Source organism: Streptomyces sp. DSM 110735, assembly GCF_016482685.1.
In the GTDB taxonomy this organism is placed as follows: Bacteria; Actinomycetota; Actinomycetes; order Streptomycetales; family Streptomycetaceae; genus Streptomyces.
This window is the reverse complement of the sequence record NZ_JACYHF010000014.1, coordinates 115,344-158,923: the sequence shown is the minus strand read 5'-3', so window position 1 is coordinate 158,923 and position 43,580 is coordinate 115,344. Positions and strand designations below refer to the sequence as shown.

Here is a 43,580-nt window from a genome sequence, read left to right as displayed (position 1 = left end):
GACTCTATCAGATCTTTTTCCGATCCGATTTCCTCGGTGCTTTCCAGGTTCTCGCTTTCGCGTTTCCCTTTCCGGCGATTCCGACTCTATCAGACGCTTTTCGGTGTCCGATTCCCGGTCGGCGGGATTGTCTGGGCTTTTCGGCTTTCGCCGTTCGGCCTTTCGACATTCACTACGTTAGCCGATTCCCTCGCGGACTCATAATCGAGCCCTTGCGGATTCAATTCGGACATGCGGGCACGCCGAATCGACCCCCGCTGAGGGGAAGTCGTAGGTAGTGGGTTTGCCGCTTCCGTCTACTGGCGATCGCCGTACCCGGGTCAAGCGGCTCGGGCTACATTACGCACCTTCCAAGAGCGAGTCAACGTGACCTGCGTCTCGGTACATGGGGGCGGTAGGGGCTCACCGTGGGGTCGCCGTCGACCCAGTAGCGCCAGGGGTGGACACCGCCGTCGCCGGAGACGCCCGTCCTCGGTCCGTTGCACACCTGGTCGGCGGGGACGGGGGTGCCGGTCAGGAGGTGGAGCGGGGCTGCCTCGGGGCCGCAGACGTCGGTGCCGTCCAGGGAGCGGTCGATGTCCATGGCGGTGGCGAGGCGGGCCGGACCCTTGGCCAGTTCCTTGTCGTTGCGGGCGGAGAGGCGGCGCTCGCGGGCCAGCTCGGCGCCCTCCACGATCTCGCCGGCGCGGAGCAGTACCCCGCTCGCCTGTCCCTCCGGTCCGCAGACGAGGTTCATGCAGTGCCACATGCCGTAGGTGAAGTAGACGTACGCGTGGCCGGGCGGACCGAACATCACGCCGTTGCGGGCGGTGCGACCGCGGAAGGCGTGGGAGCCGGGGTCGTTCGGGCCGTCGTACGCCTCGACCTCGGTGAGGCGGGTGACGATCGGACCGTCGGGTGTCGTGCGGACCAGGAGGCGGCCGAGGAGGTCGGGGGCGACCTCCAGGACGGGACGGTCGAGGAACTCCCGGGGCAGTGGCGTACGGTCCGGTGGCGTGATCATGCCCTCCGAGGGTAGTGCAGCCCGGGTCGCCGTCATGGCGGAACCGGTCGGGCCCGGATCGCGTTTGTACGGGGCGAAGGTCCATTCGTAAGGGGAGAGTAAATGGCGTTCAAGAAGCTGCTCGCGAGCCTGGGTGCCGGTGGCGCCTCGGTGGAGACGGTGCTGACCGAGGTCAACGTGGTGCCCGGTGGTGTCGTGCAGGGCGAGGTCCACATCCAGGGCGGCTCGGTGGACCAGAACATCGAGGGGCTGTCGGTCGGTCTTCAGGCGAAGGTCGAGGTGGAGGGCGGCGACCAGGAGTACAAGCAGGACATCGAGTTCACGCGGGTGCGGCTCGGCGGTGCCTTCGAGCTGAAGGCGGGGGCGGTGCACGCGGTGCCGTTCGGTCTGGAGATCCCGTGGGAGACGCCGGTCACGATGATCGACGGGCAGGAGCTGCGCGGGATGCACATCGGGGTGACCACCGAGCTGCAGATCGCCCGTGCGGTGGACTCCTCGGACCTGGACCCGATCAACGTGCACCCGCTGCCCGCGCAGAAGGCGATCCTGGACGCCTTCATCCAGCTCGGCTTCCGCTTCAAGAACGCGGACATGGAGCGCGGTCACATCCGGGGCACCCGGCAGCGGCTGCCGTTCTACCAGGAGATCGAGTTCTACCCGCCGTCGCAGTACCGGGGTCTGCACCAGGTCGAGATCAGCTTCGTGGCCGACGAGCACGCGATGGACGTCGTCCTTGAGATGGACAAGAAGCCGGGTCTGTTCAGCGAGGGCTCCGACACCTTCCGCTCCTTCCAGGTGGGCCTGCACGACTTCCACGCCACCGACTGGGCGGCGTACCTGAACCAGTGGCTGTCCGAGGTCGGCAGTCGCCGCAACTGGTTCTAGGCTCGGGGGCACTGAACGGAATCGATCAGGAGGTACCGAGGTGACCGAGCTCAAGCGGCGGCCGCTCCCCCATGACTTCCATCCGCCCGTGCCGTCGTTCACGGTGACGAGTGAGGACATCGAGCCGGGCGGGGTGCTCAAGGGCGCCCAGGTCTACTCCGACGGGAATGTCTCGCCGGAGCTGAGCTGGGAGGGGTTCCCGGCGGAGACGAAGAGCTTCGCCGTGACCTGCTTCGACCCGGACGCGCCGACCGGCAGCGGGTTCTGGCACTGGGTGGTGTTCGACATCCCTGCCTCGGTGACGTCGCTCCCGGCCGGTGCGGGCAGCGGGAAGTCCGGCGGACTGCCCGAGGGCGCGATTCAGGCGCGCAACGACTACGGGACCAAGGACTTCGGCGGGGCAGCCCCGCCGCCCGGGGACGGCCCGCACCGCTATGTGTTCACGGTGTACGCCGTCGACCAGGAGAAACTCGGTCCGGACGCGGACGCCTCGCCGGCCTTCGTCGGTTTCAATCTGCGTTTCCACGCGCTCGCGCGCGCCCAGCTCATCGGGGAGTACGAGATTCCCGCGGAGAGCTGATCCCCGCTTCGGTGTTTGCCCGCCCCTGGTCTTGGAAGTGATCAGGGGCGGGCGCTTTTTTATTGCGTTGTCCATCTCGACGCGCCCGTCCAGAGTTGATCCACGTCCGCCGGGGGGTGGGCGGGCACACGGGAGGTGGGCTTGATGCGTGGCACCTTGGTCCTGAACGCGAGCTTCGAACCGCTGTCGACGGTGACGCTGAACCGTGCTGTCGTGCTGGTCCTCCAGGACAAGGCGGTCGTGGAGCAGGCGCACCCCGTGCTGCGGATGCGCGGTGCCGACGTGGACATACCCGCGCCCCGGGTGATCCGGCTGTGCAGATACGTACGGGTGCCGTTCCGAAGACAAGCGCCCTGGTCGAGGCGGGGTGTGCTGGTGCGGGACCGGCACCGGTGCGCGTACTGCGGGCGCTCGGCGAGCACGGTGGACCATGTGGTGCCGCGGGCGCAGGGTGGTGGGGACACCTGGCTGAACACGGTGGCGTCCTGCGCGGAGGACAATCACCGCAAGGCGGACCGGACTCCGGAGCAGGCGGGGATGCCGTTGCTGTGGGAGCCGTTCGAGCCGACGCCTGCGGACGCGATGCTCCTGGCGCTGGGGAACGAGGACTTCGACGCGCTGCCGGACTGGCTGGCGCTGCGGGCAGCGTAGGTCTGGCTTACGAGGACTTGTGAAACAGCGGGGCCCGCCTTCTTCGGAGGAAGGCGGGCCCTGTCGCGTACGGCGTCGTGCGGACCGGGGTCAGTCGATGGACGGACGCTCGCGGCGGTCGGTGCCGGTGCCCTTGTGCTGCTGGGGGACGGAGCCGCCGCCACCACCGGTGCTGCCGCCGCCTCCGCCGAAGTTGCCGAAGTTGCCCATGGCGCCGGAGAGTCCCTTGAGGGCGTCGCCGATCTCGCTGGGGACGATCCAGAGCTTGTTGGCGTCGCCCTCGGCGATCTTCGGGAGCATCTGGAGGTACTGGTAGGAGAGCAGCTTCTGGTCGGGGTCGCCCGCGTGGATGGCCTCGAAGACGGTGCGGACCGCCTGGGCCTCGCCCTCGGCGCGCAGGGCGGCGGCCTTGGCCTCACCCTCGGCGCGCAGGATCTGGGACTGCTTCTCGCCCTCGGCGGTGAGGATCGCGGCCTGGCGCGTGCCTTCCGCGGTGAGGATCGCGGCGCGCTTGTCGCGGTCGGCGCGCATCTGCTTCTCCATCGAGTCCTGGATGGAGGTGGGCGGCTCGATGGCCTTCAGCTCGACGCGGTTGACGCGGATGCCCCACTTGCCGGTGGCTTCGTCCAGGACGCCGCGCAGGGCGGCGTTGATCTCCTCGCGGGAGGTGAGGGTGCGTTCCAGGTCCATGCCGCCGATGATGTTGCGCAGCGTGGTGACGGTGAGCTGCTCGATCGCCTGGATGTAGCTGGCGACCTCGTAGGTGGCGGCCCGGGCGTCGGTCACCTGGTAGTAGATGACGGTGTCGATGTTGACGACCAGGTTGTCCTGGGTGATCACCGGCTGGGGCGGGAACGGCACGACCTGTTCGCGGAGGTCGATGCGGTTGCGGATGGTGTCGATGAACGGGACCACGATGTTCAGGCCCGCGTTCAGGGTCCGCGTGTAGCGGCCGAAGCGCTCGACGATGGCGGCGCTGGCCTGTGGGATGACCTGGATGGTCTTGATCAGGGCGATGAAGACCAACACCACCAGAATGACCAGGACGATGATGACCGGTTCCATCGTGTTCCCCGTACCCCTCTCCGCTGTCGAAGATCTTGCTGGTCGAGTCTGTCAGACCGTTGCCCAACTCGGGGGCAGATGAATCAGATGACGAGCGCGGTGGCTCCCTCGATGTCCACGACGTCGACTTCCTGACCGATCTCGTAGGCGCGTGAGGCGTCGAGGGCGCGGGCCGACCAGATCTCCCCGGCGAGCTTGACGCGGCCGCCGGAGGCGTCGACGCGTTCCAGGACGACGGCCTGCTTGCCCTTCAGCGCGTCCACACCGGTGGCCAGTTGGGGGCGCTGCCGGTCGTGCCGCAGGGCGATGGGGCGGACGACGGCGATGAGGGCGACGGAGACGATCACGAAGGTGAGCACCTGGATCACCACGCCGAAGCCGAGCCCCGCGACGACGGCGGCGGCCACGGCTCCCACCGCGAACATGCCGAATTCGGGCATCGCGGTGATCACGAGGGGGATTCCGAGCGCCGCCGCGCCGACGAGCCACCACACCCATGCGCCGATGTCGTCCACGGGCTCATGGTAGGGCCGTGGGGCGGGCCGCCGACAGGGTGCGGACGGGGGCCGCCCGGATCAGGAACGGATGCGTGGCGGATGCGTGGCGGATGCCGGACGGATCAGGACAGGGGCAGGCCGCGCGCGGTCCAGCGGTCCCCGACCTGCTCCACGACGAGCGGGAGGCCGAAGCACAGGGAGAGGTTGCGGGAGGTCAGTTCCAGCTCGATCGGGCCCGCGGTGAGGACCTTGCCCTGGCGGATCATCAGGACGTGGGTGAAGCCGGGGGCGATCTCCTCGACATGGTGGGTGACCATGATCATGGAGGGCGCGATGGGGTCGCGGGCCAGTCGGCCGAGGCGGCGGACCAGGTCCTCGCGGCCGCCGAGGTCGAGTCCGGCGGCGGGCTCGTCCAGGAGCAGCAGCTCGGGGTCGGTCATCAGGGCGCGGGCGATCAGGGTGCGCTTGCGCTCGCCCTCGGAGAGGGTGCCGAAGCGGCGGTCGAGGAAGTCGCTCATGCCGAGGCGGTCGAGGAAGGCGCGGGCGCGCTGCTCGTCGACGTCCTCGTACTCCTCGTGCCAGCCCGCGGTCATGCCGTAGGCGGCGGTGAGGACGGTCTGCAGGACGGTCTGGCGCTTGGAGATCTTCTCGGCCATGGCGATGCCGGCCACGCCGATGCGGGGGCGCAGTTCGAAGACGTCGACCTTGCCGAGGGTCTCGCCGAGGATGGTGCTGGTGCCCTTGGTGGGGAAGAGGTAGCTGGACGCGACGTTGAGGAGGGTGGTCTTGCCCGCGCCGTTGGGGCCGAGGATGACCCAGCGCTCGCCCTCCTTGACCGACCAGTTGACCTGGTCCACCAGAGCCCGGCCCTCACGGACCACGGATACGTCCTGAAGCTCCAGAACATCGCTCATGAGCGCGTTGTCTCCCCTTGCGTTGTGGCCGGTCTCGGCTGTCGCGTACGCCTGTGGCTCGGGCCGCCACGCCAATGGGCGCAGCCCATATGAAATCTACGCCACGAGTGTGGTGCTCCATTCCATCGGTCCGGTCCTTAGGGTGGGGGGATGCTCACGGAACCGCGTTCAGGACGCCTCGCCGCTTGGGGAAATGCCCTTTTGGCCGGACTTGTCTCCCCGGATGACGCCGTACTCGCCGTCGTGGGCGAGGACGCGGTGCACCGGGTCGCGGGGTTGCCGGGCGAGGAGGGCGTGGTCGGTCTCACGCTGGCGCTGGGGAAGCTGCGGGGGCTCGGGGTGACGGGGTTCCGGGTGGCGCTGCCCGCGCCGGGGCATCCGCTGGGGCTGAGCGGTCCGCCGGAGTTCAACGCGCGGGCGCTGGAGGCCGAGGAGGCGGTGGTCTGTTCCGGGGCGGCTTTCGGTCTGGTTCCGGAGGTGTCCGAGGCGGGACCCGAGGGTGATGTGCACACCGAGGTGGTCTGGCAGGTGCTGCCGGTGCGGGAGGCGCCCCCCGCCGACGTGCCCTCGCTGGGCGAGGCGGAGCGGGAGCTGGCGGAGGCGCTGCGCGAGGCGACGGAGGTGCTGACGCGGCTGGACGTGGCGGCGTCGGGTCCGGTGGCGGAGGCGGCGATCGACGCGTACCGGGCGCGGGCGGAGGCGCCGCGCCGTGCGGGGGTGCGGGTGACGGGCGGCCACGGATACGAGGTGCTGTCGCCGGGGTATCCGCCGCGCGCGGTGCGGGTGCTTGAGCTGGCGGAGCGGATCGGGCTGCTGGTGTCCCTGGCGTACGGGGGCGGGCACGGGGGTGCGGTGAGCGCGTCGGAGATGGCGGCGCGGTCGGCGGCGCTGCGCCCGGTGGAGCGGACGGCGCGGCGGGCACGGGTGGCGGCGTACAACTCGGTGGTGGAGGAGCGGGAGCGGCGCTGAGGCGCGGGCGCTCGCGGTGAGGTGCCGGGGCTTGTCGGTCGGGCACCGCGCCGCGCGGGGCCGGGCTGCCGGGGCTCGGGATGAGGCGCCGGGGCTCGCGGCCGGGCTGCCGGTGACGGCGCCCCCGCTCGCGGTGAGGCGCGGGAGTTCACCGGTCAGCCCCCGCGCCGCGCGGGGTCGGGCTGCCGGGGCTCGCGGGCAGTCTGCCGGGGGCTCGGGGTGAGGCGCCGGGGTTCGTGTCGGGCTGCCGGTGATGGTGCCCGTCCGGCGGAGGTTCGGGGCAGACGCAGGGCCCCCGGTGGGGGTGCCGGGGGCCCTGCGGGTTTGTGGGGGCGTGTCAGCCGTTAATGCCCGTGTTGCCGAAGGCCGGGTTCAGCAGGCCGATGACGTCGACGGTGTTGCCGACGACGTTCACCGGGACGTGCACCGGCGCCTGGATGACGTTGCCCGAGACGACGCCCGGCGAGCCCGTGGCGGCACCGGCGGCGCCGCTGCTGGCGGAGGCCATGCCCGCGCCCGCCGCGATCAGTCCGCCGGTCACCATCGTCACGGCCGCGACCTTCTTCAGGTTCTTCATGTCCAACCCCTCCTTGGCATTCACCGCGGCGGTTCGCCGCGGCACGCACTGGAGAACGGCGGGGGCGGGACGAGGTTGCGCCGTACGGGTGACATTCCCACGACGGTATGAATCTCGGATCGGACGGTGACCTTTCGGATCGCCGTTCGTAGGGCGGGAATTGACGGCGTTTCAGCCGGACACACCGTGACGTACCGCCCACAGCGCGGCCTGGGTGCGGTCGGCCAGGTCGAGTTTCATCAGGATGTTGGAGACGTGCGTCTTGACGGTCTTCTCGGACAGGACGAGGGCGCGGGCGATCTCGCGGTTGGAGCGTCCGTCGGCTATCAGACCGAGCACCTCGCGCTCCCGTTCGGTGAGTGAACCGCCCCTGCCCTGACCGGGGTTGGTCTCCTCCTGAGAGAGCAGCGCGTCGGCGACCTCCGCCTGGAGCAGGACGTGTCCGGCGTGCACGGAGCGGATGGCGGCGGCGAGGGCGTCGGGGTCCACGTCCTTGTAGACGTACCCGGCGGCGCCCGCGCGCAGGGCGGGCACGACCGTACGGCGCTCGGTGAAGCTGGTGACGATCAGCACCCGGGCGGGGTTGGCGAGTTCGCGGAGGCGGCGCAGTGCCTCGATGCCGTCGGTGCCCGGCATTTTGACGTCCATGAGGACGATCTCGGGGCGCAACTCCTCGGCCAGGGCGACTCCTTCGGCGCCGTCGGCCGCCTCGCCGACGACCTCGATGTCGTCCTGCACCTCCAGGAAGGTGCGCAGTCCCCGGCGGACGACCTGGTGGTCGTCGACGAGGAGCACCTTGATCGGGTCAGCCACCGGGCACCTCCATCTCGATCGCGGTGCCCTTGCCGGGCGCCGATTCCACGGTCAGCGTGCCGCCGACCCCGCTCGCGCGGTCCCGCATGGAGACAAGGCCCAGATGGCGTCCGGCGCGGCGGACCGCCGTGGGTTCGAAGCCCTCGCCGTCGTCGGTGACGCGCAGGACGGCGCCGTTGCCGTGCCGGGTCACGCTCACGTCGACGTGGGCGGCGCCGGAGTGGCGCAGGGCGTTGTGCAGCGCCTCCTGGGCGACTCGGAGCAGGGCTTCCTCCTGGGCGGCGGGCAGGGCGCGGATGCCGTGCCCGGTGAAGGTGACGCGGGCGCTGTGGGCGCGGTCGAGGACCTGGACCTGGGTGCGCAGGGTGGCGACGAGTCCGTCCTCGTCCAGCGCGGCGGGGCGCAACTCGACGACGGCGGCGCGCAGTTCGTCGGCCGCTTCGGCGGCGAGGGCGGCGACCTGGTGCAGTTCCTCCTTGGCGCGGGCGGGGTCGCGGTCGACGAGGGCGGTCGCCGCCTGGGCGGTCAGGCGGAGCGAGAACAGCTTCTGGCTGACGGCGTCGTGGAGTTCGTGGGCGAGGCGGGAGCGTTCCTCTGCGATGGTCAGCTCGCGACTGCGTTCGTAGAGGCGGGCATTGGTGAGGGCGATGGCGGCGTGCTGGGCGAGGATGCCGAGCAGTTCCTCGTCCTCGGCGGTGAAGCCGCAACCGCCTTCCGGTTTCCGGCAGTTCTTGTTGGCGAGGAAGAGGGCGCCGATGACCTCGTCGCCGTCGCGGATGGGCAGACCGAGGAAGTCGGCGAGTTCGGGGTGGGCGTCGGGCCAGCCCTCGAAGCGGGGGTCGCGCCGTACGTCCGCCAGGCGCTCGGGGCGGGCTTCCCGGAGCATCGCCGCGAGCACGCCGTGCTGGCGCGGGAGCGGTCCGATCGCCTTCCACTGCTCCTCGCTCACGCCGTCCACGACGAACTGGGCGAAGCCGCCGTGGTCGTCGGGGACGCCGAGGGCGGCGTACTGGGCGTTCAGCAGCTCGCGCGCGGAGGCGACGATCGTCTTGAGGACGTCGCGCACCTCCAGGTGTCTGCTCATGGCCAGCAGCGCGGAACTCACCGCGGCGAGGCCGGACCGGGGGCCGTAGCTCATGTCCTCACGGTACCGGCGGGGTGCGCCGGGGCGGATCGGCCGGGTGACCTGCCGTTCGGGTCGCTGGACGTAGGGCCCGGGGCGTAGGCCGCCGGTCCCCGCGCCTGGTCGGGCGCCGGACGTACGGCGAAGGGACCGCGCGGGTCGGGGCCGCGGGCCGAGGTGGGCGGGGGCGGGGCGTTCCTAGGTTGAGGTCATCGCCCGCCGGGGCGGTCGAGGGTGAGCCGAGGGGTTGATGAGGATGGCTGTCGCGATCATCACGGGGGCGTCGAAGGGGCTGGGCCGGGCGCTGGCGGAGGCGCTGGCCGCGCGGGGCTGGGATCTGGTGCTCGACGCGCGGGGCGAGGGGGCGCTGAAGGAGTGCGCCGGGGCGGTCGCCGGGCACGGTACGCGGGTGGTGGCGCTCGCCGGGGATGTCACGGACGCCGGGCACCGGACCGCGCTGGTGGCGGCGGCGCGCGGGCTGGGCGGAGTGGACCTGCTGGTGCACAACGCGAGCGCGCTGGGCGCCGAGCCGCTGGTGGGGCTGGCGGAGCTGCCGCTGGACGGGCTGCGGCGGGCGCTGGAGGTGAACACGGTCGCCGCCCTTGGGCTGGTGCGGGAGGCGCTGCCCGCGCTGCGGGCGTCGCTGGCGGGCGCCGTGATCACGGTCAGCTCGGACGCCGCGGTGGAGGCTTATCCCACCTGGGGCGGTTACGGCGCCTCGAAGGCGGCACTCGATCATCTCGCGGCGGTGCTCGCCGAGGAGGAGCCGGGACTGCGGGTGTGGGCGGTGGACCCGGGCGACATGGCGACCGAGCTGTACGCGGCGGCCGTACCCCTGGACGACGACCCGCGTCCCGCGCCCGGAACGGTGGTGCCCGCGTTCCTGCGGCTGCTGGAGGAGCGCCCGGCGAGCGGGCGGTACACCGCCGAGGCGCTGCGGGAGCGGCGATGAGGACGGTCCCGCCTCTCTCCCCTATGTACACGTGGAAGCTGCCCCGGGAGCTGTCCGCGCCGGTGCCCGCCGAGCAGCGCGGTCCCGGGCGCGGACGGGATTCCGTACGGCTGCTGGTCTCGCGCGGTACGGAGGTGACGCACCACGCGTTCGGGGAGCTGCCCCGGTTGCTGCGGGCCGGGGACGTGCTGGTGGTGAACACCTCGGCCACGCTGCCCGCGGCGGTGGACGGGCGGATGGGGTCCGATCCGGTGGTGGTGCACTTCTCGACCCGGGGTGACGACGGGCGGTGGGCGGTCGAGCTGCGGGAGCCGGACGGGCGGGGCACCACGCGCGCGCGGGCGGGCGGACCCGCGCGGAGTGAGGTGCTGCTGCCGGGCGGGGCGCGGCTGGTCCTGGAGGAGCCGCTGGCCCGGGACGGGGAAGGGGACGGCGGGCGGCTGTGGTGGGCGCGGGTGTCCGGGGCGCCGGTCTCCCGGGTGCTGGGCGAGCACGGGCGCCCCATCCGTTACTCCTATACAACGCGGGACCAGCCGCTCGCGGCGTACCAGACGGTGTTCGCGCTGCCGTCGGCGGACGGGGCGGGCAGTGCGGAGATGCCGAGCGCGGCGCGTCCGTTCACGGCGTCCACGGTGGCGGAGCTGGTGAGCCGGGGGGTGTGGCTGGCGCCGGTGACGCTGCACACCGGGGTGGCGTCGGCGGAGGCGCACGAGCCGCCGTATCCGGAGCGGTTCGCGGTGCCGGAGGCGTCGGCGCGGCTGATCGGGGCGGCGCGCGCCGGGGGCGGGCGGGTGATCGCGGTGGGGACGACGGCGGTACGGGCCGTGGAGTCGGCGGCCGGGTCCGACGGGGTGGTGCGGGCTGCCGGGGGCTGGACGGATCTCGTGGTCACGCCGGAGCGCGGGGTGCGGGCGGTGGACGGGCTGCTGACCGGGCTGCACGAGCCGGAAGCCTCGCATCTGCTGATGCTGCGGGCCGTGGCGGGGCGGGCGGCGGTGGACCGGGCGTACGCCGAGGCGGTGCGGCAGCGGTACCTCTGGCACGAGTTCGGGGACGTGCACCTCCTCCTTCCCGACTGACTTCCGACTGACTTCCTGGCTGACCCACGAGTGAGTGCTTACGCAAAGCACTTCACCGGCGACGCCGAGTGAGAAGGGGGCGTTACCGGTGTGAGCCCTCGCATAGGGCGCACATCACGTACGAACGGACATAGGAGACAAGGTATCCCACGGTGAACGGGACGGATGCTCTAATCTGTCCCGATTTGCCCTTACCTGATCCACTATGCAGGGTCGTACGTCACATCGTTGCCATGGCATTTTGCGGCCGCTAAGAATTGCTCTCGTCGCTCAGCGCCGCGGGTTCCCCCGCGGCGTTCGTGCGGGAGGAGCCGATTCCTCCGGCGGACGCAGGAGCGACCTCCGCGCTTACTCGAAGAGGTCCATCAGCCATGCCCCAGAACATTTTCGACACCGACCGTCTCAGTCGTTCCATGAACAAGCTCGGCACCTTCGCCTCGGCCAAGGTGAGCAAGTTCAACGCGCTCGACAAGCAGCGCAAGATCGCGGTCGCCGGTGTGAGCACCCTCGGTGCCGCCGCCATCGCCTTCGCCGCCGTCCCCGGTGGCAGCACGGCCGTCGCCACCGGCGTCCCCGCCGCGCACACCCAGGTCGCCGCCGAGCACTCCCAGGTCCAGGACCTGAAGAGCACGTTCACCGACCCGGCCGCCGACCAGCAGGTCAAGCTCGACGCGATCGCCGCCAAGGCGAAGGCCGAGGCCGACGCCGCCGCCAAGAAGCGCTCCGCCGACGCCGCCGCGAAGAAGAAGGCCGCCGACGACGCCGCCCGCAAGGCCGCCGCCGCCCGCTCCGCCAAGAAGGCCGCGAGCCGCTCCGCCGAGCGCCCGCAGATGGAGACGGTCGCCGCGCGCACCTACGCGAACAACCTCGACGGGTGGATCCGCCACTCGCTCGACATCATGCACTCCAAGGGCATCCCGGGCAGCTACAGCGGTCTGCACCGCAACATCATGCGGGAGTCCTCCGGCAACCCGCGTGCCATCAACAACTGGGACATCAACGCGATCAACGGCATCCCCTCCAAGGGTCTGCTCCAGGTGATCCCGCCGACGTTCGCCACGTACCACGTGTCCGGTACCTCGTGGAACATCTACGACCCGGTCGCCAACATCACCGCCGCCGCCAACTACGCGGCGCACCGGTACGGCACGATCGACAACGTCAACAGCGCGTACTGAGGCCGGCGCGGACCTCTGAGACACGCCGAAGGGCGGCACCCCTACGCCGGGGGATGCCGCCCTTCTCGCACCTCACGAGGACGCTACTTGCGCATGACCTCGGGCTCGTGCCGCCGCAGGAAGCGCGAGACGAGGAAGCCGCACAGCACGCCGAGCACGATCAGCGCGACCATGTCCAGCGTCCAGGCTCCCGCCGTGTGGTTCCACAGCGGGTCCGTGCTGGTCGGGTCGTCGGTGTTGGGCGCGATGTTGTTGAAGTCCAGCGTGGCGCCCGCCGCCGCCACCGCCCAGCGCGAGGGCATCAGGTACGAGAACTCGTTCACCCCCGGCGTGCCGTGCAGGGCGAAGAGGCAGCCGGTGAACACGACCTGGACGATCGCGAACATCACCAGGAGCGGCATGGTCTTCTCGGAGGTCTTCACCAGCGAGGAGATGACAAGCCCGAACATCATCGACGTGAAGCCGAGCGCCATCACCGGCAGGCACAGCTCAAGGAGCGTCGAGCCGCCGAGCACCACCCCGCGCTCGGGGATCTCCCGGCTGGAGAAGCCGATCAGGCCGACCATCAGACCCTGGAGCATCGTGACCGCGCCGAGCACGACCACCTTGGACATCAGATACGCCGAGCGGGACAGACCGGTCGCGCGCTCGCGCTCGTAGATCACCCGCTCCTTGATCAGCTCACGAACCGAGTTCGCCGCGCCCGCGAAGCAGGCGCCCACCGCGAGGATCAGCAGCACGGTCGTCGCCGTGCCGTTCGGGACGTGGATGCCCTCCTTGTTGACCGGGTTGACCAGCAGACCCTTGCCGTGGTCGATCAACAGGCTGACCGCGCCGAGCACGGCGGGCAGCAGCACCGTCAGCGCCAGGAAGCCCTTGTCGGAGACGATGACCGCGACATACCGCCGCACCAGCGTCAGCAACTGCGAGCCCCAGCTCTGCGGCTTGGCGGGCTTGGCCGCCTTCGACTTCGGCACCGCTACGGACTGCGGGGCCACCGCGTCGATGTCGGCGGCGTACATCTGGTAGTGCTGCGAGCCCTTCCAGCGACCCGCCCAGTCGTAGTCGCGGTAGTTCTCGAAGGCGGAGAAGACGTCGGCCCAGCTTTCGTAGCCGAAGAAGTTCAGCGCCTCCTCCGGCGGACCGAAGTAGGCGACCGCGCCGCCCGGCGCCATCACCAGGAGCTTGTCGCACAGCGCCAGCTCGGCCACCGAGTGCGTGACGACCAGGACGGTACGGCCGTCGTCCGCGAGACCGCGCAGCAACTGCATGACGTCGCGGTCCATGCCCGGGTCCAGACCCGAGGTCGGCTCGTCCAGGAAGATCAGCGACGGCTTGGTCAGCAGCTCCAGGGCCACCGAGACGCGCTTGCGCTGACCGCCGGACAGGGAGGTGACCTTCTTGTCCTTGTGCACGTCCAGCTTCAGCTCGCGCAGCACCTCGTCGATGCGGGAATCGCGCTCGGCGGGCGTGGTGTCGGCGGGGAAGCGGAGCTTGGCCGCGTACTTCAGTGCCTTCCGGACGGTCAGCTCCTTGTGCAGGATGTCGTCCTGCGGGACCAGACCGATGCGCTGGCGCAGCTCGGCGAACTGCTTGTAGAGGTTACGGCTGTCGTACAGCACCTCGCCCTCGTTCGCGGGCCGGTAGCCGGTCAGCGCCTTGAGCAGCGTGGACTTGCCGGAGCCCGACGGTCCGATGACCGCGATCAGCGACTTCTCCGGGGCGCCGAAGGACACGTCCTTCAGGATCTGCTTGCCGCCGTCGACCGTCACGGTGAGGTGGCGGGCCGAGAAGGAGACCTCACCGGTGTCGACGAACTCCTCGAGGCGGTCGCCGACGATCCGGAACGTGGAGTGACCGACACCGACGATGTCGTCCGGTCCGAGCAGCGCGGTGCCGCCCTTGCCGATCGGCTGACCGTTGACGTACGTGCCGTTGTGCGAGCCGAGGTCGCGGATCTCGAAGCGGCCCTCGGGCGTCGTCTGGAACTCGGCGTGGTGCCGGGAGACCTGGAGGTCGGAGACGACCAGGTCGTTGTCCAGCGAGCGGCCGATGCGCATGACGCGGCCGAGCGCGAACTGGTGGAACGTGGTGGGGCTGCGGTCGCCGTAGACCGGCTCGGCGGGGGTCTTGTCCACGGACGCCGACGCCGACGCCTGGTCGGGGGCGGGGTGTTGCTGGTGCGGGATCTGGCCGGACTGGTGCCAGTCCGGTTCGGCGCCGGGCTGGGGCTGCGGGGTCTGCTGGGGGCCATGGCCCCAGGCGCCCGCGCCCTGTGCGGCGTACGGCGCTCCCTGCTGCACCTGTGGCACCGCTTGCGTCGGCATCGCGTGGTGCGCCTGGTGCGGCTGCTGGGTCTGGTGGCCGCCCGAGAGGTTCACCTGCGGGCCGTCGGTCGCGTTGCCCAGGTGCACCGCCGAACCGGCTCCTAGCTGCGCCTGGCTGATCCGACGGCCCTGTACGAAGGTGCCGTTGGTGCTGCCGTGGTCCTCGATGACCCAGCCCTGGCCGTCGAAACGGACCGTGGCGTGCCGCCAGGAGACCCTGGCGTCGTCGAAGACGATGTCGCCCCGCGGATCACGTCCGAGGGCGTAGGACCTGGACGGATCGAGCGTCCAGGTCCGTCCGTTTGATTCCAGTACGAGTTCCGGCACTCCATGCCCCACTGAGTTGTCCCCCGAATTACCCCCGACACAGGGAGTTTAGGGATGTCGAACATCGTGGGGAACTATTCCAGGCGGAGGGCTGTCGTCCCAATCCGGTCCGGGCGCCGTGTGCTTGCGTGCGCTGCGGCTCGCGCCGTTGACGGGGTGGAAAACGGGTCGGAAAGTGGTAATCCCGACGGGGTGCCTCCGGCGGGTCGCGGGGGTGGGGCTGGGGGGTCTGGCGTGGGTTCTGTGGGTTCTGCGGGTTCTGCGCGGGGTGGGGTCAACGGGGGTTCGGGGCGGGGGCGTTCGCTGCCCTGGGGGGACGCGGTTCTTTCCGCTGTCGCGGGGGTCGGGTGGGCGGTCGTCGGGATGGGGGGTACGGCGGCGCTCGGACTGCATCTCGTCGGGGCGGATGCCCGGGGGTCGTTGGGGGCGCTCACGGCGGCGGTCGTGGCGCTCGCGGTGGGGGGTTCTGTCTCGCCGTCCGTGGATGTGTCCGCCTTCGGGATGACGGGGGCTGAGGCTCATGTCGCCTTTCAGGCAACGCCGTTGGGCGTGAGTCTGGTGGGGGCGGTGGTGCTGGGGTTCTTCTTTCTGCGGTCCCTGCGGGGGGTGGGGGGTGCGGGTGCGGGTGCGGGTTCCTGGCGTGAACTGGTCCTGCGGGCCGGTGTGTTGGTGGTGCTCTTCGGGAGCGCGGTGCTGGGGATCTCGTGGGTGGGGCGGGGGGTTGTCAGGCTCGACGGGGGTGACCTCGGGCTGCGCCGCGTTGCGGGGGGTGGGGGGTGGCTCGGGGGGCTCGTGTCGGATCGGGTGGGGGATCTGGCGCGGGCGGAGGTGGCGGTCCGGTTCGTGGTGGACCTCGTTCCTACGGTGCTTGGTGGGGTGGGGTGGTGTATCGGTGTACTCGTCGTCGCGCTTCTGGCGTCCCGCCGTACTTCGCTGCCCGCGGGGTGGGAGCCCGTGCGGCGAGTGGTGCGGCCTGCGGTGTCCGCTGTGGTCACCGTGTTGCTGGTCGCCGTGGGGGCGGGGGTGGCGGCTGCCGGGTACGCGGCGGTGGGGGACGATCATCCGGGGCGGGTTGTGGGGGCGGCGCTGCTGGGGGCGCCCAATGGGGCTTGGCTCGCTGTGCCGTTGGGGTTGTTCGTGCCGTGGGACGGCAGGGCCGGCGGGGTTCTGCGGATGGTGCTTCCGCACCCCGTCGACCAGTTTCTGACCGGCTCCCCCGGGCGGGCCGTCACCGTGGGGCGGTTGGCGGAGCTGGACGGGCGGGTGTGGTTGCTTGCCGTGGGGGCGGGGTTGTTGATGGTGGGGGCGGGGGTGCTGACCGCTGTGCGTACTCCTTCGGGTACGCGGCGCATTGTCTTGTGGTGCGGGGTTCGGCTCGGGGTGGCTACGGGTGTTGCCTTGCCGGTTCTTGTCTGGCTCACCGGTACGTCGGTGGACGCGTCTCTGTCTGTGCTGGGGTTCGATGCCTTTGGTACGGGGGTGGAGTTGCGGGGGCGGGTGGGGGTGGCGGTGGTGGCGGGGGTGGTGTGGGGTGGAGTTGCGGGGGTCTTGGGGGGTTGGGTTGTGGGGCGGCGGGTGGGGGCGGGTCGCAGTTCGGTTCCGGGGGCGGTGGGTGGGCCCTATTCGCCTAGTCCGCCCTATCGGGCGCCGAATCCTGATACGAACCCGTATCTCCGGTTGCCGGAGGTGCCGCCGGTGTCGGGTGGGGACGATGTGTCCGGGGCGCCTACTGTCGCCAGTCCTACGCTTCCGCCGCCGCCTCGGCGCCGGCACCGGTCCTCGGGGGCGTCCGATCCGGGTCCGCCGCCTCCCCCGCCTCGGGAGCCGGGTGGCTGACGCGCCTGCGGTTCGGTGGGGGGCGGGGCCGCGGCGGGGGGTATCCGTCCTCGGTCCGGCGGTCTGCCTGCTGACATGGGCACCCTGAGTTTTCGCCGGCCGCTGCGGGCGGACACCCCCCGCCACGTCCCCTCACCGCCGTACGCGGCCCCAGCACCGTTTCGGGCGGGGGTGGGGGCGGCGTTCGTCGCGTTGGCAGGTGCGGTGCGTGGTCGCTTTGCGGAGCGGCCCCCCGTCGCGTCCCTTTATCGCCGTACGTGGCTGCGGCGTCGCTTCGCGTACGGGGTGGGTGGGCGGCGGGCGTCGCGTTGGGCGGGTGCGGTGCGCTTTCGCGCCCGCCTCCGGAGTGCTACGGGGGAGCGTCCCCGGAGCGCTGGTCTTTGCTGGGGGCGGCGCTCCTGGTGTCAGAGGTTGCTGCCGCCGCTTGCCCTCGTGGAGCGGTGCGGTCCGGGTGGTGGACCCGGAGGCGGGGGGTGGTGGGGGGCGGATACGGTGGAGGGACCATGAGCGCTACGCAGAATGCCGCTTTGCAGGCTGTTGACGACCCGACTCTGCTGGTGAAGATATTCGGGAAGGACCGGCCCGGGATCACGGCCGGGCTGTTTGACACGTTGGCCGCGTTTCGGGTCGATGTGGTTGATATCGAGCAGGTTGTCACGCGGGGACGGCTGGTGCTGTGTGCGCTGGTGTCGGCGCCGCCGGTGGGGCTTGAGGGGGATCTGCGGGCCACTGTGCATAGCTGGGCCGAGTCGATGAAGATGCAGGCCGAGATCATTTCGGGGCACGGGGACAACCGTCCTCGGGGGGTCGGGCGGTCGCTCGTCACCGTGCTGGGGCATCCGCTCACCGCCGAGTCCACCGCCGCCATCGCCGCGCGGATAGCGCAGGCCGGGGGGAACATCGACCGGATTTTCCGGCTGGCCAAGTACCCCGTCACCGCTGTCGAGTTCGCCGTTTCCGGTGTGGAGACCGGGTCGCTGCGGAGTGCGCTCGCCGCGAGTGCGTCGGCGCTGGGGGTCGACATCGCCGTCGTTTCGGCGGGGCTGCATCGGCGGGCGCAGCGGCTCGTGGTGATGGATGTGGACTCCACGCTGATCCAGGACGAGGTCATCGAGCTGTTCGCGGCGCACGCGGGGTGTGAGGCGGAGGTCGCCGAGGTGACCGCCGCCGCGATGCGGGGGGAGCTGGACTTCGAGCAGTCGCTGCATGCCCGGGTCGCGCTGCTGAAGGGGCTGGACGCCTCGGTGGTGGAGAAGGTGCGCGATCAGGTACGGCTGACGCCGGGGGCGCGGACCTTGATCCGTACGCTCAAGCGGCTCGGGTATCAGGTCGGAGTCGTCTCCGGTGGGTTCACGCAGGTCACCGATGATCTGAAGGAGCGGCTGGGGCTGGACTTCGCCCAGGCGAACACCTTGGAGATCGAGGACGGCAAGCTGACCGGGCGGGTCACCGGGGAGATCGTGGACCGGGCGGGCAAGGCGCGGTTGCTGCGCCGGTTCGCCGCCGAGGCGGGCGTGCCGCTGGCGCAGACCGTGGCCATCGGTGACGGCGCCAACGACCTCGACATGCTGAACGCCGCCGGGCTCGGCGTCGCCTTCAACGCCAAGCCGGTCGTCCGCGAAGCCGCGCACACCGCCGTGAACGTCCCCTTCCTCGACACCGTCCTCTACCTCCTCGGCGTCACCCGTGAAGAGGTCGAGGCCGCCGAGACCCACGACGAGGACTAGCACCAGGGCAACACGAAGGGGTCCCTGCGCCGCTTGTGGCGCGGGACCCCTTCGTCGGTTTCCGTCACTCCGACGGCGCCCAGTACTCGGTCAGCACCGCCTTGCCCGGTTCCAGGTTCTTCCAGTCGCCGTCGTAGGACAGCACCGCGAAACCGGCGGCGGGGAAGCCCCGGCGGTTCATGCGCTCGCGGGCGTCGCCCTCCGAGGAACCGGCCAGGAGGTCGGCCAGGTGGTGGATGCCGGGGTTGTGGCCGATGAGGATCAGCGTGCGCACGTCGTCCGGGGTCTCGTTGAGCACGGCGATCAGCTCGCCGGGGGAGGCGTTGTAGACCCGGTCCTCGTAGACCGTCCTCGGGCGGTGTTCCAGCTCGTGGACGGCGAGCTTCCACGTCTCGCGGGTCCGCAGGGCGGTGGAGCAGACGGCCAGGTCGAAGGCGAGGCCGGTGTCGGCCAGTCTGCTGCCCGCGACCGTGGCGTCCGTGCGGCCCCGCTCGGCAAGCGGGCGCTCGTGGTCGGACACCTGGGGCCAGTCGGCTTTCGCATGGCGGAAGAGGACGATCCTGCGGGGTTCAGCGACGCTCATGGCACCCAGCTTCGCACGAAAGATGTGCCCTGGCGCAGGGAGTTGACATGCGGATTCACCGTACGAGCGAGGGTCTCGCACACCGTGGTCTCACCGTACGAGGAGTGTGCGTATCTGTTCGACGAGATGGGCGATCACGGGTTCGCCGGTGGCCGCGTGGGCGTCGGACGGGTTCAGTATCAGCGCGAGCAGGAGGGCGAACGCCGGCACGGGCAGCGCCAGGGCCCACCAGGGCAGTCGCGTGCCGTCGGCGCCCGTGGTCGCCGGGTGGGTCCGGGGGTGGGTGCGGACGGACATGGTCGCCTCCGTCGGTCTTCGCAGCGGGTGCCGCGACCCCGCGTCGCGGCACACTTCGAAGTTACGGAATCACCGTCCGTGGGCCCATCGGGAAAGCCACCCACTTGACCCTGAGTCTCGTCCCCTAGGGGATGGGGGGTCAGCCCCACCTCCGGGTGGGACTCAGGGCGAGGCGATCGTCGCGATGATGCCGATGATCACGAAGAGGGCGAGGAACGAGCCGAAGACGAGGAGCATCTTCTTCTGGCCGTTCTTCGGGTTCGGGTCGAGCACAGGCTGCATGGCGTCAGTCTCGCACCCTTCGTCCGGTACAAGTCCGGCGGGGGCGGCTCAGCGGGCCGCCTCGTCCTCCACCGTGCGGTCGCGGCCCGCGAGGACGCCGACGATCATCTGCGGCACCATGAGCCCCGCCATCAGGGCGAGCGGTACGCCCCAGCCGCCGCTGCGCTGGTAGAGCACGCCGACAAGGAGCGGACCCGGGATCGAGATCAGATAGCCGGTGCTCTGCGCGAACGCGGACAACTGAGCCACGCCCGCGCCGCTGCGCGCCCGCATGCCGACCATGGTCAGCGCGAGCGGGAACGCACAGTTGGAGACGCCCAGCAGCAGCGCCCACGCCCAGGCGCCGGAGGCGGGCGCGAGGTAGAGACCGGCGTAGCCCGCGAGACCGCACGCGCCGAGGGTCAGCACGATCGGACCCTGGTGGGGCAGCCGGGCGGCGACCCTCGGGATGACGAACGCCAGAGGCACGCCCATCACCATGGTGACCGCGAGCAGGACGCCCGCCGTGCCCGCCGGTACGCCCGCGTCCCGGAAGATCTGCGGCATCCAGCCCATGGTGATGTACGCCCCGGTCGCCTGGAGCCCGAAGAACACGGCGAGCGCCCAGGCGGTACGGCTGCGGGCGATGCGGAGGGGCGCGTGCTGCGCCGCGGGGCTCGGCGCCTGCGGAGCGGCTCCCTCGGGGGCACCGGCGCGTGCGCCCTCCTCCCGCTTCCTGACCAGCGGCAGCCACGGCAGGATCGCCGCGCCCGCCAGTGCCGCCCAGATGGCGAGCCCCTGCTGCCAGCCGCCGAGTGCGTGGGCCAGGGGGACGGCGACCGCCGCCGCGACCGCCGTGCCCGCGGCGAGCGCCATGGAGTACAGACCCGTCATGGAGCCCACTCGGTCCGGGAACCAGCGCTTGACGATGACCGGCATCAGGACGTTGCTGACGGCGATGCCCATGAGGGCGAGCGCGCTGGCGGCGAGGAAGCCGGGGGTGCTCCCGGCGAAGGGGCGGATCAGGAGTCCCGCGGTGATGGCGGTCATGCCCGCGCAGACCACGGCGCCCAGACCGAAGCGGCGGGCGAGGCGGGGCGCGGTGGCGCCGAAGACCGCGAAGCACAGCGGGGGTACGGAGGTCAGCAGACCCGCCACGCTGCCGCTCATGCCGAGCCCGTCGCGGACCTCCTCCAGGAGCGCGCCGAGGCTGGTGATGGCCGGGCGCAGGTTCAGCGCGGACAGCACGATGCCGACGACCAGCAGCCGCGTCATCCACGCGCGCGGGGACGACACGTCCCGTCCGGCCGTGTCGCGCGCGGGCACCGGCGTCTCCGTACGGGTCGTCACGGTTCCGGTCTCTTCACTCGCCATGAGACCCATCATAGAATCATGGGATGATTGGTTGTCCATCCCCGGAGCGGTCGCACCCCGCGTTCGCGTGCGAAGGTGTGCCATGCCCCTGAGTCACCCCCGACGTTCGGCGCTGTCCGAGCAGGTCATCGCCGAGCTGCGGAATCAGATCGCCTCCGGCGAGTGGCCGGTCGGCTCGCGCATTCCGACCGAGCCCGAACTGGTCGAGCAGCTCGGCGTCGCCCGCAACACCGTCCGCGAGGCGGTCCGCGCGCTCGCGCACAACGGTCTGCTGGACATCCGCCAGGGCTCCGGGACGTACGTCGTGGCGACCAGCGAGCTGGCGGGCGTCATGCACCGCAGGTTCGCGGACGCCGATCCCCGGCACATCGCGGAGCTGCGGTCCACGCTGGAGTCGGCGGCGGCGCGGCTGGCGGCGGCGCGGCGCACCGAGAAGGACCTCAAGCAGCTCGACGCGCTCCTGGGCAGGCGCGAGGAGGCGTGGGAGACCGGGGAGGCGGAGGCGTTCGTGGCGGCCGACGCGACCTTCCATCTGGCGGTGGTGGCCGCCTCGCACAACGACGTGATGACGGCGATGTACGCCGATCTCGGCGAGGTGCTGCGCGACTGGCTGCGCGCCGACGTGAGCGACGGGCTGACCCCCGAGACGCACATGGACCACGCCCGTCTGGTGGACGCGATCCGCGTGGGCGACGCGGAACTGGCAGCCGCGGAAGCCGCCAGCTATCCGTTCCTGTGCCGCGCGGGGCGGTTCAGCGCACCTTCTGGTGGCTGATCCACACCGAGCGGATCTCCTTCCAGCAGCGCCCGGTCAGCTTGACCGTCATGGCGGCGTCGGTGTCCACGGGCGCACTGTCGGTGTCGATGTCCCACCAGCGCGCGCACTCGATGTGCAGACGGACCCGGTCGGTGTCCACGTAGGGGTTGTGGCAGTAGGCGACGACGTGCGAGCCCTCGACGGAGGTGCGGCAGGCGGCGCCGAAGAGGCTGGGGGCGGGCGCGGAGTCGTCCGCGCGGGCGGGTGCGAGCGCGGCGGACGGCAGGGACAGGACGAGGGCCAGGGCCACCGTCACCGGGGCCAGGCTGCGGGACAGGCGCACAAAAGAACCTCCTCGGCCGGGCTGCGGAGGGGCGGGCGGGACAACGCCTGCTTCGAGCGTGCGGCGCGGGGGCGGGTACGGCCCGGCAGGTGAGCCGAACGAGTGACGCGGCTCGGGCGGGCGGACGTCCCTCGTACGGGTGACGCCTCCTACGGCGCCCCGGCGACTCCCCTACGGCGGCGCGGCCACTCCCCTACGGCACGCAAGCCGCTCCCCCTACGGGACGAGGCCCGCACCCCCTACGGGACGAGGCCCGCACCCCTTACGGGACGCGGGCCTCGCGGCACAGCCAAGGCGCGGACGCGGCTGCGGCTCAGGCGCCGATCGCGTGCAGACCGCCGTCGACGTGGATGATCTCGCCGGTGGTCTTCGGGAACCAGTCGCTCAGCAGGGCGACGATGCCGCGCCCGGCGGGCTCGGGGTCCTTGAGGTCCCACTCCAGCGGGGAGCGGGTGTCCCACACGGCGGCGAGGTCGGAGAAGCCCGGGATGGACTTCGCGGCCATGGAGCCGAGCGGACCGGCGGAGATGAGGTTGCAGCGGATGTTCTGCTTGCCCAGGTCGCGCGCCATGTAGCGGCTGGTGGCCTCCAGGGCGGCCTTGGCGGGACCCATCCAGTCGTACTGCGGCCAGGCGTACTGCGCGTCGAAGGTGAGACCGACGACCGAGCCGCCGTTCTGCATCAGCGGCAGGCACGCCATGGTCAGCGACTTCAGGGAGAAGGCGGAGACGTGCATGGCGGTGGCGACCGACTCGAACGGCGTGTTCAGGAAGTTGCCGCCGAGCGCGTCCTGCGGGGCGAAGCCGATGGAGTGGACGACGCCGTCCAGACCGCCCAGCTCCTCGCCGACGATGTCGGCCAGGCGCGCGAGGTGCTCCTCGTTGGTGACGTCCAGCTCGATGACCTTGGCGGGCTTCGGCAGCTTCTTGGCGATGCGCTCGGTCAGCGTGGGCCGCGGGAAGGCGGTCAGGATGATCTCGGCGCCCTGCTCCTGCGCGAGCTTGGCCGCGTGGAAGGCGATGGAGGACTCCGTCAGCACACCCGTGATCAGGATGCGCTTGCCCTCGAGAATTCCGCTCATGGTGATCAGTGACCCATTCCCAGTCCGCCGTCAACGGGGATGACGGCTCCAGTGATGTACGAGGCGTCGTCCGAGGCGAGGAAGCGCACGGCGGCGGCGACCTCCTCGGGCTGCGCGTAGCGGCCGAGCGGCACCTGCGACACGATGCCCTTGCGCTGCTCGTCGGTGAGCGCCTTGGTCATGTCGGTGTCGACGAAGCCGGGGGCGACGACGTTGAAGGTGATGTTGCGCGAGCCCAGCTCACGGGCGAGGGAGCGCGCGAAGCCGACCATGGCGGCCTTGGAGGCGGCGTAGTTCGCCTGCCCCGCCGAGCCCAGCAGACCGACCACCGAGGAGATCAGGACGACGCGGCCCTTCTTGGCGCGCAGCATCCCGCGGTTGGCGCGCTTCACCACACGGAAGGTGCCGGTGAGGTTGGTGTCGACGACCGAGGTGAAGTCCTCCTCGGACATGCGCATCAGGAGCTGGTCCTTGGTGACGCCCGCGTTGGCGACGAGCACCTCGACCGGGCCGTGCTGCTCCTCGATCTCCTTGTACGCCTGCTCGACCTGCTCGGCGTCGGTGATGTCGCACTTGACGGCGAGGAAGCCCGCCGGGGGCTCGCCCGAGCGGTACGTGATCGCGACCTTGTCGCCGGCGTCGGCGAAAGCGCGGGCGATGGCGAGGCCGATGCCCCGGTTGCCTCCGGTGACGAGAACCGAGCGGCTCAACGGATCACCCTTTCGATTAGCGGTCTGCAGCGTTCCGACAATCCGCCCGGACGAATCGACGTCCGTCGGACAGGCGGCTTCACCGAAAACCTATCGGTCGCGCCGCGTCCGAGGGCAAGCGGGCACCGACAGTGGCTCACGGCGAGTGCTGTCGGGTTCCTACAGGCTGGAGTGTCGTCAGTCCGCCATGCCGGGGGCGTAGGCGGGCAGCCCCTCGGCGCGGGCCGTTTCGAGCATCCTGCGGTCATACGTCACCACGGCTGTCAGGTCGTCGCGCAGCGACAGCGCACTGGCCACATGGATCGCGTCCAACGTCCGCAACCGCCCGACCAGTAGAGCCGCTCCGTCACGCACCTCCCGGGTGAGGAGGATCTCGGTGATCCGGGCCTCCAGATCCTCCATCGCCTTCGGAAAGTGCCCCATGAGATCCACTGTCCGTACGGTCTCCACGAAGCCGAGCGTGCTGGTGGCGAGTATCTCGGTGACCTGCTGCTGCAGGAAAGCGTCCAGATCCCCCCAGTGGTTGCGGCGGGTCATCCAGGTGACCAGCGCGGACGCGTCCATGTAGATCAACGGTCGTCCTCCTCACGCTCGGCCAGGAGCAGCGCCAGAGGATCGATGTCTTCGGGCACCTCGTAATGCGGCATGTCGTGCCGGTCGGCAGCGGTGACCGGCTTCAGCTTGATCTTCCCTTGGGCCACCAGGTGCGCGTACCGCTCCATGGGGCCACCGGCCGGAGACAGTATGGCGATCACGTTGCCGTGCCGGGTGACCTGAATCGCCTCTCCCTTCTCGACACGAGCGAAGACCGCGCTGGGGTTGTACGAGAACTCGCGGACGGAGATGGTGCTCATCCCAGACTCCCTCACTTCGACCGGTTGTGCCTACATATCGCCGATCATACCTACAAACCTAGGTCACTTTGTAGGTACCGGCGCACTCCGCCTCACGAGGAAGAGCGCGCGCAGCAGATTCGGCAGCACCTCGATCACGTCCATGCCTCCAGCCTGCGCGGGCTCCCCCGCCGCCGGGCGGGCGTTCGCCCACGGCTCACCGCCGCGCCGCGACCGCGCACTCCGCCCACACCGTCTTGCCCGGTCCCTTGCGCGCGTGGACGCCCCAGCGGGTGGAAAGGGCGGCGACGAGGAGGAGACCGCGACCGCCGTCCGTCTGCGCCGGGCTCAGCATGGGGTGGGCGGGGTGGGTGTCGGACACCTCCACACGGACGGTGCCCGCCGGGTCGTAGCGGAGGCACAGTTCGAAGTCTCTGCCGGGTACGCGGCCGTGCAGCACCGCGTTGGCGGCGAGCTCCGCGACGACCAGGGCGACGGTCTCCGACCCCTCGCTGCCGTACGGCACGTGCCAGGTGTCTAGCTGGTGCACGGCCAGCCGTCGCGCGAGGCGCGCGCCTCGGCGGGTCGCGGAGAAGCGCTGGGCGAACACACTTACGGTGACGGCCTCTTGGGCCTGTGGTACGGACATGGTGTCCAGGGTTCTGATTCCGCCCGGCTGGCAACAGGAACGAAACCCATACAGAGGCGGCTGTACCAGTGCACACTCTGGACTGGGTGAGTGACGGACCGTGACGATGGGGGGATTGGGCGGCTTGAGCAGGACACGGGAGGCGGCGGCGATGACGGCAGACCAGGGCGGGAGCACCACCAGCGAACCCGAATCCTCCGAGAGCCTCAAGATCTTCGGCGCAGTGCTGAAATCGCTGCGGGAGCAAGCCAACCTGACACAGGAGGAGCTCGCGAGGCGATTGGGGTATTCGTCCGCGTACATCGCCAAGATTGAGCAGGGCAAGCGGTTCCCGCCGTCGGATCTACCCTCGCGAGCCGCCGAACCTCTGGGGACGGTCGGAGCCAAAGTGCTCGCAGCAGCGGTACGGAGCCTGACCAGGCGACCGGGGCTGGCGTCCTGGTTCCAGCAGTGGGCGGGGATCGAGGAGGAGGCGATCTCCTTGTACGCGTACGAGTGCCGAGCGGTTCCGGGACTGTTACAGCCGGAGAGCTACATCCGCGCGGTGTTCGACCAGCAGATCCCGCCCCTGTCAGAGGAGCAATTCGAGCAGCAGGTGACCGCTCGGCAAGAGCGGCAGCGCATCTTGGACGAGCGCCCCAACACCGAGTTCTCCTTCCTCATCGAGCAGGCCGTGCTGGAGCGCGGGCTCGGGGGTGCGCAGGTGACGCGCGAGGTCATCAGCAACCTCCTGGAGCAGGGGAGCCGCCGGAACGTCCAGATCCTCGTCATGCCCCTCCGCCAGGAGGAACACGCCGGTATCGACGGTCAGATGTACCTCGCTGAACGCGACACCCACCAGTGGGTCGGCTACATCGAAGGGCACGACAGCAGCACCCTGCTCACCCAGCCAAAATTGCTGAGTTCCATGCTTCAGCGCTATGGGAAGATGCGCTCACAGGCCCTGAGCCACGCGGCCACCGCGGATCTGCTGAGAAAGATGCAAGGAGCGCTATGAGCACGGAACTGACCTGGTTCAAGAGCAGCTACAGCGGCACCAGTGGCGGCAACTGTGTCGAGGTCGCCATGCGCCCCAATTCCGTCCACATCCGCGACTCCAAGGACAAGCGCATCCGCCCCCTCACTGTCACTGCCAATGCCTGGGCCGCGTTCACATGCCTCGCAACACAGCCGTCTGGTGAGTGAGTCGGCGCCGTACAGAAATCATCGGGCGGGTACAGGATTTGCTCCTGTGCCCGCCTCTTGCGTGGCCAACTGCTGAAGGGAACCCCCGTGCCCCAAGACATCGACCCCTCCTTCCTCGCGCTACCACTCCGCGCCCTCGCCGACGCCGCCCTCGCCCGTGCCCGTGCCCTCGGTGCCGAGCACGCGGACTTCCGGCTGGAGCGAGTCCGTAGCGCGTCGTGGCGGTTGAGGGACGCCAAGCCTGCCGGGTCGTCGGACACGACCGACCTCGGGTACGCCGTACGGGTCGTGCACGGCGGGAGTTGGGGGTTCGCCTCCGGGGTGGACCTGACCATGGACGCCGCCGCCAAGGTCGCCTCGCAGGCAGTCGCGATGGCGAAGCTGTCCGCGCAGGTCATCAAGGCGGCGGGGTCCGATGAGCGGGTTGAACTCGCCGACGAGCCCGTGCACGCGGACAAGACCTGGGTGTCGTCGTACGAGATCGACCCCTTCTCCGTGCCCGACGAGGAGAAGGCGGCGCTGCTCGCGGAGTGGAGCAACCGGCTGCTGGTCGCGCAGGGTGTGAGCCATGTGGACGCCTCGCTGCTCACCGTGCACGAGAACAAGTTCTACGCGGACACCGCGGGCACCGTCACCACGCAGCAACGCGTGCGGCTGCACCCGGAGTTGACCGCAGTCTCCGTGGACGACTCCAGTGGCGAGTTCGACTCGATGCGGACCCTCGCTCCGCCGGTGGGGCGTGGCTGGGAGTATCTGAAGGGCACCGGCTGGGACTGGGACTCCGAACTGGAGCAGATCCCGGAGCTGTTGGCCGAGAAGATGCGCGCGCCGAGCGTGGACCCGGGGCTGTACGACCTGGTCGTGGACCCGTCGAACCTGTGGCTCACCATCCACGAATCCATCGGTCACGCCACGGAGTTGGACCGCGCCCTCGGCTACGAGGCGGCGTACGCCGGTACTTCCTTCGCCACCTTCGACCAGCTCGGCAAGCTGAAGTACGGCTCCGACCTGATGAACGTCACCGGTGACCGCACCGCCGAGCACGGTCTCGCGACCGTCGGGTACGACGACGAGGGCGTGGCGGCGCAGTCCTGGGACCTGGTGAAGGACGGCACGCTGGTCGGGTACCAACTGGACCGCCGTATCGCGAAGTTGACCGGGTTCGACCGGTCCAACGGGTGCGCCTTCGCGGACTCGCCCGCGCATGTGCCGGTGCAGCGCATGGCCAACGTGTCGCTCCGCCCGGACCCCGCCGGGCTGTCCACCGAGGACCTGATCGGGGGCGTGGACCGGGGGATCTATGTCGTCGGGGACCGGTCCTGGTCCATCGACATGCAGCGGTACAACTTCCAGTTCACCGGGCAGCGGTTCTTCCGGATCGAGAACGGGCGGATCACCGGGCAGTTGCGGGACGTCGCCTACCAGGCGACCACCACCGACTTCTGGGGTTCGATGGCCGCCGTGGGCGGTCCGCAGACCTATGTGCTCGGCGGTGCCTTCAACTGCGGCAAGGCCCAGCCGGGCCAGGTCGCCGCCGTCTCGCACGGCTGCCCCTCCGCCCTGTTCAAGGGCGTCAACATCCTCAACACCACGCAGGAGGCCGGTCGATGAGCCCGCGCACCAGCAAGCCGCACGAGGTCGTCGAGCGTGCCCTCGCGCTGTCCCGGGCGGACGGCTGCGTCGTCCTCGCGGACGAGTACTCCACCGCCAACCTCCGCTGGGCGGGCAACGCGCTCACGACCAACGGGGTGACCCGGGGTCGTACCCTCACGGTGATCGCGACCGTGAACGGGCAGCAGGGCACCGCCGCCGGGGTCGTCTCCCGGTCCGCCGTCACGGACGAGGACCTGGAGCCGCTGGTCCGGGCAGCCGAGGCAGCCGCGCGCGCCGCAGGACCCGCCGAGGACGCGCAGCCGCTGGTCACCGGGGTGCCGCAGTCCCCCGACTTCACGGACGCGCCCCTGGAGACCTCCTCCGCCGTCTTCGCAGACTTCGCGCCCGCGCTCGGCGAGTCCTTCGCCCGCGCGCGGGCGGGCGGGCGTGAGCTGTACGGCTTCGCCAACCACGAGATGGTCTCGACCTACCTCGGCACCTCCACCGGACTGCGCCTGCGGCACGACCAGCCGACCGGCACCCTGGAGCTGAACGCCAAGTCGCCCGACCGCACCCGCTCGGCGTGGGCGGGGCGCTCCACGCGGGACTTCAAGGACGTCGACCCGGCGGCGCTGGACGCCGAACTGGCCGTACGCCTGGGCTGGGCGGAGCGGCGCGTGGAGCTGCCCGCCGGGCGGTACGAGACGCTGCTGCCGCCGTCCGCCGTGGCGGACCTGCTGATCTACCAGCTCTGGTCCTCCTCGGGCCGGGACGCGGCGGAGGGGCGCACGGTGTTCTCCAAGCCGGGCGGCGGCACCCGGGTCGGCGACCGGCTCAGCGAGCTGCCGCTCACCCTGCGCAGCGACCCGAACGAGCCGGGACTCGAGTGCGCGCCGTTCGTGGTGGCGCACTCCTCCGGCGGCGACCAGTCCGTCTTCGACAACGGGCTGCCCGTCCACCCCACCGACTGGGTCGGGCAGGGCGTCCTGCGCAACCTCACCACCACCCGGCACGGCGCGGGTCTGACCGGACTGCCCGTCGCCCCGGCGCTCGGGAACCTCATCCTGGACGGCGGCGAGGACCGCTCCCTGGACGAGATGGTCGCGAACACCGAGCGCGGGCTGCTGCTGACCTGCCTCTGGTACATCCGCGAGGTGGACCCCGCGACCCTGCTGCTCACCGGGCTGACCAGGGACGGCGTGTACCTGGTGGAGAACGGCGAGGTCACCGGGCAGGTGAACAACTTCCGGTTCAACGAGTCCCCGGTCGGGCTGCTCGGGCGGGCATCCGAGGCGGGGCGCACCGAGCGCACGCTGCCGCGCGAGTGGAGCGACTGGTTCACCCGGGCAGCGATGCCCGGCTTGCGCATCCCCGATTTCAATATGAGCTCTGTCAGCCAGGGCGTATAACCTCGTAGTCGGCTGTCACCCGACTGCCGACTGATCTTCAAGGAGACACGAGAACCGTGACGGACATCGTCGACGAACTGAAGTGGCGCGGGCTGATCGCCCTCTCCACCGACGAAGACGCGCTGCGCAAGGCGTTCGCGGACGGTCCCGTCACGTTCTATTGCGGCTTCGACCCGACCGCGCCCAGCCTGCACCTCGGCAACCTGGTGCAGATCCTGACCATGCGCCGCATCCAGGACGCCGGGCACCGCCCGCTGGGTCTGGTCGGGGGCGCCACCGGTCTGATCGGTGACCCCAAGCCCACCGCCGAGCGCACGCTGAACGCGCCGGAGATCGTCGCCCAGTGGGTGGAGCGGCTGCGTGGCCAGATCCAGCCGCTGCTGGACTTCGAGGGTCCGAACGCGGCGATCATGGTCAACAACCTGGACTGGACCCAGGGCATGTCGGCCATCGAGTTCCTGCGCGACATCGGCAAGCACTTCCGGGTGAACAAGATGATCGCCAAGGAAGCCGTCTCCCGCCGCCTGAACTCGGACGCGGGCATCAGCTACACCGAGTTCAGCTACCAGATCCTCCAGGGCATGGACTTCCTGGAGCTGTACCGGCGCTACGGCTGCACGCTCCAGACCGGCGGCAGCGACCAGTGGGGCAACCTCACCTCGGGCACCGACCTGATCCACCGCGTCGAGCCGGACGCCGTGGTGCACGCGCTGGGCACCCCGCTGATCACCAAGGCGGACGGCACCAAGTTCGGCAAGACCGAGTCGGGCACGGTGTGGCTGGACGCGGAGATGACCACGCCGTACGCCTTCTACCAGTTCTGGCTGAACGCGGACGACCGTGATGTCTCCAAGTTCCTGCGCATCTTCAGCTTCAGGTCCCGCGAGGAGATCGAGGAGCTGGAGCGGCAGACCGAGGAGCGTCCGCAGGCGCGTGCCGCGCAGCGCGCGCTGGCCGAGGAGCTGACGACGCTGGTGCACGGCGCGGACCAGACGGCCGCCGTGGTCGCCGCGTCCAAGGCGCTGTTCGGGCAGGGCGAGCTGGCGGAGCTGGACGAGCGCACCCTCGCCGCCGCGCTCTCCGAGGTCCCGCACGTCCAGGTCGCCGAGCTGGGTCTGGTGACCGACCTGTTCGCCGAGGTCGGTCTGGTGGCGAGCAAGTCCGCCGCGCGCCGCACGGTGAAGGAGGGCGGTGCCTACGTGAACAACGTCAAGGTCGCCGCCGAGGACGCCGTTCCCGCCGCCGGGGATCTGCTGCACGGGCGCTGGCTGGTGCTGCGCCGGGGGAAGAAGAACCTGGCCGCCGTCGAGGTCACCGGCGCCTGATCCAGGTGCCTGAGCACGGTCCGAGGGGGTGACTTCCGCTGGGGAAGTCACCCCCTCGGCATGTCCGCCGGGTCTCGGCGTGGCGTTCTCAGACCTGGTGTTCTCAGACCTGCCGCTGTTTTCTCTTGCCCAGCGTCTCCACGTAGAGCCGGTCGACGATGAACACGATGATGATCGCGGCGACGAGCTGGAAGAGATGCCGGGTCCAGTCGATGCCCCGGGTCTCCCCGACCCCCACCGCGCGGGCGACCGCGTTGCCGACCAGCCCGCCGATCGTGCCGCAGATGACGGTCAGCCACAGCGGGCTGTGCTGCTTGCCGGGGATGATCGCCTTGGCGATGACGCCCAATACGAATCCCACGATGATCGCCCACAGCCAGCCCATGGCCGCCTCCTCGTCATGGTCCGACACGGTCCGGCCGGGTCCTCTCCCAGGTCCTGTCCCGTGTCCTCGCCCCAGTCTGTGCGCGGGGCGCGGGGCGCGCACACCGGGTTCCGCCGTATGCGCCGGGGCATCCCCCGGGTCGCCGCAGGCGGCGGGCGCCCCGGTATCGAGCCGGGGGGCGGGGCGGCGTACCGTGGGGGGTGTCCCGGACCGGTTCCCCGACGGACCGGGCGCTCGTACGGGACGGGGACGAGTCCCTTGCGGTCGGATGGTGGACTGAGATGCTCAAGCAGCGCGGCGACGCACAGGTGTTCCGGATCACCGGCGCCCGGACCGGACTCGCCGAGGACGTGCGGGGCCGGCAGCGGCGGTACGTCATCTCCATGTCGATCCGGACCGTCTCGGTGATCCTCGCCGCCTCCCTGTGGAACGTGGAGCGGTACGTCGCCATCGTGGCGCTGGTGCTCGGCGCCCTGCTGCCGTACGTCGCCGTGGTGATCGCGAACGCGGGCCGGGAGCGACCGCCGTCGCTGCCCTCGACGTTTGCCGTGACACCGTCCAAGCCGATGATCGCCCCCGCCGCGGACGAGCGGGAGGCACGGTCGGAATCCGGCCCCGCGGGACCCTCGGCGGGTCCTGCGGCGGAGGCGCACCGCGAACGACCGGACCGCTCCTGAGCTGGGAAGACGCCCGAAAAGCGGAAGACGACTTCCCGCCAAGCTCAGGAAAAGCTCAGTTCAATCGCGCTGTTCCGGTGCCGGGTCGCGGGTGATGCGTGACATACTTCGTACGCGCTCCGCATCCCCCGTCGGAGCGACGGACCGACGCCGGGCAGCTCCCCCCGTGGCTGCTCGGCGTCGCCACGTTCAGAGCCTTTTCGCAGCCCCTCCGCTGCCCTTCCGCAGCCGTTCTTGTGAGACGAAACCGTGAGTGACACACCGATCTGCTCCGCCAAGGGCTGCCGCGTCGACGCCGTGTGGGTGCTGGCGTGGAACAACCCGAAGATCCACACGCCGGAGCGGCGGAAGACCTGGCTGGCGTGCGAGGAACACCGCGAGCATCTGTCGCAGTTCCTCGGCGTGCGGGGCTTCCTGAAGGACGTCGTGCTGCTGACGGAGTGGGAGGAGCGGGGTCCGGCGGAAGGCTGAGCCTCAGCCGCCGATCGCCGACATCGGGCGGTCGGGCTGTATGAACGACGGGTCGTCCAGACCCGCGCCCGCCTTCTTGCCCCACATCGCGGTGCGCCAGATGTCCGCGATCTCCTTGTCCTCGGCGTCCGAGCGCAGGGCGGCGCGCAGGTCGGTCTCCTCGGTGGCGAACAGGCAGGTGCGTATCTGTCCGTCGGCGGTGAGCCGGGTGCGGTCGCAGGCGGCGCAGAACGGGCGGGTGACCGAGGCGATGACGCCGACCCGCTGCGGACCGCCGTCCACCAGCCAGCGCTCGGCGGGGGCGGAGCCGCGCTCGCCCGCGTTCTCGGCGGTGAGGTCGAAGCGGGTGCGCAGCGAGGCGAGGATGTCGGCCGCGGTGACCATGCCCTCGCGCTTCCAGCCGTGCTGGGCGTCGAGCGGCATCTGCTCGATGAACCGCAGCTCGTACGCGTGCTCCAGGGCCCAGGCGAGCAGGTCGGGTGCCTCGTCCGCGTTGAGACCCGGCATCAGGACCGAGTTGACCTTGACCGGGGTGAGTCCGGCGTCGCTCGCCGCCTTCAGCCCGTCCAGCACGTCCTTGTGGCGGTCGCGCCGGGTGAGGGTCTTGAAGACGTCGGGGCGCAGGGTGTCCAGGGAGACGTTGACCCGGTCGAGCCCTGCCTGCTTGAGGGCGGCGGCGGTGCGCTTGAGACCGATGCCGTTGGTGGTGATGGACATCTGGGGGCGCGGTTCCAGGTTCGCGACGCGCTCGACGATGCCGACCAGACCGGGGCGCAGCAGGGGCTCGCCGCCGGTGAAGCGGACCTCCTCGATGCCGAGCAGGCGGACCGCGATGTCGATCAGCCGGACGATCTCGTCGTCCGTGAGCAGGTCGGGCTTGGCGAGCCACTGGAGACCCTCTTCGGGCATGCAGTAGGTGCAGCGCAGATTGCACCGGTCGGTCAGCGAGACCCGCAGGTCGGTGGCCACTCGGCCGTAGGTGTCGATGAGCACGTGGGCCCCCTCCCTCGCTTCCCGGTCTGGACCGATCGTTTCCCGGACCGCTCTTTTTCCGTCACCTGCGAGCCTACGCGAGTGTGATGACATCGACAGCCGCGAACGGACGGGGCTGTGGAGAAACGGTCCGGCCGCGCCGTACGGGCGAGGTGCCCGCGCGGCGCGGCCGTGATGCCGTGACGTGGTGCTCAGTGACGTGGTGCTCAGTGACGTGGTGCTCAGTGCGCCCCGGTGCCGGTCAGGGACCGTACCTCCAGCTCGGCGTACTTGCCCGCGTCCGGGACCTCCTTGGACAGCAGGGTGCCGACCACGCCCAGCAGGAAGCCGACCGGGATCGAGATGATGCCGGGGTTCTCCAGCGGGAACCAGTGGAAGTCCACGTCGGGGAACATCGAGGTGGGCTTGCCGGAGACGACCGGCGAGAACAGCACCAGACCGACGGCGGTGACCAGTCCGCCGTAGATCGACCACAGGGCGCCGGTGGTGGTGAACCGCTTCCAGAACAGGCTGTAGAGGAGCGTCGGCAGGTTTGCCGAGGCGGCGACCGCGAAGGCGAGCGCGACCAGTCCGGCCACGTTCAGGTCGCGGGAGAGCGCGCCGAGCACGATGGAGACGGCGCCGATGCCGACGGTGGCCCAGCGCGCCGCGCCGACCTCCTGCTTCTCGGTCGCCTGACCCTTCTTGATGACGTTGGCGTAGATGTCGTGCGCGAAGGACGATGAAGAAGCCAGCGTCAGACCGGCGACCACCGCGAGGATGGTGGCGAAGGCGACGGCGGAGATGGTCGCGAGGAGCACGGCGCCCCAGTTGGAGTCGACCCCGCCGAGATGCAGCGCGAGCAGGGGCGCGGCCGTGTTGCCCGCCTTGTTGGAGCCGATGATCTCGTCGGGCTTGATGAGGGCGGCGGCGCCGAAGCCCAGGGCGAGGGTCATCAGGTAGAAGGCGCCGATCAGACCGATGGCCCAGATGACGGACTTGCGGGCTGCCTTGGCGGTGGGGACCGTGTAGAAGCGGATCAGGATGTGCGGCAGTCCGGCGGTGCCGAGGACCAGGGCGATGCCGAGCGAGATGAAGTCCAGCTTGGTGGTGCCGGTGGCGCCGTACTTCAGCCCGGGCTCCAGGAAGGCGGAGCCCTTTCCGCTGGTGTCGGCCGCCTTGCCGAGCAGGTCGGAGATGTTGAAGTGGAACTTCAGCAGCACCAGGAAGGTCAGCAGCAGGGCGCCGACGATCAGCAGGACCGCCTTGACCATCTGGACCCAGGTGGTGCCCTTCATGCCGCCGATGGTGACGTAGACGATCATCAGGACGCCGACCAGGGCGACGATGCCGATCTTGCCGCCGTCGCTGGTGATGCCGAGCAGCAGCGAGACCAGGACGCCCGCGCCCGCCATCTGCGCGAGCAGGTAGAAGATCGAGACGACGATGGTGGAGACGCCCGCCGCCGTACGCACCGGGCGCTGGCGCATCCGGTAGGCGAGCACGTCGCCCATCGTGTAGCGCCCGGAGTTGCGCAGCGGTTCGGCGACCAGGAGCAGCGCGACCAGCCAGGCGACCAGGAAGCCGACGGAGTACAGGAAGCCGTCGTAGCCGAAGAGGGCGATGGCGCCCGCGATGCCGAGGAAGGACGCGGCGGACATGTAGTCGCCGGAGACGGCGAGTCCGTTCTGGAAGCCGGTGAACTGGCGACCGCCCGCGTAGAAGTCGGCGGCACTCTTGGTCTGGCGGCCCGCCCACACGGTGATGACGAGGGTCGCGAGGACGAACACCGCGAACAGGCTGATGATCAGCGGCCGGTGCTCGCTCGCCTCTCCTGCCGCGAGCAGGGTGTGCTGCGCCGGGATCGTGTGCTGTGCGGGGCTCATGCGCCGCCCTCCATCCGGGACTTGATGGCCTCGGCCCTGGGGTCGAGCTTGGCGGCGGCGTGGCGCGCGTACCACCAGGCGATGAGGAACGTGGTCAGGAACTGGGCGAGCCCCAGGATCAGCGCCACGTTGACGTTGCCCGCGACCTTGGTGCCCATGAAGTCCTCCGCGTAGCAGGAGAGCAGCACGTAGAGCAGGTACCAGGCGACGAAGGCGATCGTCAGGGGGAACGCGAACGAGCGGTGTGCGCGGCGCAGTTCACCGAACTCCGCGCTCTGCTGTGCCTCGGTGAACTCCTCGGTGGAGGGAAGGTGTGGTTGGGGCTTCGCGGGGGGCGGTGTCTCGGTGGCCACTCAAGTCTCCTCGCGTCCGGGCGTGCGCTTGCCGACCTCATGGGACGTGATCACGTTACCCGGAGTCAATACCCGGCTCCGTACCGTGATCCCGCCGGGGGAGCGTGATCCGCACGCACCCCTGTCAGGGGCCACGGCGCCCCGGCCGGAGTGGTTCAACTCCCTTTCGCCCTTTCGGACATCGCGTCGACAGGGATAGTTTCGCTCTGCCCACCCGTCATGTACCTGCCCGGCGGTCCCTTGCGCCCCGGGCGGTCTGTCATCCGGATGATGTGGAGTTTTCATGGCTCATCTGCGCTCCCGGCGCCGTTTCGCGCCGGCCGTGCCGCTCGTGCTGTCCCTGACCGCCTCGCTCGGCTTCCTGCCGACGACGGCCTCGGCTGCCGCGCCGACGGCCCCGGCGTCGGACGCCTCCGCCCGCGCGTACGACGGTCCCGAGCTGTCGTACGTCGTCAACACCTCGGCGGACCGTCGCACGATCGAGTCGGTGCGGCGCGCGATAGGACGCAACGGCGGCACGGTCGTCACGAGTTACGACCGGATAGGCGTGATCGTCGTCCACTCCGCGAACCCGGACTTCGCCAAGGTCATCCGCCGCGTGCACGGCGTCGACTCCGCCGGTGCCACCCGCAACGCCCCGCTGCCCGCCCAGTCGACCACCGACCTCGGCACGCCGAAGGCGCTCAGCGCGGCGCAACTGGCCGACGCGAAGAAGTCCGCCGCCCAGGGCGAGGACCCGCTGGAGCCGCTCCAGTGGGACCTGCCCGCCATCAGGGCCAACAAGGCGCACGAGAAGACCCTCGGCAGCCGCAAGGTCACCGTCGCCGTCATCGACACCGGGGTGGACGACACCCACCCGGACATCGCGCCCAACTTCGACCGCTCCGCTTCCGTCAACTGCGTCTCCGGCAAGCCGGACACCGCCGACGGCGCCTGGCGCCCGAACGCCGGGGAGAGCCCGCACGGCACGCATGTCGCCGGTGAGATCGCGGGCGCCAAGAACGGCGTCGGCATCACGGGCGTGGCGCCGGGCGTGAAGGTCGCGGGCATCAAGGTCGCCAACCCGGACGGCTACTTCTACACCGAGTCCGTGGTCTGCGGCTTCGTGTGGGCGGCCGAGCACCACGTGGACGTGACCAACAACAGCTATTACACCGACCCCTGGTACTTCAACTGCGCCGACGACCCCGACCAGAAGGCACTGGTCACCGCCGTCGAGCGCGCCTCGCGGTACGCCGAGCGCAAGGGCACGGTCAACGTCGCGGCGGCGGGCAACGAGAGCTACGACCTCGCCGCCGACTCGATCACCGACCCGGTCTCCCCGAACGACGGCACCGCCTCGGACCGGACGATCGACCCGCGCAAGTGCTTCGACATCCCGACCCAGCTCCCGGGCGTGGTCACCGTCGCCTCGACCGGCGCCAAGGGTCTGAAGTCGTCCTTCTCCAACTACGGACTCGGCGTCATCGACATCGCCGCGCCCGGCGGCGACTCGACCGCCTACCAGACCCCCGCTCCCCCGGCCGTCAGCGGTCTCATCCTCGGCCCGCTGCCCGGCGGCACCTGGGGCTACATGGCCGGTACGTCGATGGCGACCCCGCACGTCGTGGGCGTGGCCGCGCTGATCAAGTCGACCCACCCGCACGCCACCGCCGCCCAGGTCAAGGCGCTGCTCTACGCCGAGGCGACGCCCACCGCCTGCGACGACCCGTACGACATCAACGGCGACGGCAAGGTGGACGCGGTCTGCCAGGGCACGAAGAACCGGAACGGGTTCTACGGGCGGGGCATCGCGGACGCGCTGAAGGCTGTGACGCGCTAGACGCTGCCGCTTCGGCGGGTCCGCACGGGGACGACAGCGAGCTGATGCGGCCTGGTGGGCGACGGCGAGTACGCCGGTGCGCCCGCCAGGCCGTGCCTCTCTCCCGGCTGGTCTAGGTTGATCTCCACCGACGGCCCAACCGGGCTGTTCACGGCAGGACTTCGGGAGGACTTCGCCACGTCTGACAGCCGGAACACCCACGCCCGCACCGTCGTCCGGTCCCGCGAGGTCCACCGGCTCGTCGGCCTCGGCAAGGCATCCGCCGTCACGGGGATCGTCTGCTATCTGCTCGGCTGCCTCCAGGTCGTCCTGACCATCCCGGCCCACGCCTGTCCCGACCGGCTCGAACTGCACCCGCCGGTCCATCTGCTCCGCTACGACAGCGGCGTCCTGCCGCCACGGGTGACCTGCCACTGGGACGACGGCACGCACAAGGACTTCGTGAGCGGCTGGATCAATCCGCTCACCCTCGTCTGCGCGGTCGTCCTGGCAGCCTGTCTGGTGCGGGCGCTGGTCCTCCTCCGCCGCCGGACCGGACGCGCGGGCTGAGGGGACCGACCCGGTCGGCGCGACGGACGGGCGCCTCCTTGTGGGGGTCGGGCGGCTGATGCATAGTGCAGCGATGACCGATCCCATGATCAAGTCCGCCTGGGCCGCGCTGGGCGGCGATCCCGAGCTGCTCGCGCGGCTGGTCTCCGTCGAGCGCCCGACGGCTCTGATCTCCCGTCTCCCGGTGCAGCGGCTGGCGCGCGCGTGCGTGGGCACGTGCGCGCTGGCCGCCGCCGAGCTGGGTGCGCTGCGGGCCGGGCTCGGCGCGGTGCCGCGCGCCGTGGTGGACGACGGGGCGGTCGCCACCGCCTTCCACAGCGAGCGGGTGCTACGGATCGACGGGCGGGCACCGGTCAACTTCGCACCCCTGTCGCGCTGGTGGCGGGCGGGCTACGGCTGGGTGCGCACCCACGCCAACTACCCGCACCACCGGCTCCGGCTCCTCGGCGCGCTCGGACTGCCCGATGGCGCGGACCCCGAGGACGTGGAGCGGCTGTTCCTGGAACGCTCCGCGCTGGAGATCGAGGAGGCGGTGTACGCCGCCGGGGGTCTCGCGGTGGCGCTGCGCACGCCGGGGCAGTGGGTGGCGCATCCGCAGGGCGCCGAGGTGGCGCAGCGTCCGCTGGTGGAGCGTGCCCCGATCGGCGCGGCGTCGGCACGCGAACTCCCGCCGCTGGACGGCAAGTCGGCGCCGCTGCTGCCCGCCGCGGGGCTGCGTGTCCTGGACCTCACCCGGGTGCTCGCCGGTCCCGTGGCCACCCGCACGCTCGCGCTGCTCGGCGCCGACGTGCTGCGCGTGGACGGGCCCGAGCTGCCCGAACTCGCCGACCAGCACGCGGACACGGGCTTCGGGAAGCGGTCCACCACTCTCGAACTCAGCGCCGACACCAAGGTGCTGGAGGAGCTGCTGGCCTCGGCGGACGTGGTCGTCACCGGCTACCGCCCCGGCGCCCTGGACCGCTTCGGGCTCTCCCCCGAAGCGCTGTCCGAGCGCTTTCCCGGGCTGGTCGTCGCGCAGGTCTCGGCGTGGGGCGCGTACGGTCCCTGGCGCGAGCGGCGCGGCTTCGACAGCCTGGTCCAGGTCGCGACCGGCATCGCCGCGACCGAGGGCTCGACCATGGAACCCGGCGCCCTGCCCGCGCAAGCCCTGGACCACGGCTCCGGCTATCTGATGGCGGCGGGCATCCTGCGCGCCCTGGGCGAGCGGTCCCGCGACGGACAGGGACGTCTGGTCCGCCTCGCCCTCGCCCGGACCGCGCACTGGCTGACGAACGAGGCGGGTCCCGACCCGTCCCTTGGCGGTCCGAAGTACGAGGAGGAGGCGTGGCTGGCCGAACGGGACAGCCCGCTGGGGCGGTTGCGGTACGCCCGCCCTCCGGTGTCGTTCACGGGCGGACCGACGGACTGGGCGGCGCCGCCGGTTCCGTGGGGGTCCAGCGCGGCTACTTGGAGCTGAGGGCACGCGCCAATCGGCTTCCGCCTAGGCGCACTTGTCCGGTGAACGCCCAATTGGCCAGTATCGGCAGGTGAGTTCTCCGCGAAGCGCCTCCGCCGTCGACGCGTCCCCGGATGTGCGGACCGGTGTGCGGCGGGGCGGGGCGGTGCTGGTGCTGGCCCTGCTCGCCGCCGCCATACCGCTGTGGGGTCCGAGTGCCGCGCTGCACGGCACCGGGGAGGCGGCGGCGCCCGGTGCGGGCGGGACGGCGCTGCTGCGCGGGGTGCTGTTCGCCGCGCTGAGCGTGTCGCTGGGTGAGCTGTTCACGGGGAGGCTGGCGGACGGACTGCCGGGTGCTCCCGGTGAACGCCCCTCCCGTTGGGCGCCGTTGGCGAACGGGGTCGGCTGCGCGGCGGCACTGGCGCTCGCCTCCGTCGTCGCCACCGGCAACCTCGTCCCGCGCGACCTCGGGCAGATCGACCTCGGCGGTCTCTACGCCTCCCGCGACGGCAGGCTGGCCCTGCTGGAGGTCAACGCCTTTCTGCTGGCCGCGCTGTGCGCCCGTTCGCGCCGTCCGGGGCTCCAACTGTGGCCACTAACAGGTGTGTTGATCGCGGAGGCGTTGCGTGCCCACCTAGTCGCCGAGCAGGGTCCGCTCACCGGTTCGCTGCTGACGCTCACGCATCTGACCTGTGCGGCGCTGTGGACGGGCGGACTGCCGTACACGCTGCGGGTGTTGCGGTTGTGGCGGGGTGGTCCCGCGAGCGCGGCGCTGCTCGGGCGGTACGCGCGCCTGGCGGCGCTGCTCCTCGCCGCGCTCACCGCGACCGGTGTGTGGAGCGCGCTGCGCCGGATGCCGCCGGGCACGGTCCTGGACCAGCTCACGACGACGGCGTACGGGCGCACCCTGCTGGCCAAGGTGCTGCTCGTCGCCGTCGTCGCCGTGCTCGCGCTGTGGGCGCGGGTGCGGCTGGGCAGGAGCGGTGACCCGCTCGCCGCAGCCGCGCCCGCGCGGGCGGAGGTGATCGCGCTGGGCGCGGTGGTGGCGGTCTCGGGACTGCTCACGGCGCTGCCGCTGCCGATCCGCTGGTCCTGAACCGCCGTACCCGCCCGGCGTTCAGCCGTTGGTGACGAGCACCTTGAGAGCCGTGCGCTCGTCCATCGCCTTGTAGCCGTCCGGGACGCCCTCGACGTCCACGGTCATGTCGAAGACCGGGGAGGGGTCGATCGTGCCGTCGAGCACGTCGGGCAGCAGGTCGGGGATGTAGGCGCGGACCGGTGCGACACCGCCGCGCAGGGCGATGTTGCGGTCGAACATGACGCTGAGGTCGAGCCCGGTGCCGCTGCCGTGGGGCACGCCGACGTAGCCGATGGAGCCGCCGTCGCGGGTGATGTGGACGGCCGTGCTCATGGACTGCTCGGTGCCGACGGCCTCGATCACGCAGTGCGCGCCCTGGCCACGGGTCAGCTCGCGGACGGCGGCGACGGCCTCCTCGCCGCGCGAGGCGACCACGTCGGTGGCGCCGAAGCGGCGGGCGATCTCGGTGCGGACCTCGTGCCGGCCGAGCGCGATGATCCGCTCGGCGCCGAGCCGCTTGGCGGCGAGCACGGCGCACAGTCCGACCGCGCCGTCACCGACGACGGCGACCGTGGAGCCGGGGCGGACGCCCGCGCCGAGGGCGGCGTGGTGGCCGGTGCCGAGCACGTCGGAGAGGGTGAGCAGGGAGGTGAGCAGGTGGTCGTCGGTGGCCGCCTCCTTGGGCAGCGCGACGAGGGTGCCGTCGGCGAACGGCACGCGCACGGCTTCGCCCTGTCCGCCGTCGTAGCCGACCGAGCCCCAGAAGCCGCCGTGCACGCAGGAGGTGGTCAGACCCTCGCGGCAGTACTCGCAGGTGCCGTCGGACCACATGAAGGGGGCGACCACGAGGTCCCCGCGCCTGACCGTGCCCACCTCGGAGCCGGTCTCCTCGACGACGCCGAGGAACTCGTGCCCGATGCGCTGACCGGGCTGCCGGGCGGCTTCGCCGCGGTAGGCCCACAGGTCGCTGCCGCAGATGCAGGCGCGCAGCACCCGTACGACGGCGTCGGTGGGCAACTGCACCACCGGCTCGGGCACGTCCTCCACGCGCATGTCGAAGGGGGCGTGGATGGTGGTGGCGCGCATGGTGCGGGTCTTTCTTGTACGGGGGGGCTCGGCGGTGGTCGAGCGCGTCTCACGGTACGCCGTGCCGGGGGCGTGCCGCGCGCCCAGGGGGCTCCGGACCAGGGAAAAGGGAGCGGTGCGGGTGAACTCGGCGTCCGCTCGGCGGGGTTCGCGGGGTGCCGCCGCCCGGGTGCGCGCGCCGGGCACGAACAGGCGCTCGCCCGGAGCCGTACAGGCATACGGACCGGGACCGTACAGGCATACGGGCCATGGCCGCACAGGCATGCGACGGCCGACCCGGGAGGGCGGGGAGTGCGCCCCTGGGGGCCCTCGGTGTCGGTGGTGGCCCGTATCCTCAGTGACCATGCTCGAAGACCGTGCGACCGCTGTGTCCTCCCCCGCCCCGTGGCCGGCCGTGTATCCGAAGGGATACGCGGTCGTTGACGTGGAGACCACCGGCCTGGCCCGCGACGACCGGATCATCTCGGCCGCCGTCTACCGCCTGGACGCGCGCGGCGAGGTCGAGGACCACTGGTACACGCTGGTCAACCCCGAGCGCGATCCGGGTCCGGTGTGGATACACGGGCTGACGAGCGACGTCCTCGAAGGGGCGCCGCTCTTCACAGAGGTGGCGGAGGAGTTCGCGGCCCGGCTCGCGGACCGGGTGCTGGTCGCGCACAACGCGGTCTTCGACTGGCAGATGATCGCGCGGGAGTACGCGCGCGCCAGCAAGGAACCCCCGGTGCGGCAGCGGCTGTGCACCATCGCCCTCTCCAAGGAGCTGGGACTGCCGCTGCCCAACTTCAAGCTGGAGTCCCTCGCGGCGCACTTCGGGGTCGTGCAGCAGCGCGCCCACCACGCCCTGGACGACGCGCGGGTGCTGGCCGAGGCGTTCCGGCCGAGCCTGCGCGCGGCGGCGGCGGGGAACGTACGGCTGCCGCTGCTGGAGTGCCGTCCGCTCACCGAGTGGTCGGACGCGCCCCGCATCGGCCGCCAGGGCGGCGGCGGTTACGGCGGCTCGTCGAGCTGGCGTCCGGCGCGCAAGCGACCCGCGTGCCCGTACCCCAACCCCGGGCGGTACGAACCGGGCAAACGTCTCAAGCAGGGCATGCGGGTGGCGTTCTCGGGCGACACCTCCACCGAGCGCGACCTGCTGGAGGACCGGGCGACCGAGGCCGGGCTGCACGTGGCGACGAGCCTGTCCCGGCTCACCAGTCTGCTGGTCACCAACGACCCCGACTCGGGCACCTCGAAGACGGCCAAGGCGCGCCAGTTCGGCACCCCGGTGGTGGACGAGGCGGCGTTCGGGCAGTTGCTGCGGGACGTGGAACCCGCCGAAGAGGCGCCGTAGCCCACGCGGACGAGTGGCCCACGCGGACCGGTGGGCATGCCAGGCGACCGGGCGGACGGGTGATTCGCCGCGACTCGCCCCGCCCCCGCTCGCCCGGCGCCCCTGGACGGCTCACCCTGAGCCGCATGGCGAGATGCGAAGTCTGCGGCAATGACTACGGAATGACCTTCGAGGTCCACGCGCAGGGCGCGGTGCACGTCTTCGACTGCTTCTCCTGCGCCATTCACCGCATGGCCCCCATCTGCGAGCACTGCCGGGTGCAGATCATCGGGCAGGGCGTCGAGGTGGAGGGTCACTGGTACTGCGGTGCCCACTGCGCGCGGGCCGAGGGCAGGACGGGGGTGGTCGACCGGGTGTGACCTGGTGCCCGGGTGTGACCCGGTACCCGCCCGAATGCGCCCCACGGCTCAGGAGTACCGTCGTGGGGTGCACCGCTACCGCTTCCTGCTGACCCTCCAGTGGGTGATCCTCACCCTTGTCGCGATCGCGCTGATCCCGACGATGATCAGGCTCGGCTTCTGGCAGCAGCACCGGTACGAGGAGCGCACCGCGCGCAACAACCTGGTCTCGCGGGCGCTGCACGCCGAGCCGGTCCCGGTCGAGCGGCTCACCTCCCCCGGGCACGCCGTGACC

The 43,580-nt window shown here is 70.9% G+C and carries 47 protein-coding genes (1 of these 47 only partly in view); 24 read left to right on the top strand and 23 right to left on the bottom strand.

Translation table 11 applies throughout. The annotated features are described in order from the left end of the window. Positions 1-361: 361 nt before the first annotated feature. Entirely contained in the window at positions 362-1,003 is a 642-nt protein-coding gene (locus IF655_RS21595) for a DNA-3-methyladenine glycosylase (protein ID WP_199586652.1), read from the bottom strand. A gap of 102 nt (positions 1,004-1,105) precedes the next feature. Between IF655_RS21595 and IF655_RS21590 the strand changes: the two genes are divergently transcribed. The 3 genes from IF655_RS21590 (at position 1,106) to IF655_RS21580 (ending at position 3,119) form a co-directional block, all read left to right on the top strand. Further along, positions 1,106-1,888, top strand: a complete 783-nt coding sequence (locus IF655_RS21590; RefSeq protein ID WP_199586651.1) for a sporulation protein — start codon at positions 1,106-1,108, stop codon at positions 1,886-1,888. 40 nt (positions 1,889-1,928) lie between these two features. After that, positions 1,929-2,468 carry a YbhB/YbcL family Raf kinase inhibitor-like protein gene (locus IF655_RS21585; RefSeq protein ID WP_199586650.1) on the top strand — a complete coding sequence of 180 codons (540 nt, stop codon included), beginning with the start codon at positions 1,929-1,931 and terminating at the stop codon, positions 2,466-2,468. 144 nt (positions 2,469-2,612) lie between these two features. Continuing rightward, a complete protein-coding gene (locus IF655_RS21580; RefSeq protein ID WP_199586649.1) occupies positions 2,613-3,119 on the top strand; it encodes an HNH endonuclease in 507 nt (168 codons plus the stop codon). 90 nt (positions 3,120-3,209) lie between these two features. On the opposite strand, the gene IF655_RS21575 is transcribed toward IF655_RS21580, so the two are convergent. The 3 genes from IF655_RS21575 to IF655_RS21565 all read right to left on the bottom strand — a co-directional run bounded on the left by IF655_RS21575 (position 3,210) and on the right by IF655_RS21565 (position 5,595). Continuing rightward, positions 3,210-4,184, bottom strand: a complete 975-nt coding sequence (locus IF655_RS21575) for an SPFH domain-containing protein (protein ID WP_199586648.1) — start codon at positions 4,182-4,184, stop codon at positions 3,210-3,212. Between the two features lie 83 nt (positions 4,185-4,267). Further along, positions 4,268-4,699: an NfeD family protein gene (locus IF655_RS21570; RefSeq protein WP_199586647.1), complete on the bottom strand. Its 432-nt coding sequence runs from the start codon at positions 4,697-4,699 to the stop codon at positions 4,268-4,270. 104 nt (positions 4,700-4,803) lie between these two features. Next, complete coding sequence (locus IF655_RS21565; RefSeq protein WP_199586646.1) at positions 4,804-5,595, bottom strand: ABC transporter ATP-binding protein; 792 nt, start codon at positions 5,593-5,595, stop codon at positions 4,804-4,806. Between the two features lie 150 nt (positions 5,596-5,745). Between IF655_RS21565 and IF655_RS21560 the strand changes: the two genes are divergently transcribed. Further along, complete coding sequence (locus tag IF655_RS21560; protein ID WP_199586645.1) at positions 5,746-6,564, top strand: hypothetical protein; 819 nt, start codon at positions 5,746-5,748, stop codon at positions 6,562-6,564. Positions 6,565-6,901: 337 nt separating this feature from the next. Here the strand turns inward: IF655_RS21560 and IF655_RS21555 are convergent, their stop codons facing one another. The 3 genes from IF655_RS21555 to IF655_RS21545 all read right to left on the bottom strand — a co-directional run bounded on the left by IF655_RS21555 (position 6,902) and on the right by IF655_RS21545 (position 9,092). Next, positions 6,902-7,141, bottom strand: a complete 240-nt coding sequence (locus IF655_RS21555; protein ID WP_199586644.1) for a chaplin — start codon at positions 7,139-7,141, stop codon at positions 6,902-6,904. A 171-nt stretch (positions 7,142-7,312) separates the two neighbouring features. Continuing rightward, positions 7,313-7,954, bottom strand: coding sequence for a response regulator transcription factor (locus IF655_RS21550; RefSeq protein WP_199586643.1), 642 nt, complete (start codon positions 7,952-7,954; stop codon positions 7,313-7,315). After that, positions 7,947-9,092, bottom strand: a complete 1,146-nt coding sequence (locus tag IF655_RS21545; RefSeq protein WP_199586642.1) for a GAF domain-containing sensor histidine kinase — start codon at positions 9,090-9,092, stop codon at positions 7,947-7,949. Before IF655_RS21545 ends, IF655_RS21550 begins: the two co-directional genes overlap by 8 nt. Before the next feature lie 241 nt (positions 9,093-9,333). On the opposite strand from IF655_RS21545, the gene IF655_RS21540 reads away from it, so the two are divergent. From IF655_RS21540 to IF655_RS21530, 3 genes are all read left to right on the top strand, one after another. Further along, positions 9,334-10,029, top strand: coding sequence for an SDR family oxidoreductase (locus IF655_RS21540; RefSeq protein ID WP_199586641.1), 696 nt, complete (start codon positions 9,334-9,336; stop codon positions 10,027-10,029). Between the two features lie 23 nt (positions 10,030-10,052). After that, complete coding sequence (locus IF655_RS21535; RefSeq protein WP_374100311.1) at positions 10,053-11,108, top strand: S-adenosylmethionine:tRNA ribosyltransferase-isomerase; 1,056 nt, start codon at positions 10,053-10,055, stop codon at positions 11,106-11,108. Between the two features lie 413 nt (positions 11,109-11,521). After that, positions 11,522-12,286 (top strand): transglycosylase SLT domain-containing protein, encoded by a 765-nt coding sequence (locus tag IF655_RS21530; protein WP_199586661.1) that lies wholly within the window; start codon positions 11,522-11,524, stop codon positions 12,284-12,286. Between the two features lie 83 nt (positions 12,287-12,369). On the opposite strand, the gene IF655_RS21525 is transcribed toward IF655_RS21530, so the two are convergent. Next, a complete protein-coding gene (locus IF655_RS21525; protein WP_199586639.1) occupies positions 12,370-14,952 on the bottom strand; it encodes an FHA domain-containing protein in 2,583 nt (860 codons plus the stop codon). Between the two features lie 42 nt (positions 14,953-14,994). Between IF655_RS21525 and IF655_RS31255 the strand changes: the two genes are divergently transcribed. Together IF655_RS31255 and serB are read left to right on the top strand one after the other, a co-directional pair. Beyond that, positions 14,995-16,776 carry a streptophobe family protein gene (locus tag IF655_RS31255; RefSeq protein WP_307814997.1) on the top strand — a complete coding sequence of 594 codons (1,782 nt, stop codon included), beginning with the start codon at positions 14,995-14,997 and terminating at the stop codon, positions 16,774-16,776. A gap of 503 nt (positions 16,777-17,279) precedes the next feature. Beyond that, complete coding sequence (gene serB / locus IF655_RS21520) at positions 17,280-18,503, top strand: phosphoserine phosphatase SerB (RefSeq protein ID WP_199586638.1); 1,224 nt, start codon at positions 17,280-17,282, stop codon at positions 18,501-18,503. 64 nt (positions 18,504-18,567) lie between these two features. On the opposite strand, the gene IF655_RS21515 is transcribed toward serB, so the two are convergent. The 4 genes from IF655_RS21515 to IF655_RS21505 form a co-directional block, all read right to left on the bottom strand. Continuing rightward, the gene (locus IF655_RS21515; RefSeq protein WP_199586637.1) at positions 18,568-19,086 is read right to left on the bottom strand and encodes a histidine phosphatase family protein; all 519 of its coding nucleotides are present in this window, start codon (positions 19,084-19,086) and stop codon (positions 18,568-18,570) included. Positions 19,087-19,176: 90 nt separating this feature from the next. Next, positions 19,177-19,383 (bottom strand): hypothetical protein, encoded by a 207-nt coding sequence (locus IF655_RS21510; protein ID WP_199586636.1) that lies wholly within the window; start codon positions 19,381-19,383, stop codon positions 19,177-19,179. A 162-nt stretch (positions 19,384-19,545) separates the two neighbouring features. Continuing rightward, positions 19,546-19,665, bottom strand: coding sequence for an SGM_5486 family transporter-associated protein (locus tag IF655_RS31530; protein ID WP_277952703.1), 120 nt, complete (start codon positions 19,663-19,665; stop codon positions 19,546-19,548). A gap of 48 nt (positions 19,666-19,713) precedes the next feature. Beyond that, positions 19,714-21,030 (bottom strand): CynX/NimT family MFS transporter, encoded by a 1,317-nt coding sequence (locus tag IF655_RS21505; protein ID WP_199586635.1) that lies wholly within the window; start codon positions 21,028-21,030, stop codon positions 19,714-19,716. Positions 21,031-21,100: 70 nt separating this feature from the next. Between IF655_RS21505 and IF655_RS21500 the strand changes: the two genes are divergently transcribed. Then, complete coding sequence (locus IF655_RS21500; protein WP_199586634.1) at positions 21,101-21,793, top strand: FadR/GntR family transcriptional regulator; 693 nt, start codon at positions 21,101-21,103, stop codon at positions 21,791-21,793. Here IF655_RS21500 and IF655_RS21495 read toward each other — a convergent pair. The 6 genes from IF655_RS21495 to IF655_RS21470 form a co-directional block, all read right to left on the bottom strand. Then, a complete protein-coding gene (locus IF655_RS21495) occupies positions 21,771-22,118 on the bottom strand; it encodes a hypothetical protein (protein ID WP_199586633.1) in 348 nt (115 codons plus the stop codon). The two genes, IF655_RS21500 and IF655_RS21495, sit on opposite strands and share 23 nt — an antisense overlap. Before the next feature lie 313 nt (positions 22,119-22,431). Then, complete coding sequence (gene fabI, locus IF655_RS21490) at positions 22,432-23,199, bottom strand: enoyl-ACP reductase FabI (protein WP_018545874.1); 768 nt, start codon at positions 23,197-23,199, stop codon at positions 22,432-22,434. A 5-nt stretch (positions 23,200-23,204) separates the two neighbouring features. Further along, positions 23,205-23,909: a 3-oxoacyl-[acyl-carrier-protein] reductase gene (gene fabG, locus IF655_RS21485; protein WP_161182883.1), complete on the bottom strand. Its 705-nt coding sequence runs from the start codon at positions 23,907-23,909 to the stop codon at positions 23,205-23,207. 177 nt (positions 23,910-24,086) lie between these two features. Beyond that, a complete protein-coding gene (locus IF655_RS21480) occupies positions 24,087-24,473 on the bottom strand; it encodes a type II toxin-antitoxin system VapC family toxin (RefSeq protein WP_242488861.1) in 387 nt (128 codons plus the stop codon). A 5-nt stretch (positions 24,474-24,478) separates the two neighbouring features. Continuing rightward, positions 24,479-24,763 (bottom strand): type II toxin-antitoxin system Phd/YefM family antitoxin, encoded by a 285-nt coding sequence (locus IF655_RS21475; RefSeq protein ID WP_199586631.1) that lies wholly within the window; start codon positions 24,761-24,763, stop codon positions 24,479-24,481. A gap of 196 nt (positions 24,764-24,959) precedes the next feature. Continuing rightward, positions 24,960-25,391, bottom strand: coding sequence for an ATP-binding protein (locus IF655_RS21470; protein WP_199586630.1), 432 nt, complete (start codon positions 25,389-25,391; stop codon positions 24,960-24,962). Positions 25,392-25,542: 151 nt separating this feature from the next. Here IF655_RS21470 and IF655_RS21465 point away from each other — a divergent pair, with 151 nt between their 5' ends. The 5 genes from IF655_RS21465 (at position 25,543) to tyrS (ending at position 30,903) form a co-directional block, all read left to right on the top strand. Then, positions 25,543-26,388 carry a helix-turn-helix transcriptional regulator gene (locus tag IF655_RS21465; RefSeq protein WP_199586629.1) on the top strand — a complete coding sequence of 282 codons (846 nt, stop codon included), beginning with the start codon at positions 25,543-25,545 and terminating at the stop codon, positions 26,386-26,388. Beyond that, positions 26,385-26,576 carry a DUF397 domain-containing protein gene (locus tag IF655_RS21460; RefSeq protein WP_199586628.1) on the top strand — a complete coding sequence of 64 codons (192 nt, stop codon included), beginning with the start codon at positions 26,385-26,387 and terminating at the stop codon, positions 26,574-26,576. Before IF655_RS21465 ends, IF655_RS21460 begins: the two co-directional genes overlap by 4 nt. Before the next feature lie 87 nt (positions 26,577-26,663). Next, the gene (locus tag IF655_RS21455; RefSeq protein ID WP_199586627.1) at positions 26,664-28,187 is read left to right on the top strand and encodes a TldD/PmbA family protein; all 1,524 of its coding nucleotides are present in this window, start codon (positions 26,664-26,666) and stop codon (positions 28,185-28,187) included. Next, the gene (locus tag IF655_RS21450; RefSeq protein WP_199586626.1) at positions 28,184-29,578 is read left to right on the top strand and encodes a metallopeptidase TldD-related protein; all 1,395 of its coding nucleotides are present in this window, start codon (positions 28,184-28,186) and stop codon (positions 29,576-29,578) included. The genes IF655_RS21455 and IF655_RS21450 overlap by 4 nt, the downstream gene beginning before the upstream one ends. Positions 29,579-29,634: 56 nt before the next feature. Continuing rightward, complete coding sequence (gene tyrS / locus IF655_RS21445) at positions 29,635-30,903, top strand: tyrosine--tRNA ligase (protein WP_199586625.1); 1,269 nt, start codon at positions 29,635-29,637, stop codon at positions 30,901-30,903. A 103-nt stretch (positions 30,904-31,006) separates the two neighbouring features. On the opposite strand, the gene IF655_RS21440 is transcribed toward tyrS, so the two are convergent. Further along, a complete protein-coding gene (locus tag IF655_RS21440) occupies positions 31,007-31,288 on the bottom strand; it encodes a GlsB/YeaQ/YmgE family stress response membrane protein (RefSeq protein ID WP_199586660.1) in 282 nt (93 codons plus the stop codon). A 281-nt stretch (positions 31,289-31,569) separates the two neighbouring features. On the opposite strand from IF655_RS21440, the gene IF655_RS21435 reads away from it, so the two are divergent. Then, on the top strand, positions 31,570-31,965 hold the full coding sequence (locus IF655_RS21435) for a DUF3099 domain-containing protein (RefSeq protein ID WP_199586624.1): 396 nt from the start codon (positions 31,570-31,572) through the stop codon (positions 31,963-31,965). A gap of 249 nt (positions 31,966-32,214) precedes the next feature. Beyond that, on the top strand, positions 32,215-32,436 hold the full coding sequence (locus IF655_RS21430) for a hypothetical protein (protein ID WP_199586623.1): 222 nt from the start codon (positions 32,215-32,217) through the stop codon (positions 32,434-32,436). A 3-nt stretch (positions 32,437-32,439) separates the two neighbouring features. Here IF655_RS21430 and moaA read toward each other — a convergent pair whose 3' ends face one another. The 3 genes from moaA to IF655_RS21415 all read right to left on the bottom strand — a co-directional run bounded on the left by moaA (position 32,440) and on the right by IF655_RS21415 (position 35,647). Beyond that, positions 32,440-33,429, bottom strand: a complete 990-nt coding sequence (gene moaA / locus IF655_RS21425) for a GTP 3',8-cyclase MoaA (protein WP_307814995.1) — start codon at positions 33,427-33,429, stop codon at positions 32,440-32,442. 221 nt (positions 33,430-33,650) lie between these two features. Continuing rightward, positions 33,651-35,294, bottom strand: a complete 1,644-nt coding sequence (locus tag IF655_RS21420; RefSeq protein ID WP_199586622.1) for a cation acetate symporter — start codon at positions 35,292-35,294, stop codon at positions 33,651-33,653. Further along, positions 35,291-35,647 carry a DUF485 domain-containing protein gene (locus tag IF655_RS21415; RefSeq protein ID WP_199586621.1) on the bottom strand — a complete coding sequence of 119 codons (357 nt, stop codon included), beginning with the start codon at positions 35,645-35,647 and terminating at the stop codon, positions 35,291-35,293. Before IF655_RS21415 ends, IF655_RS21420 begins: the two co-directional genes overlap by 4 nt. Before the next feature lie 283 nt (positions 35,648-35,930). On the opposite strand from IF655_RS21415, the gene IF655_RS21410 reads away from it, so the two are divergent. The 4 genes from IF655_RS21410 to IF655_RS21395 all read left to right on the top strand — a co-directional run bounded on the left by IF655_RS21410 (position 35,931) and on the right by IF655_RS21395 (position 40,549). Then, positions 35,931-37,469 (top strand): S8 family serine peptidase, encoded by a 1,539-nt coding sequence (locus IF655_RS21410; RefSeq protein ID WP_199586620.1) that lies wholly within the window; start codon positions 35,931-35,933, stop codon positions 37,467-37,469. A 117-nt stretch (positions 37,470-37,586) separates the two neighbouring features. Continuing rightward, a complete protein-coding gene (locus IF655_RS21405) occupies positions 37,587-38,018 on the top strand; it encodes a hypothetical protein (protein WP_199586619.1) in 432 nt (143 codons plus the stop codon). 73 nt (positions 38,019-38,091) lie between these two features. Beyond that, positions 38,092-39,474 (top strand): CoA transferase, encoded by a 1,383-nt coding sequence (locus IF655_RS21400; RefSeq protein ID WP_199586618.1) that lies wholly within the window; start codon positions 38,092-38,094, stop codon positions 39,472-39,474. A 115-nt stretch (positions 39,475-39,589) separates the two neighbouring features. After that, complete coding sequence (locus tag IF655_RS21395; RefSeq protein WP_307814999.1) at positions 39,590-40,549, top strand: CopD family protein; 960 nt, start codon at positions 39,590-39,592, stop codon at positions 40,547-40,549. A gap of 21 nt (positions 40,550-40,570) precedes the next feature. On the opposite strand, the gene IF655_RS21390 is transcribed toward IF655_RS21395, so the two are convergent. After that, positions 40,571-41,617 carry a zinc-dependent alcohol dehydrogenase family protein gene (locus tag IF655_RS21390; protein WP_199586616.1) on the bottom strand — a complete coding sequence of 349 codons (1,047 nt, stop codon included), beginning with the start codon at positions 41,615-41,617 and terminating at the stop codon, positions 40,571-40,573. Positions 41,618-41,960: 343 nt separating this feature from the next. Between IF655_RS21390 and IF655_RS21385 the strand changes: the two genes are divergently transcribed. From IF655_RS21385 to IF655_RS21375, 3 genes are all read left to right on the top strand, one after another. After that, complete coding sequence (locus IF655_RS21385; RefSeq protein WP_199586615.1) at positions 41,961-42,947, top strand: DEDDh family exonuclease; 987 nt, start codon at positions 41,961-41,963, stop codon at positions 42,945-42,947. Positions 42,948-43,072: 125 nt separating this feature from the next. Beyond that, a complete protein-coding gene (locus tag IF655_RS21380; protein WP_020939201.1) occupies positions 43,073-43,306 on the top strand; it encodes a hypothetical protein in 234 nt (77 codons plus the stop codon). Positions 43,307-43,340: 34 nt separating this feature from the next. Then, positions 43,341-43,580: the start of an SURF1 family protein gene (locus tag IF655_RS21375; RefSeq protein ID WP_199586614.1), read on the top strand. Its footprint extends 603 nt past the window's final position; 240 of the gene's 843 nt are visible here — the first part of the coding sequence; the start codon lies at positions 43,341-43,343; the stop codon falls past the right edge of the window.

Excerpts from the sequence above, each read along its gene's own strand:
- IF655_RS21480 (WP_242488861.1), bottom strand. The coding sequence starts at position 24,473 with ATGGACGCGTCCGCGCTGGTCACCTGGATGACCCGCCGCAACCACTGG.
- IF655_RS21390 (WP_199586616.1), bottom strand. The coding sequence starts at position 41,617 with ATGCGCGCCACCACCATCCACGCCCCCTTCGACATGCGCGTGGAGGAC.
- IF655_RS21470 (WP_199586630.1), bottom strand. The coding sequence starts at position 25,391 with ATGTCCGTACCACAGGCCCAAGAGGCCGTCACCGTAAGTGTGTTCGCC.
- IF655_RS21590 (WP_199586651.1), top strand. The coding sequence starts at position 1,106 with ATGGCGTTCAAGAAGCTGCTCGCGAGCCTGGGTGCCGGTGGCGCCTCG.
- fabI (WP_018545874.1), bottom strand. The coding sequence starts at position 23,199 with ATGAGCGGAATTCTCGAGGGCAAGCGCATCCTGATCACGGGTGTGCTG.
- IF655_RS21440 (WP_199586660.1), bottom strand. The coding sequence starts at position 31,288 with ATGGGCTGGCTGTGGGCGATCATCGTGGGATTCGTATTGGGCGTCATC.
- IF655_RS21465 (WP_199586629.1), top strand. The coding sequence starts at position 25,543 with ATGACGGCAGACCAGGGCGGGAGCACCACCAGCGAACCCGAATCCTCC.
- IF655_RS21410 (WP_199586620.1), top strand. The coding sequence starts at position 35,931 with ATGGCTCATCTGCGCTCCCGGCGCCGTTTCGCGCCGGCCGTGCCGCTC.
- IF655_RS21435 (WP_199586624.1), top strand. The coding sequence starts at position 31,570 with ATGCTCAAGCAGCGCGGCGACGCACAGGTGTTCCGGATCACCGGCGCC.
- IF655_RS21385 (WP_199586615.1), top strand. The coding sequence starts at position 41,961 with ATGCTCGAAGACCGTGCGACCGCTGTGTCCTCCCCCGCCCCGTGGCCG.
- serB (WP_199586638.1), top strand. The coding sequence starts at position 17,280 with ATGAGCGCTACGCAGAATGCCGCTTTGCAGGCTGTTGACGACCCGACT.
- IF655_RS21460 (WP_199586628.1), top strand. The coding sequence starts at position 26,385 with ATGAGCACGGAACTGACCTGGTTCAAGAGCAGCTACAGCGGCACCAGT.
- IF655_RS21510 (WP_199586636.1), bottom strand. The coding sequence starts at position 19,383 with ATGTCCGTCCGCACCCACCCCCGGACCCACCCGGCGACCACGGGCGCC.
- IF655_RS21560 (WP_199586645.1), top strand. The coding sequence starts at position 5,746 with ATGCTCACGGAACCGCGTTCAGGACGCCTCGCCGCTTGGGGAAATGCC.
- IF655_RS31255 (WP_307814997.1), top strand. The coding sequence starts at position 14,995 with ATGTCGAACATCGTGGGGAACTATTCCAGGCGGAGGGCTGTCGTCCCA.
- IF655_RS21420 (WP_199586622.1), bottom strand. The coding sequence starts at position 35,294 with ATGAGCCCCGCACAGCACACGATCCCGGCGCAGCACACCCTGCTCGCG.
- IF655_RS21575 (WP_199586648.1), bottom strand. The coding sequence starts at position 4,184 with ATGGAACCGGTCATCATCGTCCTGGTCATTCTGGTGGTGTTGGTCTTC.
- IF655_RS21535 (WP_374100311.1), top strand. The coding sequence starts at position 10,053 with ATGTACACGTGGAAGCTGCCCCGGGAGCTGTCCGCGCCGGTGCCCGCC.
- IF655_RS31530 (WP_277952703.1), bottom strand. The coding sequence starts at position 19,665 with ATGCAGCCTGTGCTCGACCCGAACCCGAAGAACGGCCAGAAGAAGATG.
- IF655_RS21380 (WP_020939201.1), top strand. The coding sequence starts at position 43,073 with ATGGCGAGATGCGAAGTCTGCGGCAATGACTACGGAATGACCTTCGAG.
- IF655_RS21505 (WP_199586635.1), bottom strand. The coding sequence starts at position 21,030 with ATGATGGGTCTCATGGCGAGTGAAGAGACCGGAACCGTGACGACCCGT.
- IF655_RS21540 (WP_199586641.1), top strand. The coding sequence starts at position 9,334 with ATGGCTGTCGCGATCATCACGGGGGCGTCGAAGGGGCTGGGCCGGGCG.
- IF655_RS21545 (WP_199586642.1), bottom strand. The coding sequence starts at position 9,092 with ATGAGCTACGGCCCCCGGTCCGGCCTCGCCGCGGTGAGTTCCGCGCTG.
- IF655_RS21565 (WP_199586646.1), bottom strand. The coding sequence starts at position 5,595 with ATGAGCGATGTTCTGGAGCTTCAGGACGTATCCGTGGTCCGTGAGGGC.
- IF655_RS21555 (WP_199586644.1), bottom strand. The coding sequence starts at position 7,141 with ATGAAGAACCTGAAGAAGGTCGCGGCCGTGACGATGGTGACCGGCGGA.
- IF655_RS21580 (WP_199586649.1), top strand. The coding sequence starts at position 2,613 with ATGCGTGGCACCTTGGTCCTGAACGCGAGCTTCGAACCGCTGTCGACG.
- IF655_RS21595 (WP_199586652.1), bottom strand. The coding sequence starts at position 1,003 with ATGATCACGCCACCGGACCGTACGCCACTGCCCCGGGAGTTCCTCGAC.
- IF655_RS21515 (WP_199586637.1), bottom strand. The coding sequence starts at position 19,086 with ATGAGCGTCGCTGAACCCCGCAGGATCGTCCTCTTCCGCCATGCGAAA.
- IF655_RS21450 (WP_199586626.1), top strand. The coding sequence starts at position 28,184 with ATGAGCCCGCGCACCAGCAAGCCGCACGAGGTCGTCGAGCGTGCCCTC.
- IF655_RS21475 (WP_199586631.1), bottom strand. The coding sequence starts at position 24,763 with ATGAGCACCATCTCCGTCCGCGAGTTCTCGTACAACCCCAGCGCGGTC.
- IF655_RS21400 (WP_199586618.1), top strand. The coding sequence starts at position 38,092 with ATGACCGATCCCATGATCAAGTCCGCCTGGGCCGCGCTGGGCGGCGAT.
- IF655_RS21530 (WP_199586661.1), top strand. The coding sequence starts at position 11,522 with ATGAACAAGCTCGGCACCTTCGCCTCGGCCAAGGTGAGCAAGTTCAAC.
- IF655_RS21500 (WP_199586634.1), top strand. The coding sequence starts at position 21,101 with ATGCCCCTGAGTCACCCCCGACGTTCGGCGCTGTCCGAGCAGGTCATC.